Here is a 56590-nt window from a genome sequence, read left to right as displayed (position 1 = left end):
CGCCAGCGGCTGCTATGTGATGCCGGGCGGCATCGACCCGCATACCCATCTCGAAATGCCGTTCATGGGCACCTATTCGGCCGATGACTTCGAATCCGGCACCCGCGCGGCCCTTGCAGGCGGCACGACGATGGTCGTCGATTTCTGCCTGCCATCGCCGCAGCAATCGCTGCTCGAGGCCCTGCAGATGTGGGACAACAAGACCTCGAAGGCGTCCTGCGATTATTCCTTCCACATGGCGATCACCTGGTGGGGCAAGCAGGTGTTCGACGAAATGGCCACCGTCGTCGACAGGGGCATTACCTCGTTCAAGCATTTCATGGCCTACAAGGGCGCGCTGATGGTCGACGACGACGAGCTCTATTCGTCGTTCCAGCGCTGCGCCGATCTTGGCGCGCTGCCGCTGGTCCATGCCGAGAATGGCGACGTGGTGGCCGCCCTGTCGCAGAAGCTGCTGGCGGCGGGCAACAACGGCCCGGAGGGGCACGCCTATTCGCGCCCGCCGGAAGTGGAAGGCGAGGCGACCAACCGCGCCATCATGATCGCCGACATGGCTGGCGTGCCGCTGTATGTCGTGCATGTCTCCTGCGAGCAGGCGCACGAGGCCATCCGCCGCGCGCGGCAGAAAGGCATGCGGGTGTTCGGCGAGCCGCTGATCCAGCATCTTACGCTGGACGAGAGCGAGTATTTCAACAAGGACTGGGACCATGCGGCGCGCCGTGTCATGAGCCCGCCCTTCCGCAACAAATGGCACCAGGATTCGCTGTGGGCCGGCCTGCAGGCCGGGTCGCTGCAAGTGGTGGCGACCGACCATTGTGCCTTCACCACCAAACAGAAGCGCAACGGCGTCGGCGACTTCACCAAGATTCCGAATGGCACCGGCGGGCTCGAGGATCGTTTGCCGGTGCTGTGGACGACCGGCGTCAACACCGGCCGGCTGACGATGAACGAGTTCGTCGCGGTGACCTCGACCAACATCGCCAAGATACTCAACATGTACCCGAAGAAGGGCGCCATCGTCGAAGGCGCGGACGCCGACATCCTCGTCTGGGACCCGAAGCGCAAGAAGAAGATCACGGCCAAGAAGCAGCAGTCGGTGATCGATTACAACGTGTTCGAAGGTTTCGAGGTGACCGGCCTGCCGCGCTTCGTCTTCTCGCGCGGCGAACTGTCGATCGAGGAAAACGAAGTCAAGGCAAAGCCCGGCCATGGCGAGTTCGTCGCTCGCGAGCCCAACGCGGCGGTCAACCGGGCACTGTCGACCTGGAAGGAGATTTCCGCGCCGCGCAAGGTGGAACGTACAGGCATCCCGGCGACGGGCGTTTGAGCTTGGCGAGCCACGGTGCGATTATCTCACTGGCCGCGGTGATCCTTGCCGCCGGGCCGGCGGCGGCTGACGTCCTTGCCGGTTCCTATGGCAATGAGGTCGGTTGCGCCGGCGTACGGCTCGGTTATCAGGACAGCGACGATTATGTCGTGCTGACCGCCGACGGCGTCGAAACCTATGGCAGCGGCTGCGAGTTCGCGCAGCGATTAACGACGATGCCTGGCACCCAGTTGTTGAACTCCACCTGTTTCGCCGAGGGCGAGGAGGGGACGACCACGGATGTCGTCAAGGTCGTCAACAAACGAGAGGACGGTTTCTTCGTGACCATCCCCGGCCTTGAGGAGATAGGGCCGCTGAAATCATGTTCGTGACGGTGCCGATGATGGCCGCCGCCTCGATGCCGGCTTCAGGCGACCAACCCGTCCAGTGCCGGCAGCAGGACGACGCTTTCCTGTTCGTTGGGATCGGTGCGGGCAATGACCGCCGAGGCGGGGCTGTCGCTCAGATTGGCCGGCAGATGCGGCACGCCGGCCGGAATGTAGAAAAGATCGCCGGCCTTGACCACGATATGCTGTTCAAGCCGGTCGCCATACCAGGTATGGACTTCGCCGGAGAGCACATAGATCGCGGTTTCATGGTTTTCGTGCAAATGCGCCTTGGCGCGGGCACCTGGCGGCATGGTCAGCAGATGCATGCAGATGCCGGACGAGCCGACTGTTTCGGCGGCGATGCCGGCGAAATAACTCAGGCCCTGTTTGCCTTCATAAGAGCTTTCAGGGCGGATAAGATGGCACGTCGGTTTGGGCGACATCGGGGTAACTCCGGGCGTCTATCTGATGGGACAAGGGCGCGTCGATTTGGGGCGAGTAGGACTGGGCGAGTGGAAAGCAACATGGGGGTAAAATCAATGGGATTCCGGCCGGCGCCGCAGTGGCCGGAAGCGACAGGCTACGGCCGATGACGGGAGTATCGCCAGCCGTTGTTTCGGCAAGCAAGCTTGGCCTGACCTTCCAGACCAACGATGGTCCGGTGCAGGCGCTGTCTAATGTCGACCTGACCATCGGCAAGGGCGAATTCGTGTCCTTCATCGGGCCCTCCGGCTGCGGCAAGACAACCTTGCTGCGCGTGATCGCCGATCTGGAGAAGCCGACATCGGGAGCCATCTCCGTCAACGGCATGACGCCCGAGCAGGCGCGCCAGAGCCGCGCCTATGGCTATGTCTTTCAGGCGGCCGCACTTTATCCGTGGCGCACGATCGAGCGCAACGTGGCGCTGCCGCTGGAGATCATGGGCCTGTCCAGGGCGGAGCAGGCGGCGCGCATCAAGCGAACCCTCGACCTCGTCAACCTCAGCGGCTTCGAGAAGAAATACCCCTGGCAGCTCTCGGGCGGCATGCAGCAGCGCGCCTCGATCGCGCGGGCGCTCGCCTTCGACGCCGACCTTTTGTTGATGGACGAGCCGTTCGGCGCGCTCGACGAGATCGTGCGCGATCACCTCAACGAACAGTTGCTGGAGCTTTGGGAACGAACCAACAAGACCATCTGCTTCGTCACGCATTCGATCCCCGAGGCAGTGTATCTGTCGACGCGCATCGTCGTCATGTCGCCGCGCCCGGGGCGTGTCAGCGACGTCATAGAATCGACGCTGCCGAAAAAGCGGCCGCTCGATATCCGCGAGACGCCGGAGTTCCTGGCCATCGCCGCGCGGGTGCGGGACGGGCTGAGGGCGGGGCACAGCTATGATGATTGAGGCGGCGCGGAACGGGCTTGCGCGTTCGGAGGTGCATCGCCCTCGCGAGGGAGGCGCTAACCGTGCATTCGTCATCCTAGGGCGGAGCCGCCGCGAAGCGGCGTGCGCAGACCCTAGGATCCATGCCGTGACGTCGGCCGAAACGCGCAAGCGGTCGAGAATAAGCGCCGGGCAAGCCAGCGCAAGCGCCGTTCCTTCCAGAGAGGGAGCTATTTTCAGCACCGCTTCGGAACGGGAAGGTAACGGAATGGATCCTAGGGTCTGCGCCGCGTCGCTTCGCTCCTCGCTGCGCCCTGGGATGACGAAGGGGTGGTTGGGGGCGCCCTTTACGCACGCCGCTTCGCGGCTGCTCCGCCCTTCGAAAGAAACGAATGCCGGGGCGAAAGTGCCCGGCCTCCGCTTCGCTCCAGCCACCCTCTCCCCGTTGGGGAGAGGAGGGCGCTTACCCGGCGAGGCCTGCTAGAATGGACTCGTTTCGCGACAAGATCGTTCCGGTGACCTCGATCCTCCTGGGCGTTGTCGTCGTCTGGTACGTCATGGCTGTCGTCCTTAACACGCCGTTCCAGCGCGATCTCGACCGCCGCGCCAATCAGACACCGGGTATTGTGGAATTCATAGGTAAGACGCTGGCGCAGCCGAAGCCGACGCTGCCGGCGCCGCATCAGGTGGCAGTGAATTTCTTCGAAAACACCTTTCTGCGCAGCATCACCTCGAACCGCAGCCTTGTCTACAATGCCTGGGTGACGCTGTCGTCGACGCTGCTCGGCTTTGCCTTCGGCACGGCGCTCGGCATCGTCATCGCCGTCGGCATCGTGCATGTGGCGACGCTCGACCGCAGCCTGATGCCGTGGATCATTGCCTCGCAGACCATTCCGATCCTGGCGGTGGCACCGATGATCATCGTTGTGCTGGCCGCTGTCGGCATCACCGGGCTGATCCCGAAGGCGCTGATCTCGACCTATCTGTCGTTCTTCCCGGTGGCGGTCGGCATGGTGAAGGGGCTTCGCTCGCCCGAGCTTACCCATCTCGACCTGATGCACACCTATAATGCCAGTCCTTCGCAGACCTTCTGGAAATTGCGGGTGCCGGCCTCGGTGCCGTTCCTGTTCACCTCGATGAAGGTGGCGGTGGCCGCCAGCCTGGTCGGCGCCATCGTCGGCGAGCTGCCGACCGGCGCCGTCGCCGGCATCGGCGCCAAACTGCTCGCCGGCGCCTACTACAGCCAGACCATCGACATCTGGTCGGCGCTGGTTGCCGGGTCGGTGGTCGCGGCGCTGCTGGTTATGCTGGTCGGCATTGCCGGGCGCCTTGTCGACCGCGCCATGGGCGGGAGGCCGGCATGAGCTCGCTCCTGAGCCTTTCCTCAATCACGCCTCGATCCTGGCAGGGTTATGCCGCGCTTGTCCTGTTTGTCGGCGCGCTGCTTGTTTTGCCGCTCGTCAGTGCTACGCCCGGTTACGGCATGGCGACTACGGTTTCGATTTTCATTCTGCTGCTCGTGGCAATCGAGGCCGACAACTTTCCACCGATGATCGGGGTGGTGTTGCTGTTCCTTGGCGCGCATGGCGCGGCGTGGATGCTGCTCGCCGGCATAACCGGCAATGAGGGCAGCGCTCGCGCATCGTTCTATCTGCTGCTCGCCGCCGCGTGGTTTTTGGCCTGGCGCTGCGTAACCGTGTTGTCGTCGTTTCGCCCGATATCGCGCTGGGCGTCAACCGCCCTGCGCCTGATCATTCCGGCCATCTTCGGCGCCTGGATCCTGATCATCTGGGAAGCGGTGACGCGCGGTGCCGGCATTCCCTTTATCCTGTTGCCGCCGCCAAGCGCCATCGGTGCCCGCATCGTCGGCTCGCTGCCGGTGCTGGGGGCCGATGTCAGGCAGACCATCTTCAAGGCGGTCATCTTCGGCTATGTAGTGGGGAGCAGCGCCGGCTTCCTCGTTGCCATCGCCGCCGACCGCGTGCCGTTCCTGCGGCGCGGGCTTTTGCCGATCGGCAACATGGTGTCGGCGCTGCCGATCATCGGCGTCGCGCCGATCATGGTCATGTGGTTCGGCTTCGACTGGCAGTCGAAGGCAGCGGTGGTCATCATCATGACCTTCTTCCCGATGCTGGTGAACACCGTCGCCGGGCTTGCCGCCTCCGGCCATATGGAGCGCGACCTGATGCGCACCTATGCCTCGAGCTATTGGCAGACGCTGTTCAAGCTGCGGCTGCCGGCGGCCGCGCCCTTCATCTTCAATGCGTTGAAGATCAATTCGACGCTGGCGCTGATCGGCGCCATCGTCGCCGAGTTCTTCGGCACCCCGGTGGTCGGCATGGGGTTCCGCATTTCGACGGAAGTCGGCCGGATGAACATCGACATGGTGTGGGCCGAAATCGCAGTTGCAGCACTTGCGGGTTCGGTCTTTTATGGCGTGGTCGCTCTTTTCGAAAGAGCAATCACGTTTTGGCATCCCTCTGTCCGTGGTGGATAGGGCGGTGGGTTTAGGGCGCTAACTTCAGAGGGTAAAACATGAAAAGACTTGTTGTTTCGATGCTGGCCGGCGCGATGTCGCTTGCCGCGTTCCAGGCGATGGCCGCAGACAAGGTGACACTGCAGCTGAAATGGGTCACCCAGGCACAGTTTGCCGGCTATTATGTCGCCAAGGACAAGGGCTTCTATGAGGCCGAAGGCCTCGACGTCGAGATCAAGCCCGGCGGTCCCGATATTGCGCCGGAGCAGGTCATCGCCGGCGGCGGTGCCGACGTCATCGTCGACTGGATGGGCGGCGCGCTGGCTGCCCGCGAAAAGGGCGTGCCGCTGGTCAACATCGCCCAGCCGTTCAAGAAAGCCGGTATGGAGCTGGTCTGCCCGAAGGACGGGCCGGTCAAGACAGAAGCCGACTTCAAGGGCCACACGCTCGGCGTCTGGTTCTTCGGCAACGAGTATCCGTTCTATGCCTGGATGAACAAGCTTGGCCTCAAGACCGATGGCGGGCCGGACGGCGTCACCGTGCTCAAGCAGAGCTTTGACGTGCAGCCGCTGATCCAGAAGCAGGCGGATTGCATTTCGGTGATGACCTATAACGAGTACTGGCAGCTCATCGACGCCGGCTACAAGCCGGAAGAGCTGACCGTCTTCAACTATTCCGCCATGGGCAACGATCTGCTCGAAGACGGGCTCTATGCCCTGGAGGACAAGCTCAAGGATCCGGCCTTCGAGGACAAGATGGTGCGTTTCGTGCGCGCTTCGATGAAGGGTTGGAAATACGCCGTCGACAATTCCGACGAAGCGGCCGGCATCGTCATGGACAATGGCGGCCAGGACGAGAATCACCAGAAACGCATGATGGGCGAGGTCGCCAAGCTGATCGACAATGCCGATGGCAAGCTCGATCCGGCGACCTACGAGCGCACCGCCAAGGCGCTGCTCGACCAGAAGATCATCAGCAAGGAGCCTACCGGCGCCTACACGACGGCGATCACCGACAAGGCCATCAAATAGGGCTGTCAAACTGGCTTGTAGCGGAAAAGGGGCGGGCGACCGCCCCTTTTTAGTGGGATGTAAAATGAACGTTACCGGCGGAAACATCCGCTCGCAAAATCGTTGTGCCGGTGCATCCGCCTCAAGGGTGTCACAACGGAGGTTTCCATGCGCATCCAGTCCTTCACGCCGATGCTTTCGGCGCTGGCCATTTCTGCAGCCATCTTCTCTGCTTCACCGGCCCTGGCCGAAACCATAAAGATGACTGCGACGCTCGATGGTGCTCAGCAGAGCCCGCCCGTCACAACGAAGGGCAAGGGCACCGCCACGCTCAGGTTCAACACCACAACCAAGAAACTCAGCTGGACAGTGAGATATTCCGGCCTCAGCGGGCCGGCGAAGGCCGCACACATTCACGGCCCGGCGGCAAAGGGCGAAAACGCCGACCCGGTGATACCGTTCGAAGGCAAGCTGAGGAGCCCGATCAAGGGCTCGGCGACGTTGACCGATGCCCAGGCGACCGACCTGGAGGCGGGCAAATACTACGTCAACATCCACACCGCGGCCCACGCGGATGGCGAGATCCGCGGGCAGATCGAAAAGGCGCCGTCGACGATGTAGCGCAGCGATCATAGCGCTGCATCAACCTGTTGAAGTTTGGAAAGGGATTCGACCCATCCCGTTGGCGATCAGGCCCTGTCCCGTATCTGGGTCATGGTCCGCATCGGCGTGATTGCCTCGGGATCGAGCCTGATCTCGACGATCGACGGTTTGCCGCTCGCGCGGGCGCGTTCGAAGGCCGGCGCGAAGTCGGCGGTCTTCTCGACTGTTTCGCCATGACCACCATAGGCACGCGCGAGCGCCGCGAAGTCGGGATTCTTCAAATCCGTGGCGACGACACGGCCGGGATATTCGCGCTCCTGGTGCATGCGGATCGTGCCGTAGATGCCGTTGTTGACGACGATGACGATGATCGCCAGTGCGTATTGCACGGCGGTGGCGAATTCCTGGCCGTTCATCAGGAAACAGCCGTCGCCGGCGAAGGCGATCACGTCGCGGTCGGGGAAAAGCTGCTTGGCGGCGACCGCCGCCGGCGTGCCGTAGCCCATCGAGCCGGATGTGGGCGCTGCCTGCGTGCCGAAACGCCGGAAGCGATGGTAGCGATGCACCCAGGTGGCGTAGTTGCCGGCACCGTTGGTGAGGATGGTGTCGTCCGGCAGCATCGTTTCGAGATAATTCATGATCGGCCCCATCTGGACGGCGCCGGGGCCGCTCTCCGGAGGCGTCGACCAGTCGAGATAGGCCGAATGCAGCTTCGCTGCCTCCGCCGCCCACACCGGCCCCGCGGCCGGCTTGCGTCGGGCAAAGGCTTCGACGAAAGCGGCAGGCGAGGCATTGATCGCCAGCGCCGGCCGATAGACGCGGCCGAGCTCGCCGGCGTCGGCATGGACATGGACCAGTGTCTGGTCGGGGTAGGGGCTCTTCAGCAGCGTGTAGTCGGATGACGGCATCTCGCCCATACGGCCGCCGATGAGCAGCACAAGGTCGGCCTGCTTGATGGCGGTTGCTACCTTGGGGTTGATGCCGATGCCGACATCGCCGGCATAGTTCGGGTGGAGATGGTCGAACAGCATCTGGCGGCGGAAGGAGCAGCCGACCGGCAGCGACCAGGCTTCGGCTATCGTCCGCATCTGGGCAACAGCCTGCGCATCCCAGCGCGTGCCGCCAAGGATGACGAAGGGCCGCTTTGCCTTGTTGAGCAACACTTCCAGCGCGTCGAGCTCGACTTCGCCGGGCCGCGTCTCGACAGGGGTGTAATGCCGGGCTTGCGGTGCCTCGGCGAGGCTGGTCAGCATGTCCTCGGGCAGCGAGATGACGACCGGGCCGGGCCGGCCGGAGGTCGCCACCGAAAAGGCCCGCGTGACGAATTCAGGGATGCGTGCGGCGTCGTCGATCTCGACCACCCATTTGGCGATATCGCCGAAGAACCTGACGTAGTCGACCTCCTGGAAGGCCTCGCGCCCCTTGGCGTGGCTGGCGACCTGGCCGATGAACAGGATGAGGGGGACCGAATCCTGCATCGCGATGTGGATGCCGGCCGACGCGTTGGTGGCGCCTGGGCCGCGGGTGACGAAGCAGATGCCAGGCCTGCCGGTCAGGCGGCCGTGGCAGTCGGCCATCATCGCGGCACCACCCTCCTGGCGGCAGACGATGGTGCGGATCGGTGAATCATGCAGCGCGTCCAGCACGGCCAGATAGGATTCGCCGGGCACGCAATAGATACGGTCCGTTCCGTTGGCTTCGAGCGCATCGACGATGAGTTGTCCGCCGGTCTTCATTTTCCTGACCTCTCCAGTTCGGCAAGGATTTCTTCGGTGTGTTCGCCGAGACGCGGTGACGGACGTTCATAGACCAGCGGCGTGCCGGACATGACCATCGGCGCCCGCACCGAGGGCAAGAGATTGCCATGGCCGTCATCGAGGTCGAGCCGCATGCCGCGCGCGATAGTCTGCGGGTCGGCAAACATCTGGCCTATGTTGTTGATCGGGCTGGCCGGCACGCCGGCGGCTTCGAGCCTGGCCAGAAGCGGATCGCGATCGAAGGCCTTCAGCGCCTCTATCATGTGCTCGCGCAGCTTTGCCCGGTTGGCGACGCGGGCGGGATTGGTGGCGAAGTCAGGGTTCGACGCCAGCTCGTCGAGGCCGACGGCAGCGCAGAACTTTGCGAACTGGCCGTCATTGCCGACCGCCAGGATGATGTGGCCATTTTTCACCGGCACCACTTCGTAGGGCGCGATGTTCATATGCGCATTGCCCATCTGCACCGGCGACTGTCCGGAGACGAGATAGTTGAGGTTCTGGTTGCCGAGCGTCGAGATCTGGGTGTCGTAGAGCGCCATGTCGATATGCTGGCCTTCGCCGGTCTTCTCGGCATGGCGAAGCGCCGCCTGGATGGCAATGACCGAATAAAGCCCGGTGAAAACATCCGATATAGCGACGCCCGCCTTTTGCGGCTCGCGGCCGGCTTCGCCGGTGATCGACATCATGCCGGCCATCCCCTGGATGATGAAATCATAGCCGGCACGCGGCGCGTACGGTCCCGACTGGCCAAAACCGGTGATCGAGCAATAGATCAGCCGCGGGTTGATTTTCCTCAGGCTGTCATAATCGAGGCCGTATTTCTTCAGTCCGCCGACTTTGAAGTTTTCGATCAGCACATCCGATGTCGCGACCAGCCGGCGCACCGTCTCGGCGCCCTCGGGTGCCGAGAAATCGACGGCGATGGAGCGCTTGCCGCGGTTGCAGGAATGGTAATAAGCGGCCGAAAGGTTTTCGCCGTCATGGCCGATGACGAACGGCGGTCCCCATTTGCGGGTGTCGTCGCCGCCGTCCGGGCTCTCGATCTTGATCACGTCGGCGCCGAGGTCGGCAAGCAGCTGTCCGGCCCATGGCCCGGCAAGGATGCGTGCGAGTTCGATGACGCGGATGCCTTTGAGCGGCGGCTCAGTCATGAATCACCATGGTTGGTCGAAAGCGCAGCCTCTATCAATCCCGCGCGCCGCTGTCACGGCCCTTGCAATGGGCCAGTATCACTGTGCCCTCAGCACGCGGTCGGCCCAGGCGGCAAAATCGTCCATGATGATGTCTCGGTTGATCTCGTTCAGGCTTTCGTGGCGGGTTTTGGCGTAAACCTTTGAAACGAGATTCGAAAAACCCATCATGTGCATCCGGCCGGCAAGATGGCTGACCGCCTTGCCGCTGTCCGAGGCCGGATCTTGCTCGCCTCCGACCAGATTGACGAACAGGTCGCGCCGCACGCCGGAAAAATTGCGGTCGCTGCCGCAATGCAGCGTCATCTTGACGATGTCCTGCCACATCGACACCGATGCGTCCCAGCCGCAGAGCGGGTCGGCGATGTATTTCTCGACTTCGGCGGCATCGCGCGACAGCCAGTCGAATGGCGTCCGGCGATCGGGCACTGCCTTGCCCCAGGCCCGGAACGTCAGCCGGGGCAGCATGCGCGACGGGACGTCTGAGCCAAGCCGGAACCTTTCCCAGGCAAGCATGCCCAGCGCGATTTGGCCGAGCAATCCGGCCGAGAAATTGCCGTTCCAGATCGCGGCAGCATGGATGCGTGGCGAGTGGCGGAGGACAAAGTTCAGCGCGACCGACGCGCCCAAGGAGTGACCGAAGACGATGACCGGCAGGCCAGGCCGTTCCCTGGCGATGAGATCATGGACGGCGGCGACATCGGCGATGACCTTGGCACCGCCATCCGCATCGGCGAACCTGCCCGGTGGCGCATCGGGCGCCTTGGTGGCGCCGTGGCCACGGTGGTCGTGGGCGTAGATCTGGTAGCCGCGCTCGCCGAGGAAATCGGCGAAGCGGGCATAGCGCGCCGCGTGCTCGGCCAGCCCGTGATTGATCTGGACAATGGCGTGCGGTTGGCCGGTGGCGTGTTTCACATAAAGGTTGAGCTCGGCGCCGGTCGGCGATGCCAGCATCCTCTGCTTGTCAAATGGCATGTCTCGCTCCCGTCGGCGACTGTTGGGCGACGCAGCGATCGACGTCAAGGGACGGAGGTGCCCATTCGACGTAATTGACAGCATGCTGTCAATGTGATTACATGACAGCATACTGTCAAATTGTCAGCGGCAGATTGCGGGTATGACTGTGAAAACCACCGGGGCCATTTCGCGGCGTGCAATCTTGCTGGCGGGCTTCGCCTTCACGACGGCCACCCTGTTGTCAGGGATTGCTGCGTTCAGTCAGGAAACCAGGGAGATGACCATGATGACGTCCACTGTTCCAGGCCCGCAAGGCCAGCTTGCCACTTATAGGATCAACGCTGGCAATGGCCTGCCGATCATGTTCCTGCATGGAGATTGCAGCCGCGCTTCCCACTGGGACCGCGTGATGCAGCTCTCCGTCGAAGGCCGCGAGGCGGTAGCCTTCGATTTTCGCGGTCATGGCGCCTCCGCGCCGGCGCAGGACGGTGACTATGGCTATGACGGTCGTGCAATGGATGTCGGTGCCGTGGCCGACGCGTTTGGCCTGAAGCGGTTTCTCATTGTCGCGCACAGCGGCGGCGGTGGCGTGGCGCTCGCTTATGCCGCCAGCCATGCCGACCGGGTCGCCGGTGTCTTGCTCGTCGACCCGGCGACCAATCCTCGTGCGCTGCCGCAGGCGATTCGTGACGGCTTTGTCCGCGATCTGGCCGGTCCGCAAGGCCGTGATGTCCTGAACGCCTATTACACGTCGATTGCCGGCCCTAACGAAGCTGTTCGCCAGCGTGTTCTGGCCGATGCGGCAGTGGTCGATCCGGCGGCGAGGGCAGGTGTCGGCAAGGCACTGGCCGAATGGAACCCGGAGCCGGCACTCGATGCGTATCGCGGGCCTATGTTCGTATTGGCTACCGAGGCCAGTGACACTCCAGCCGCGCTTTACCGGTTGCGCACGGACATTCCGCGCCAGATCGTGGCGGGCAGCGGCCATTGGGTGATGCTTGACAAGCCCGAGGTCGTAGCCGAAGCCGTCAACAATTTCGTCGCGACCATCGAGGCCGGCCAGAAATGACGACCAGGACCGAAGCCGCAAATGTGCTCACCGATCTGGTGCTTGCCGTGTTCAGGATGAACGGCAGTTTTCTGGATGCGGCCGACCGGCTGGCCGCTCCAACCGGGCTGACGGCAGCGCGCTGGCAGGTTTTGGGTGCGGTTTTGAAGGAGCCGAAATCGGTGGCCGACATCGCTCGCGACATGGGCCTCGCCCGTCAGAGCGTACAGCGGCTGGCCGACATACTGGCTGCCGAGGGGCTTGCCGCCTACGCCGACAACCCGGCGCATCGCCGCGCCAAGCTGTTGTCGATAACCGATGCCGGCCGGGCAGCGGTCAAGAATATCGGCACACGCCAGCATGTTTGGGCGAACCGCGTTTCGGAGGGTATGGACGCCGACGCGCTGAAAGCCTCGCTTGATCTGCTGCGCACCCTGACGGAACGGGTGGAAGCGGGCGGATCCTGATCGACCACGCGGGAGCCGTCTCAATGCGCTGGCGATTGGTTTTACGGCCGGCGAAAGAAATCGTAATTCTGACATGTCGCAAGTTTCTAGCTTGCGGCGTGAATCATGAGGAGTGCCGGAATGCGGATTTGGGCGATCTGGGGGGCGGTGTTTCTTGCGTTTGCTGGCGCAAGCGCGGCGCGGGCCGATGTGAAGATGACCGGCTCTTTCGTCGCCGATGCCACCTGTCCGGCAACGCAGGCGATCAAGAGCGGCAAGAACCCCGGCAACATATCGACTGCGGCTGGCCAGAGCTACGATCTGCTGGCCGGCAACAAGGACGCGCCCACGCACTATCTCATTCGCGTGCCGGGCGCCGATCCGGAGCGCCGCTGGGTCAAGATCAGCTGCGGTCACGTTTCGGGCGGCAGCGCGTCGACGATGCCTGCTGCACCGGCGCCTGCCGAGCCGAACAAGCCATCGGCGTCCGGAAAGCCGGAATATATCTTCGCGCTGAGCTGGCAGCCGGCTTTCTGCGAGACCAAATCCAACAAGACCGAATGCCGGGCGCAGACCGCCGCCGGTTTCGATGCGACCCACTTCACCTTGCATGGATTGTGGCCGCAGCCGAACGGAAATTTCTATTGCCAGGTCGCCGCAGGCGACAAGGCGAACGACGATCCAGCGCACTGGCGGGATTTGCCGCCGGTCACCCTTGACCCGAAAACGCGAGCGGAACTCGACCAGGTGATGCCGGGCACCGCATCCGCCCTCGAACGGCATGAATGGATCAAGCACGGCACCTGCTACGGCACGAGCCAGCAGGAGTATTTCTCTGACGCTCTGAACCTGATGCGCGCGGTGAACGCTTCGCCGGTGCGCGATCTCTTCATCAAGAACATCGGCAAGCAACTGACATCCGATCAGATCCGCGGCACCTTCGACGTTACCTTCGGCAAAGGCGCGGGCGACCGGGTCCGCGTTTCCTGCGTGGTCGATCCCTCGAACGGCAGGCGGCTGATCGGCGAACTGACGCTCGGCCTGACCGGCCCGATTGCGTCGAACGCCTCGCTCGGTGCGCTGCTGCTTGCCTCGGCGCCGACGGCCAAGGCCGGCTGCCCGAAGGGCGCAGTCGATGCCGTCGGGTTCCAGTAAACAGGCCGTACGCGACTGTCGCTTTGCACCGGGGATGGTATGATCCCGGGGGGTATAATTCGCAGGGGGGTGGCGATGAGCGGCATGACGGGCGGCGCGCTGGCGCGGCTGGCGTTCTGGGCCAAGGGCATGACGGCGATCCGCGACGGCCATATGGAGTGGCCGGGCTTTTCCTACACCGACGTAGAGTGGGCGCGCATGACCACGCTCGCCAAACCCGTCGGCGGCGGCACGTACCAATTGTTCACGCTGGTCAACGCGGCGATCTTCATCGCCATCGCCGCGCTGGGGATATTCTGTGTCTTCCTGCCGCTGGCGGCGCTGCTGTTCCCGCTACCGGCCGAAACCAGTGCGCTCAAGTTTTCGCTGCTCCTGGCGGCATGCGCCTTCCTGATCATCGGCATCGGCCTGCCTATCTCGCTGCGTCTTTCGACAGCGCTGGTGGCGCCGAAGTCGCTACATGCCGCGATTGTCGCCGTGCCCGGCGATCAGGCGCTTGCGGCAAAAGTGTCATGGCAGATCAACCGGATCACGCTCGTGCTCTGCGGCCTGCTGGTACCGGGCATTCTTCTGTTCATTGCCTACGACATCGAAGCCGGCCCGATTATTACCGCGTTGAAGTGGCTGGCGATCGCGCTGATGGCGGTTTCGGTTGCGATCGGCGCATGGCAGCGGCGCAAACAATCCTGATTGAGCCAATCGCAGGCCAGGGTAGCGTTACGCGCCGGCGCTGCGCTCCGGCCTGGTCCATGTGTTGCGGGCGTCCGCTTCGTTGCCGCCCGGTTCGCCGACAACGCGATCGCGTCCCGTGGATTTGGCCTTGTAGAGACGCTGGTCGGCCAGCGCGAAGAGATCGGCAAGGCAACGGGTCGTCTCGCTGACCGTCGAGATGCCGGCGCTGACGGTAATGTCGAACCGGCTGGTGCTCGCGGAAGTCTTGACCGCTTGCCTGACGGTTTCGCCCAGCAGCCTGGCGAGCGGCTGCGGACGCCAGCCGAGGATGGCGAATTCCTCGCCGCCGATTCTGAACAATTGATCGTCGGTCCCGACAAGTTCGCCAAGCAAAATTGCCAAGGCTTTCAGCACCCTGTCGCCCTCGGCATGGCCGAAGCGGTCGTTGATCGATTTGAAGTGGTCGACATCGATGATCAGCAGGCTGAGCGGCCTGGCGGTCCGCAGGCTGGTTGCCACGGCGGCCTCGCCGTCGCTGTCGAAGCGCCCCCTGTGCAGCAGGCCGGTGAGGCCGTCGCGACCGACATGCTCGACCAGCGCCTCATAGCGCTCGCGATAGGTCAGCGTGTCGAAAATGTCGGAAAGCCCGCGCGGCGCCGGCACCTGCCGCGCCTCGAACCACCTGATATAGGCGACCAGCATGGTGCTGTAGACAAAGGCCGCTGCCATCTTGGCGAACCAGCCGCCGAAAAACACGGCGACTGGCGCACCGGTGACGAAATGCAGCGCCGTGAAAAAACCTGCCTGGTCGAAGGTGAGCACGCAGGCGACGGAGACCAGGATGCGGGTGAAAAGCGCCTTGCGCAGATATTTGCCGAGCTTTTCATAGAGCAGGATGATCAGGATGGCGTCGACGAACAGCAGCGTCGTGCCCCACACCATCAGCCAGCCCATCTCGTCGATGAAGCCGATGTCGGGAAGCTTGCCGTCGGGCAGCGGTGCGATGTCGTGCAGGCGCAGGATCAGCACGAGCCCGATCATCAGGGCATTGCCGAGCAGCAGGCCGTAGATCGGCTGCCGGACGGTTGCCGCGTCCTCCTTGATGTAGAGCAGGAGCAGCATGACCAGCTTGCCGGAAAACAGCACAGCCGAGCCCGGCGATACCATGCCGAACGGCAGCGCGACGTAGAAGACGCTGGCGAGATAGGTTTCCAGGAAATGCATGACGCCAAGGGCGCAAACAAAGACGCCGAGGCCGATGCGGTCCCTGAACCGGAAAAGCGTGACCATGATGCCGAAATAGAGAACCGCTTCGGCAAAAAGCAGGAAACTGTTCAACACGGCCCGATCTCTCTCCCCGAAATCGCGGCTGCCAGCGATTTCCCATCCAATATTGTTTGACGCGGAATGGTTAACCGGGGCTTTCGCCTGGGCGCCGGCACGAAATGAAGCGGCTAAGCGTTTGTGGGTGCGACCAAATCCGCTTGGGGCCAAAACTGTTTGCCGTTCGGGGCCGCATCGCTTACATAGCCCCCAACTTCCATTCAATCCGACATCAGTCGACTTTTCAGGGAAAGCGCGCGTGGCACGCCAGTTCATCTATCACATGGCCGGCCTCAACAAGGCCTACGGCACCAAGAAGGTGCTCGAGAACATCCATCTGTCCTTCTACCCGGACGCCAAGATCGGCATCCTCGGCCCCAACGGCGCCGGCAAGTCGACGATCCTCAAGATCATGGCCGGCATCGATAAGGAGTGGAGCGGCGAGGCGTGGCTGGCCGAGGGTGCTACCGTCGGTTACCTGGCGCAGGAGCCGGCACTCGATCCGAACAAGAACGTGTTCGAAAACGTCATGGAAGGCGTCGCGGCCAAGACCGCCATCATCGAGCGCTACAACGAATTGATGATGAACTATTCCGACGAGACGGCGGACGAGTCGGCCAAGCTGCAGGACGAGATGGACCGGCTCAACCTCTGGGATCTCGAACAGCAGGTCGAGATGGCGATGGAAGCGCTCGGCTGTCCGCCCAAGGAGGCCGATGTCACCAAGCTGTCGGGCGGCGAGCGCCGCCGTGTCGCGCTCTGCCAGTTGCTGCTGCGCCAGCCCGATTTGCTGCTGCTCGACGAGCCGACCAACCATCTCGACGCCGAGACGACAGCGTGGCTGGAAAAGCATCTGCGCGCCTATCCGGGCGCGGTGATGATCATCACCCACGATCGCTACTTCCTCGACAATGTCACGGGCTGGATCCTCGAGCTCGATCGCGGCCGCGGTATCCCCTACGAAGGCAACTACACCAAATACCTCGAAGCCAAGGCCAAGCGGCTCAAGCAGGAAGGCCGCGAGGACGATGCGCGCCAGCGGGCGATCGGCCGCGAGCGCGAGTGGATCCAGTCCAGCCCGAAAGCCCGGCAGACCAAGTCGAAGGCCCGTATCCAGGCCTTCCAGGATCTGCTGGATGCAGCCGACAAGCGGCGTCCGAGCGACACGCAGATCGTCATTCCGCATGGCGAGCGGCTCGGCAATGTGGTGATCGAGGTCGAGGGCCTGTCGAAGGGCTTTGGCGACACGCTTTTGATCGACGACCTCGAATTCAAGCTGCCGCCGGGCGGCATTGTCGGCGTCATCGGCCCGAACGGCGCCGGCAAGACGACGCTGTTCCGCATGATCACCGGCCAGGAAAAGCCGGACGCCGGCACCATTCGCGTCGGCGAGACGGTCAAGCTCGGTTATGTCGACCAGAGCCGCGACGCACTCGACCCGACCAAGACCGTATGGGAAGAGATCTCGGGCGGCGCCGAAGTGGTCAAGCTCGGCAAGTTCGAGGCCAACACCCGCGCCTATTGCGCGTCGTTCAACTTTCGCGGCGGCGATCAGCAGCAGAAGGTCGGCAACCTGTCCGGCGGCCAGCGCAACCGCGTGCATCTGGCCAAGATGCTGAAGACCGGCGGCAATGTGCTGCTGCTCGACGAACCGACCAACGATCTCGATACCGAAACGCTGGCCGCACTCGAAGACGCGCTAGAAAACTTCGCCGGCTGCGCCGTTATCATCTCGCACGATCGCATGTTCCTCGATCGTCTGGCGACGCACATCCTGGCCTTCGAGGGCGACAGCCATGTCGAATGGTTCGAAGGCAATTTCGAGGATTACGAGCAGGACAAGATCCGTAGACTCGGGCCGGAAGCCGTCAACCCGCACCGCATGACGTATAAGCGGCTGACCAGGTAGGGAACGGATTGGTTGCAAGCGTCCCAGGCTGCTCGTAGAATTACAGGAAGGAGACAGACATGCTTAATGTGGAGCTTCCTACCGCGCTGGAAAAACGCCTCGAGATCGTCGCAAGGAAAACTGGCCGGACAAAACACGACGTAGTCGTTGAGGCCATTGCCGAGCAAATTCAAGATTTGGAGGACGGACTAATCGCCCTCGAGCGCCTTAACGATGGTGAAGGTGAATGGCTTTCTCTGGCCGAAGCTAAGGAACGACTGGGATTGGACGATGCAAGCGACCGCAGTGACGGCTGATCGTGTGGACAATTCGTGTCGAGAAGCGTGCACTGAAGGATATCTCCAGATTGCAAAGGTCCGATCAGTGTCGGATTGTGGACTTCCTGGAAAACAGGCTCGCCCCGCGCGATAATCCACGCGAACTTGGCGAAGCGCTAACAGGACCGCTGGCAGGTCTCTGGAAATATCGTGTGGGCTCATTCCGAATTCTGACAAGGATCGACGATAGCGCCGTCGCAATTTGGGTGGTTCAAATCGGCGACCGTCGCGAGGTCTATCGATGACTCCAGTCGCGAAGGTGAGACCCGACTGGTCCGCCGCCCTCTACCTGAAATTCGAGGATGAGCGCACGCGGCCGGCGCGCGATCTCGTTGCACAGGTGCCGGTGCCAGAACCGCGCCTGGTGGTCGATATTGGCTGCGGACCGGGCAATTCGACCGAATTGCTGGTCGAGCGCTGGCCGCAGGCGCAAATCAGCGGCTTCGATACCTCGCCCGACATGATCGAGAAGGCCAAGGCGCGCCTGCCCGGCGTCAGCTTTGCGCTGGCGGATGCGGCGGCGTGGCAGCCGACCGAACCCGTCGACGTGATCTTCGCTAACGCGGTGTTCCAGTGGCTGCCGGAGCATCCGGCAGTCTTCCAGCGGCTGATGGGATTTTTGGCTCCCGGCGGCGCGCTTGCCGTGCAGATGCCGGACAACATGGCTGAGCCCTCGCACCGGCTGATGCGCGAGACCGCGGCCGAGATGCCGTTCACCGAAAAGCTCGAGCGCGCGGCTCGCGCGCCGCTGCCGCCGGTCTCGTTCTATTACGACCTTCTGTCGCCGTTCTCGGATCGGCTCGATATCTGGCACACGATTTACAACCATCCGCTGGCCGATGCCGAGGCGATCGTCGAATGGGTGAAGTCGACGGGGCTGAAGCCGTTCCTCGATCCGCTCGACGAAGACGAGCGGCAGCTTTTCCTGAAGCGCTACACGGCCGGGATCAGCGAAGCCTATCCGAAAACGGCAAGCGGCAAGGTGTTGCTGCGCTTTCCCCGTCTCTTCATCGTGGCGCGGCGCGCTGCTTAGGAACTTTTAGACCCTTTCCAGGGACTTGATTTAAGCCGGCATAAACTGGCTAGGTGCAAAAGAGGTTGCGCCGAGCTTTTTGCGGCGCCGACATGAAGCCGCAACGCCTGCGCACGGGACGAACTGAAAATGCATCGCGTCATCATCAGCGGCATCGGCGTTGAAATCCCCGAGGCTTCGATCACCAATGAGGAACTCGTCGCCAGCTTCAACAGCTGGGTGGACATGGAGAACGTCCGCCGCGAGGTGTCCGGCGAGCCGCTGCTGCAGAAATCGGACAGTGCCTTCATCGTCCATGCCTCGGGCGTCCAGACCCGCCATGTCATCGAACGGGAGGGCATCCTCGACCCGACCCGCATGGCGCCGCGCTTCCCGGCGCGGCCCGACGATGCGCTGTCGCTGGAGGCCGAGTTCGGCATCGCCTCGGCCAGCAAGGCGCTGGATCATGCCGGGCTGAAACCTGGGGATATCGACCTGGTGATCTGCTCGGCCTCGCACCATCAGCGGCCCTATCCGGCGATTGCCATCGAAATGCAGCAGGCACTGGGCACGAAGGGCGCCGGCTTCGACATGGGGCTTGGCTGCTCTTCGGCGGCGGCCGCGTTGCACATCGCCGTCAATCTGGTGCGGGCAGGGGCGCATAAACGCGTGCTGGTGTCGACGCCGGAGATCATCACCGGCCATCTCAATTTTCGCGACCGGCAGACGCATTTCATCTTTGGCGACGCTTCCGTGTCGATGGTCGTCGAAGGGCTCGCCCAGGGCGAGAAGCGGCCGGGCCGATTCGAGGTGCTGGATACGCGTACCTGGACGCAGATGTCGAACAGCATCCGCACCAATCTCGGTTATTATACCCGCGCCACCCAGGACGATCCGTACATGATCGATCTGGAAGGCAATCTGATCAAGCAGATCGGCAACAAGGTGTTCAAGGAAGTCACCGTTGCCGGCCACAAATTCATCGTCGAGTTCCTGGCCGAGCACGGGCTGACGCCACAAGCGATCCGGCGTTTCTGGCTGCATCAGGCCAATGCGCGGATGAACGCCATGATCCTGAAACTATCCTTCGGTCATGAGGTCGACCATGACCGCGCGCCGATGGTGCTGGAGCGCCTCGGCAACACCGCCGCCGCCGGCGCCATCATCGCCCTGTCGGAGAACCATGCCGACATGAAGGCCGGCGACTACGGCCTGCTCTGCGCGTTCGGCGCCGGCTACTCGATCGGCGGCGCGCTGTTGCGCATGCTCTGACTGTTTCGGCGCGGACGGCACCGGCATCGGAGCGCGCCTGGCAAATCGCATCAGTCCGCTTGATCGGAGCATCAGCGCTTTCGACTGGACCTGATGAGCTGACCGCGGCTAATTGCGCGTATCACGCGAGGCACGAACCCATGCTGGATCTTTTTCCCGAAGCCGAAACTCCGGTCGAGATCGTGCCCGCGCGAAAACTCGCCGCCAGGGTGGCAGCGCTTTACCTCGCACCGTTCGATCATTTCGAGACACGGGCAGTGGATACGTTGCAGCTCGGCTTCGATGGCATCGATGGCGATTTCCACGTCGGCACGACGCGGCGCTCCGGCGGGCGCGAGCCCTGGTATCCGCGCGGCACCGAGATGCGCAACGAGCGGCAATTGTCGTCCGTGGCAGCGGACGAACTGGCAATCGTCGCTGAACGGATGGGCATCGCCGAGATCAAGCCGGAATGGATCGGCGCCAATCTCGTGATCGAAGGCCTGCCGCACCTCTCGATGCTGCCATCCGGCACGCTGCTGTTCTTCAAAGGCGGCGCAACCGTCAAGGTCGACGCGCAGAACGGGCCTTGCCGGATCGCGGGCAGGTCGGTCGCCGAGCATGCCGGGATGGCCGACGTCGAGGCCGGCGCGCTGCTGTTCCCGAAAGCGGCGAAGCGGTTGCGCGGGCTCGTCGCCTGGGTCGAGAAGCCCGGCACGATCACTGCCGGCGAGGAGATTTCGGTGCGCGTGCCGGAGCAGTGGATTTACCGGGCCTGATTGTTTTCCAGGCAAGGCGGCAAAGCCAATCAAAGCCGCGCGCGGCGTATTTTGTTCTTGCTTTGTGCCGGCAGCTATGCTACTAATTTCGGTATGGTGCTAATTGGCTCCAACGATCCGCCCTCCGAGGCGGTTTTTTTGTTTCTGGCTTTGAAAGTTCCGATGTTGCCGGACTGACGTCGGCAGGACAGAGGGGGGCGCCGTAGAACTCGACGCGTGTATCTGCCATCGCTCTATTCCTCGTCCTCATCATCGAGCAGACGGGTGGCACGCCAGCGGGTTAGCACGATGTTGGTTTGCTCGATGACGAAGAAGCGCGCGGAATCGCGGTCATAGCCTTCGGCCAGCAGCTTTTCGTAGTCGGTGTGGGCGTGGCGAATATGCGCTATCGTCGCCAGCCAGACCGCAATGCTCGGTGGCAAGGTCTTCATGTGCACGGCGCCGGCATCGGCACGGATCTTTTCCATGTCGGCATAGGGCGCCAGCGGCAGGAGCGCTGTCAGTGCCTTGGCGATGGCGCGGCGGCGGCCGGTCGGGGCGCTCACTGCCCGTCCGATCTGGACGACTCGTCCCGCCCGGCCATGGTCGCCTCGGCGAAGGCATCGGTCGAGGCGAAGTAGGGCTTGATGTCGATGACCGGCGTGCCGTCGAGCACGTCGATGGCATCGAGATCGATGCGGCCGGTATCGATATCGACGGCAACCAGCCTGGCGACATGCAGCCCAATTGGGTTCGGCCGGGCAGGGGAGCGCAGCGAAAAGACGCCTTTCGGCTCCATGGCATGGCGGGGTTTCTGGATAATCAGTTGCCGCGGCGCATGGTGCAGCCAGGACAGGACGATCACGTGGCTGGCGCGTTCCAGCCCAAGCAGGCCCTCACGATAAAGCGGGTCGATGACCAAGTGCGCCGGCTGTCCCGTCTCCCGCGCGGCCTTCATGTTTTTGGGGCAAGTCTCCCGCGTGATCCAAGGCGAAGCGATGCGGCCGATGAAGACGACATGGCCATCCGGCGGCATCGTTGCCGGGTCGGTTTCCAGGAGCTTTTCGCCGCTGCGCGTTTCGAACATGGGCCTCGCCTCGATGCATCCGGCTTTGCGCGATCCGCTGCGCATGCGTCATTTTCTTGTCCGGAAGCGACATAGCGCTTGCAAGCCTATCAAAACCGACATAAACATATGTTTATATCTTTTCAAAGAGAATGCTCGCATGCATGTCGCTCTCGACACGATGGTAGATACATTGAAGGCGGCTGCCGAATCCAGCCGGCTGCGTATATTGGCGCTGCTGTCGCGCGGCGATCTGACCGTTTCAGATCTCACCGAAATCCTCGGCCAGTCGCAGCCGCGCGTCTCGCGGCATTTGAAATTGCTGCTGGAGGCAGGGCTGATCGGCCGCTACCAGGAGGGCTCGTGGGCTTTCTTCCGGCTTTCGGATTCCGACACGTCGCGCGATTTTGTGCTCAGGCTGGTCTCCGGCATCCGCGGCGCCGATCCGCAGGTCGAGCGTGATCTCGAACGGCTGGCCGCGGTCAAGCGCAAGCGGCAGGACCGGGCTGCCGAATATTTCTCGGTCAACGCCGCAAGCTGGGACCATATCCGCTCGCTGCATGTGCCGGACCGCGCCGTCGAAGCAGCCCTCATCAAGCTCGTCGGCAAGCGGCCGTTCCAGTCGATGCTCGATCTCGGCACCGGCACCGGACGGCTGCTCGAGATCTTTTCGCCGCTCTATCGGCGCGGTATCGGCATCGACATGTCGCGCGAAATGCTGACGGTGGCGCGCGCCAATCTCGACAAGGCCGGCATTTCGAATGCGCAGGTGCGGCAGGGCGACATTTTCGCGCCGCCGGTCGAACGCGACGCCTTCGATCTCGTTACCATCCATCAGGTGCTGCACTATCTCGACGATCCTGCCCGCGCCATCCGAGAGGCGGCGCGTCTGTTGCGCCCGGCTGGCAGGCTGGTGATCGTCGATTTCGCGCCGCACACGCTGGAGTTCTTGCGCGAGGAGCACGCGCATATGCGCCTCGGCTTTTCCGACCGGCAAATCGCCGACTGGTTTTCCGAGGCCGGCCTCGAGCTCGAGGACAGCCAGGAATTCGAACCGCGCGGTGGCAACGAGGCCAAGCTCACCGTCAAACTCTGGCTCGGCCGCGATCGGCGCATGCTGATTGCCGAGCCTTCCAACGACAGACAACCGGCCAATGCGTATCCGATAGGGGAAACCGCCTGATGAACCAGTTCCGCTTCTCCCGCCGTCCCGACATCGGCGACAAGGTCAGGGTGTCGTTCGAGTTCTTTCCGCCGAAAAACGACGAGATGGAAGCAAGGCTGTGGGACACGGTCACCCGGCTGGAGCCGCTCAAGCCGAAATTCGTCTCGGTCACCTATGGCGCCGGTGGTTCGACCCGCGAGCGCACGGCCCGCACCGTCAAGCGCATCCTCAACGAAACGTCGCTGACGCCGGCGGCGCACATGACCTGCGTCGACGCGGCGCGCCACGAGGTCGATGCGGTGATCCGGGAGTTCGCCGATATGGGCGTCAAGCGTTTCGTCGCCCTGCGCGGCGATCCGGCCGAGGGCGTCGGCGCGGCTTACCGGCCGCATCCGGAAGGCTATGCCAATGGCGCCGAACTGGTCGATGCGCTGAAGGGCGCCGGCGATTTCGACATATCGGTCTCGGCCTATCCGGAAAAACATCCGGAGAGTCCGGATTTCGCCACCGATTTCGACATGCTGAAGCGCAAGGCCGACAATGGGGCGACGCGGGCGATCACCCAGTTCTTCTTCGACAACGATCTCTATGAGCGCTATGTCGAGCGGGCACGGCGGGCCGGCATCTACATACCGATCGTGCCGGGCATATTGCCGGTGCACAATTTCACCCAGGTCGCCAACTTCTCGGCGCGGTGCGGCGCCTTGGTGCCGGCATGGCTGGCCGAGCGTTTCGATGGGCTGCAGAACGATCCGCAAACGCATGCGCTGGTGGCATCTGCCGTGGCCGCCGAGCAGGTGCTGGACCTTGTCGAGCGCGGCGTCGGCGATTTCCACTTCTACACGATGAACCGGGCCGATCTGGTCTTCGCCATCTGCCACATGATCGGCATCAGGTCGCACGAAGTCGAGGCTGCGGGATCCGCCGCGGCGTAAGGCGGCAAGCTCCTTTTTGAAATGTCAAAGATCGGGGGAATGCAAAGGCCGGGCAAAATGCCCGGCCTTTTCAATGGTTTGTAATATTCGGTGCTGGTCTTCCCCCGCTCAGCGGCCTTATGGAAGGACGCCCATAATGAGGGCGCCGATGAATGCAAACGCAGCACAAATCATCAATGCGTTGATCGGCCTCGTCAGTCCCATGTCATAGCCTCCTCTTAAGAGCTATGGCGAGAGTCTAGGGTCATTTGTGCCACAGGCAAGCAGAAACTTTGCTGCAATGCGACGAGATTGTGGAATTTGCGACCTGCCGTTTGCCGTTAGGTATTGAAACTCTTGGTCAAAAGCCGGCGTTGGACCTGTGAATAATTTGTGGCGAAGCCGGGGCAGCAACGAGCATGGCAGCGCTACCGCGGCGGAAATCGGAATCGATTTCGAGCTGAGAGTCGGGGAACATGCTCTAACGCCGCCCGAACAAGCGACCGTCGATGGTGACGAGGCCGAGCGCAATCAGCGCCATGCCCGCCAATTCGAACAGTTCGAGCCGCTCGCCCAGGAACAGCAAGCCGAGCAGGATGGCACTGGCCGGCACGATGAGCGTGACCAGCGAGGCGTTGGTGGCGCCGGCCGAGGCGACGAGGTTGAAATAGAGGATGTAGGCGAAGGCGGTCGACAGCAGCGCCAGCGCCAGCACCGCCGCCCATACCGGCGGCGAGGCCGAAAACAGAGTGGCAGCGTCATAGGTGAACAGAACGACCGGGATCATGATGATGGTCGAGCAGGTCAATTGTCCGGCGGCAATGACCGGTGACGGCACACCCTTGAAGCGGCGGGCGATCATCAGCGCAACCGCATAGGAGACCGAGGCACCGATGAGCGCGAATTTCGCCCAGACCGGCCCGCCGAGCCCGGCGACAAGGCCAGGACCAATCATCACCGCCGTCCCCGCGATACCGAGGGCGATGCCGGCAAGCTTGTTCCACGACAGTTTTTCGTCGCTGGTCAGGGCGTTGGCGAGGATCAGCGTCCAGAACGGCGTGGTCGAATTAAGCACCGAGGCGACACCGGCGCCGAGCTCGGTCTGGCCGGCAAAGATCAGCGAGAAAGGGAGGACATTGTTGGCGAGCGCCAGCAGGAAAAACAGTCCGGCATGCGGCAAGGCGAGGCGAAAGGACGGACCGCGAACCGCAAGGTAGAGCTGCAACGCGGTCGCCGCGATGGCGACGCGAAACAGCACCAGCACCAGCGGAGGGAGTTCCGACACCGCAATGCGGGCAAAGAAGAACGAACCGCCCCAGATGGCGCCGAGCAGCAGAAGCTGGGCCCAGTCCTTGAGCACCATCGGCCCGCGCATCGTGGTGGTGGCAGCTATCGCCATTGGTCGTCCTCCCAGACGAGATGCCTTGCTCTCTTCAGGCATCTGTTCACGCTCTACCGGTCCGGCGGCAAGGGCCACCCGAAACCTGAGTGATGGCCTAGCTCGCTCATAACCGGCGCACAGAACGGCGTAGCGCCGCGAAGCCAGGGCGGCGAGACATAGAATTGTTTTCATTAGCCGCTAGCTTGGATTAATTGTGCGCAGCCTCAGTCAAGGGATTCGTCCATGCAGCGATTCGAAAATGCCCGCGAGGCAGCGCTGGCGCTTCGCCCGGACGATCCGATCTATTGCTTCCGCCCGCAGGTGCTGAAGGCGGACGCCAAACAGTTCATGGGCATGTTTCCCGGCAAGACCGCCTATGCGGTCAAGACCAATGGCGAGCAGATCGTGCTCAACGCGCTGGTCGAGGCCGGCGTCAGCGCCTTTGATGTGGCCTCGCCCGGCGAATTCGCCGCCGTGCGCGCCGTCTCGCCGGACGCCGAGATGCTCTACATGCACCCGGTGAAGGCGCAGTCGGACATCAGGCTGGCGCTGGAAAAATACGCCATTCGCGTCATTTCGCTCGACCATGAGGACGAGATCACCAAGCTGACCAGGGTGGTGCGGGCTCTCGACATCGATCCGGGCGCCATCACCGTGTTCGTGCGCATCCAGACGAAAGGCTCGGCGGCCTACGAACTGTCGAAGAAGTTCGGCGCCGGACCGGCCAATGCGGTCGAACTGGCCGAACGGCTGAACCGAACCGGCTACAAGGTCGGGCTGTGCTTTCACGTCGGCAGCCAGATCGAGGATCCCGACACCTACGAGCGGGCGTTGGCCTCCGCCGACTGGGTGCGCAACCGCGTCGGCTTCGACATTGCCGGGCTCGATGTCGGCGGCGGCTTTCCCGCCGAATACGGTCATGATCCGAACAGCCGCAAGCCGGAAATGCCGTCGCTCGGCCAGATCATGTCGCGGCTGTCGGGCGACCTCCAGGAGTACCAATTCGACCAGATGCAGCTGGTGGCCGAGCCCGGCCGGGTGATCGTGGCGCGCTGCCTGTCGCTGATCGTGCGCGTGCTGCTGCGCAAGGGCAAAAGGCTCTACATCAATGACGGCATCTGGGCGTCGCTGTCGGATTCATGGACCGGCAAGATCACGCTGCCGGCACGCTTCATCCCCGATCCGGCGATCCGCTCGCGCAATGGCGAGGACAAGACCATCGTGCCGTTCAAGGTCTGTGGCGCGACCTGCGATTCCGTCGATATACTGTCGCGGCCGTTCTGGCTGCCCGAAACCGTCGATACCGGTGACTGGATCGAGATCGGCCATATCGGCGCCTATTCGCTGTCGCTCCGGACACGGTTCAACGGCTTCTATCCCGATACTTTCGTCGAGGTGGCGACGCCATTCGACGAAGGCGATGCACCGCAGGGGTTTGCCAGCCTGGAGACGATGGCGGATTAGTTGATGGTGAATGGAAGCAGTTCTTGCGTTCCGTCCGCTTCGGTGAATCGTCACCCTTCACCCTTCACCCCCCGGTAGTCAGGCTACTCCGCCGCCGGCCTGGATGTTCTCGCCGGTCAGCCAGCGAGCTTCGTCCGAAGCCAGGAAAACCGCGACATCGGCGACGTCGCGCGGTGCTCCGATCCGGTCGAAGGGCGACATGCCTGCGGCCACGGCCCGGTCCCGCTCCGGAAGCAGGTCGGTGTCGGTGAAGCCTGGCGACAGCGCATTCACGGTAACGGCGCGCGGGCCGAGTTCGCGCGAGAGGACGCGGACGAACTGCTCGACGGCTCCCTTGCTGCCGAGATAGAGCGCCGTCTGCGTGAAGAACATCTTGGTTCCACCAGTGGAGACGGCAATGATGCGGCCACCGTCGCGAACGCGGCGCGCCGCCTCCTGAAGCGTGAAGAAGGTGCCCTTGGCATTGGTGCCGAACACATGATCGAAGTCCGCTTCGGTAGCCTCGACGAGCGGCTTTATGACGGCGACGCCGACATTGGCGACGACGATGTCAATCGGCCCCATCTGCCTTTCGGTTTCGTCGAACAGCCTGCGAATGTCGGGGATGCTGGAGACGTCCGCCTGGATGGCGACGGCTTTTCCGCCATTCCCTTCAATGGCGGCAACGACTTCCCTGGCGGCTTTCTCGTTGCCGACATAGTTGACGACCACGGCAGCACCCTTGGTTGCGAGCCCCTCCGCGATGGCGCGTCCGATGCCGCGCGAACTGCCGGTCACAAGTGCGGTTTTGCCTTCGAGTGGACGATGCATGGCTGTTCCTTCCGTCTGGATACGGCCGCCCCGATCGAGCGGCGTTCCAGCGATAGCTAGGGGCATGCTATTGCTCAGAGAATAGCCTATTATCTAACTGACTTGTTAAGCCTGGGGTACATAATGCGCGGAACCGAGTTTTCCGAACTCACGGCATTTGCAACAATCATCGAAGAGGGCAGCTTTGTCCGCGCCGCGGCCAAGCTCAGGATTTCGCCTCCAGCACTCAGCCAGACGATACGCGGGCTGGAAGAGCGTCTCGGTGTCCGCCTGCTCAACCGCACCACGCGCAGCATGTCGCCGACCGCTGAGGGCGAGAAGCTGTTTGCCCGCATCGCGCCGGCGTTCAGCGAACTGGAAGGGGCCGTCGCCGACGCGCATGCATCACGCGGCCGGCCGGCAGGTTCGCTGCGCATCAATGTTCCGCGCATTGCCGCCACGCGTTTCATCGCGCCGATCCTCGGTGACTTCCGCCGCGCCTATCCCGATATCGCCCTCACCATCATCGTCGACGACATGCTCACCGACATCGTCGAAGGCCGCTTCGATGCCGGAATCAGATTGGGTGAGCGGCTGCACAAGGACATGGTGGCGGTGAAGCTCAGCGAGGAACTCGAGATGGCCGCAGTGGCGGCGCCGAGTTACCTGGAGCATCGCCCGATACCCCGCCATCCCGCGGACCTGCATCAGCACCAGTGCATCAATTTCCAGTGGCCGAGCGGCGGCAATCTCTACCGCTGGGAGTTCGCCCAGGGCCAACGTGCCCTGGAAGTGGCCGTCAGCGGCGGCCTGACGGTAAACGATACGGACCTGATGATCGGTGCGGTTCTGGATGGGGTCGGCGTGGCGTACATGCTGGAATACCAGGTCCGGCCGTGGATCGAAGCGGGAAAGCTCATCCGCTTTCTCGAAGCCTGGTCGCCGAGATTTCCGGGTTTTTATCTATATCACGCGAGTTCCCGCCAGGTTCCCGCGCCGCTACGAGCGTTTATCGATTTCCTGCTGGCGAGGCAATGAATAGTGAATAGTGAATAGTGAATAGTGAATAGTGAATAGTGGTATCTCTGGTGCTCAAGTGCGGCTCCGGTACTATTCTTTTACCATTCACCACCCTCACAGCCTGGCCAGCAGTTCCGGCGTCGGCCAGCCGTCGACCGGCAAGCCCAGCCGCATCTGCTCCTTGCGGATCGCTTCGCGGGTGTTGGTGCCGAGGATGCCGTCGACGGTGCCGACGTCATAGCCTCTGGCCTCGAGCTTGGTCTGTAGCGCCTTCATCTGGTCGCCGTCGAGGCCCGGGTCGGGGTTGCGCGGATCGAATCGCGGAGCGCCCCCCAGCCGGGCGGCAAGATTTGCCGCTGTCAGGGCATAGGTAAAGGACTGGTTCCACTCGAGATAGACGTCGAAATTGTCGTAGGTCAGGAAGGCTGGCCCCTTGCGACCCATGGGCAGCGCCAGGCCTGCCTTCAGGCCGTTGTCGAGAAGCGGCGTGCCGTCGGGCCTGGTAACGCCCCACTGGCTCCATTGCGTCAACGGCAGCTTGTTGGTGCGTCCCGTCTGCTCCCACGGCAAGTTGTCGGGCACACGGACTTCCTCGATCCAGGGCTGGTCGCGCTTCCAGCCGCGCGACTGGATCTTGCTGGCCGTGCTCATGATCACGTCCGGCGCGCTGCCGCGCAGGTCGACCCGGCCATCGCCGTCGCCGTCGACGCCGTGGCCGAGATAGTCGGAAGGCAACATCTGCGTCTGGCCGATCTCGCCGGCCCAGGCACCGGTCACGTCGGCCGGCACCACGCCGCGATCGATCAAGATCAGCAGCGGCACGATCTGCGGCCGGAACAACTGCGGGCGGCGGCAGTCATACGAGAGGCTCACCAGCGCGTTCAGTGTGTGAAAATCGCCTTGCACGGCGCCAAAATCGGTTTCCAGGGCCCAGAAGGCGGCAATGACCGGCGCCTGGACGCCGTATTCGCGATCCGCGCGGGCAAAGACCTCGGCATATTTTTGCAGATTGGCCGCACCTTGCTTCAGCCGATGGGACGAGATCATGCGGTTCGAGAATTCGATGAAGGTCTGGGTGAAGACGCCCTGGGCGCGGTCGCGTGCCAACGCCTTCTCATCGAGGGTGGCGTTTTCCAGCGCGTCAAGACCGGCAGCGCCGACGCCGGCCGCCCTGGCCTCCACCGCCACGCCCTGCTTCCATGCCTCGAAATCGCCGCCGCATTGCTGTGCCGCGGCCGGCACGGCGCTCAGGAGCAGCGCCGCGAGAAGTCCAAAGCGCAATCGCATCGCCATCCTTCCGAAAAGATTACCAGCGGTTGCAGGCATTCGTTATTGGCTGTGTCGAAAAGCAGGCGGCAGGCCCGGTGTCAACGGGTGTTCTGCCGCAACCACTTCTTCCACGCGGCTTCGGAGCCGTTGAAGACGTTGATGTCGGCGTTTCCGGCCATGCCCGGCACGACGCCCGTTCCGGTATACTGCCAGAAGGTGAAGGGATGGCTGCCGTATTTCTGGCGCGGATGCCCGGCGACGGAGCGCAGCCAATAGGGGTAGCTGCGGAAACCCGACAAACCATTATCTTCGAAGAAGTCGACCGACGTGTAGATGATCGGCTTCTTGCCGTAGTGTTTTTCGACGATTTCGAGGAACGTGCTCATCTCGCTGCGTACCGTGGCGGGATCGGGCCGCAGCTTGCACGTCGGCGATTTCGGGTTCCATTCCATGTCGAGAACTGGCGGCATCGCCGAGCTGTCTTTGGGCACGTTCTGGATGAACCAGCGCGCCTGGGTCGCGGCCGGCGTGCAAAAGTAGAAGAAGTGATAGGCGGCGCGGGGGATGCCCGAGGCCTTGGTGCGGCTCCAATGCTCGTTGAAAGCTTCATCGAACCGGTCTCCGCCTTCGGTTGCCTTGATGAAAGCAAAAGAGATGCCGCTGGCCCTGGCCGCCGGCCAGTCGATCGAGGTCTGGTATTTGGAGACGTCGGTGCCGTGGACGGCATAGCTCCACGGTGCGCCGCTGTCCCATTCATGCGGGTCGGAATCGGCAAAACGCGGCGCGCGTACCACAACCGTCGCGGCACTGGACGACGATGGCGTCAGATCCTCGACCGTCGAGCAGGCACCAAGCAGCATCAGCGTGATGAGGACCGCGAAACGGCGCATCGCTACTTCCCGAGCCGGTTTCAGCCGGCCGCTGATGGGTCTTTCCGCGGGTGGCCCCTCGACCGGGCGCAGCGTGTCTGAAACCGACTTACGCGACGCGCCTGGATCTTCGTTTCATGCATTTCCCAAACCGTTGCGCAGTTTTGGGACGCATGCATTCAAGCCCCGCCGGACGGTCACCCCACAGGATCGCCCGGTCTGTCCAAGCGCGTCGCTTCGACGCGCTTGGCTCTTTTGTCTGTGCATGTCGTGGTCCCAAAACCGCTGCGCGCTTTTGGGCGACATGCACCTGTGATCGCCGATCATGGTTGATATTCGGTTGACGGCGCTCGACAAGAGCCGCGATTTTGCCGAAACAATGGCGGCAAATCGATGACATAGATCGAGCGCGCCGGGGGAACTCAAAATGCAGATCCTTTTGAAGTTCGTCAAATGGCTGCTCGGCCTGGCTGTGCTGGCCGCCGCGATACTCGCCGGCTGGCTGTATTTCGCGCCGCCGGAACTGATCCGCGTCGGTTCCGGCTATGCGGCCAAGATCGTCTGCTCGAACGTCTTCATCGCCGGGCGCGACGCCAACGACGTGCTCGCCGTCGATGTGCAGGCGCCGGGTCATCCGCTGCTGAAGCTGATGAGAGTGTCGGTGGACAAGGAGAAGGGAACGGTTTCGGCGGGCCTGTTCGGCGCGCTCGGCAAAAGTGTCGCGGTCGCTCGCGAGGGGCTCGGCTGCGCCTCGGTTCCCGACGGGGATATTGCCGCCGCCAAGGTTATCGCCGGCGCTCCACCGACGCCGGCGCCGCTGCCCGATGCGATGTGTCCGGAAGGCGACGATGTCGGTGCCTCGCAGGATCCCGAGGTCGTGAAGGTCCTCGACGATCCAGCAATGACGGGCGCCGGGATGCGGGCGGTGGTGGTGGTCAAGAGCGGCCGCATCGTCGCTGAGCGCTATGGCGACGGCTTTTCCGAAAAGACGCCACTATTGGGCTGGTCGATGACCAAGACGGTGAATGCGGCGATCGTCGGCACGCTGGTGAAGGGCGGCAAGCTGGCGATGACCAACCAGGGCCTGTTCGGTCCCTGGAAGGGAGATGGCCGCGCCATGATCAGCCTCGCCGACATGATGGCGATGTCGAGCGGGCTGGAATTCAACGAGGATTATGGCGACGTCGCCGATGTGACGCGTATGCTCTATCTCGAACCGGACATGGCGGGCTTTGCCGGATCCAAGCCGCTGACCGGCGAGGTCGGCAAGGTGTTTTCCTATTCGAGCGGCACGGCGGTGATGCTGTCCCGATTGTGGCAGGACGCGATCGGCGACAAGGACAAGGCGCTGGCCTGGCCGAGGGCCGCGCTGTTCGATCCGCTCGGCATGCACAGCGCGGTGCTTGAAGCCGACGAGCACGGCACCTTCGTCGGCTCGTCCTATCTCTATGCCACGGCACGCGATTGGGCGCGCTTCGGCCAGTTCCTGCTGCAGGGCGGCGTCTGGAACGGCAAAGAGATACTGCCCGCCGGCTTCGTCGACTGGATGCGGGAACCGGCAACTGCCTCGAAGGTCTACGGCAAGGGGCAATTATGGATCGAAGGACCGGGCGACGAAGAAAACCCCGGCGCCGGCATTGCCGCAGGCCTGCCCAAGGACACCTATTGGATGGAGGGGCATGACGGGCAAACGGTCGCCATCGTCCCCTCGGAGCAGCTGGTTGTGGTGCGGCTCGGCCTGACGCCGGCCAGGCTCGGCTACCGGCCGCAGGCGATGGTGGCGGCGCTGGTCAAGGCGCTGCATTAGGCTGTATCGATACTAAGGTGATGCCGGCCTGCAAACGGCGGTTTCCTGCGCTTCCGGCCTTCGCCGGGCCAAAGCACTCATGAGCGGTCGTGGCAGTTAAGGCTACGGCCGGCGTAGGCCGGTGCTCACGTACCCTAAAGGACGCTCCGCTCCGGTTCTCGCAACCCCACCGTTTTCGACTCGGCCTGACCTGAATCTCAACACATCCTGGCTATCGACCTGGGCCGATTACGGCGAGCCACGCATAGCCGCGACAAAGCGTTTGGAAACGGAAGCTTGCGCCGGTTCTTGCAGATTCCGAATCCAGAACCGCGCGCAACGATTCACGCGGCTCGACGTGGAATTTTTTCAGCCAGCCGCGCAACAGCGTGCGGAACCAGCTGGGCAAGGCTTCCTGCTGGCCAAAATCGACGACGTGCAGCGAGCCGCCCGGTGACAGGGCAGCAAGTGCCGCAGACACCGTCTTCTCCCAGCCGGGGATCATCGACAGCGAATACGAGACAAAGACGCGGTCGAAACTTTTGACGCCGAACAGCGCCTTTGCGTCGAAATCAGTGGCGTCGCCGCGCGCCAGTGTGACGCGGCCGGAGAGGCCTTCGCGCGCGAGGGCGGCAGCGGCCGTCTCCAGCATCTCGGCCGAAATATCGAGGCCGAAGAAGCGCGCGCCGGGATAGCGGCGGGCAGCCAGGATAATGTTGCGGCCGGTGCCGCAGCCAAGCTCGAGCACCGTGCCGCCGGCCGGCACATCCAGTCCGGCGATAAGCCGGTCGCGGCCGAGCAGATAATATTTGCGGGTCAGGTCGTAGATGTGACGCTGCCAGCGGTAGACACCGTCCATCAGTTCGGCATGGCTGGCCGGCAATTCGGTCGTGCTCATGCGGACCGCTTCACATAGAGATGGAAGCCGCCATAGATGGCCGAGCGATCGCAGGCCGAAAACTCGCGCGAGGCGTCGTTCTCGTAGCGCCACTGGTCGAGCAGCGAATTCGAGACGCGGCCGGGCAGCAGGCTGGGTTCCGCCGCGGTACGGAAGATGACGCGGGCGCCTGTCGAGGCGGTTCGGGTGATCTCGGCCCACAACCCGTTGAGCTGGCCGTCGGTCATCCAGTCCTGTGCATCGAGCAGCACGAAGCGGTCGACCGAGCCGGCATCCTTGCCGGCAAGGAACTCGATCAGATTGGCGTGGTGGATGGCAACGCGATCGACATTGTTGCGGATCGTCTTGTAGTTGCGTTTTTCGAGGTAGGCGGGCAGGGCGGCTTCGCCCGGATTAGGGTAGCGGCGGGCGAAAGCCTGCCAGGCGAAATAATTGGTCTTCAGCGGAAAATCGCAGGCGAGCTTTTCCAGTCGTGCCTTCAGCACGCTGGCCATGGTGCCGTCACCCGAGGTGATCAGCGAATCGTACTGGGCCGGCGGAATGCCGAGGCCGAACAGCGAGGCTTTTCGCGACGTCGCCCATTTCAGCAGCGGTTTTTCGAAGACCGGCGCCAGCTCTTCGTCGAAGAAGCGGCGCTGATCGGCGATGCTCTTGGCGTCCATGATGCCGGCCGGGTCGACGCCGAAAAATTTTGCGGTGCGGTGGCCCATGGCGATGAACAGGCCAAGCAGGCCGGTCTGGTAGAAATTGCGGTCGAAGACGGCGATGCGGCGACGACCACGCCAGTTGCGGCGCTCCCAATAATGGCGGCTGACGGGGTCGAGATGCGGTGCGATGAAGCGATCGTAGGCCTGCGAATTGTGCCCGGTCCCAGCCGCGCCGAAGAAACGGAACAGGTCGCCCTGCGACGGCAGGTGACGCACCGCTGCGAGCTTCATGCGGTTCAGCGCAATATGCGCGGCGTTGAGGTCGACGGCATCGATCCTTTCTGGCGACCGGGTGAGATAGGCGAGGATGTTACAGCCGCCGGAGGCAATGGTGACGATGCGGTGGCCCTTGCCGAGTTGCATTGCGTCCATGTCGATTTCGGGGTCTTCCCAGATCTGCGGGTAGACAAGGCCGGAGAACAGGAAGGCGAACAAGCGCTCGGAGATGCCAGCTTTCGACAGCGGGCGGTTCTGGTAGACGGCCTTGCCGACTTCCTTGCCGCGGCGAAAAACCAGTTCCCCAGAAATGTCCGTCATGGCAAGGCGATTCCCCGTTTGCTTGCCGCAAGCGGGTAACGCAGGTGGATGACAGGCCGGTGACAACCTGTTGAAGCGAGTTCAGGCCTCGCCAAGTCCGCCTGCGGTGGGTGTCGTCACAATGACTGCCTCGCCGGCGTCGAGCACCGTTTGATCGCAGGCTTTCAGCCTCTCGATCGCGCCGGTCTTGCGGCGGACCTTGGTCGAACCGGCCTCGCCATCACCGCCGCCGTCCAGCCCCCGCGGCGGGCGGTTGCGGTGCGAGGACAGGATCGCGCATTCCATCTTTTCGAGGAAGCGGATGGTGCGCTTGGTGCCGTCGCCGGCACTCCATTTGCCCTTGCCGCCGGAGCCCTCGCGGATGTGGAAATCCTCGAGCAATACCGGGAAACGCAGTTCCAGCACCTCCGGATCGGTCAGGCGCGAATTGGTCATATGGGTGTGGACGCCGGAGGTGCCGGCAAAGCCGCGGCCGTCGTTCATCCGGCCGGCCGGCGAGCCCGAGCAGATCGTCTCGTAATACTGGTACTGCTTGTTGCCGAAGGTGAGATTGTTCATCGTGCCTTGCGCATTGGCCATCGCCTTCATGGCGCCGAACAGCGCGTTGGTGACATGCTGCGAGGTCTCGACATTACCGGCCACGACTGCCGCGGGATAGGTGGGCTTCAGCATCGAGCCGTCGGGAATGATGATGTTGATCGGCCGCAGACATCCAGCATTCATCGGGATGTTGTCTTCGACCATGACGCGGAAGGCATAAAGCACTGCGGCTCGGGCGACCGGCTCTGGCGCATTGAAATTGTTCTTCATGACCGGCGACGTGCCGGTGAAGTCGACGGTGGCTTCGCGCTTCTGCCGGTCGATAGTGATCTTCACTTTGATCTTTTGCCCGGTGTCGGTCGGATATTCGTATTCGGAACTGTCGGGCAGCCGCTCCAGCACGCGGCGCACGCTTTCGGCGGCATTGTCCTGAACATGGCCCATGTAGGCTTCGACCACATCGAGGCCGAAATGCGCGACCATCTTGCGCAACTCGGCGACGCCCTTTTCGTTCGCGGCGATCTGTGCCTTGAGGTCGGCGATGTTCTGGTGCGGATTGCGCGCCGGGTAGGGGTGGTCGGTGAGCAGTGTCTCCAGGTCCTTCTCGCGGAACCGGCCGCGATCGACGATGCGGAAATTGTCAAACAGCACGCCTTCCTCGTCGACGGTGGTCGCAAGCGGCGTCATCGAGCCGGGCGCGGTGCCGCCGATGTCGGCGTGGTGGCCACGCGAGGCGACGTAGAAGAGAATGAGGGGTTCCTCCCTCCTTGAGGGGGAGGTGCCGCCGAAGGCGGCGGAGGGGGTCGCCGCGGCAGTGCTCGACGTTCTTGTGGTGCCTCCTGAGACGACCCCACCGGGCCGCTCCGCGGCCACCCTCCCCTCAAGGGGAAGGGAAAAAACAGGCGTCACCACGGTGATATCAGGCAGATGCGTGCCGCCATTGTAAGGCGCGTTCAGCGCAAAGACGTCGCCGGGGTGAATGTCGCCGGAATTGAGCCGGATGATGGTCTCCACCGAGCGATCCATGGAGCCGAGATGCACCGGCATGTGCGGTGCATTGGCGACCAGCGCGCCGTTCCGGTCGAAGACGGCGCAGGAGAAATCAAGCCGCTCCTTGATATTGACGGAATAGGCAGTGTTTTGCAGCGTTACGCCCATCTGTTCGGCGATCGACATGAACAGGTTGTTGAAGACCTCCAGCATCACTGGATCGGCTTCGGTGCCGAGTGCGGCGTGCCGGCGCTTCTTCTCGACGCGCCGCATCAATACGTGGTCCTTGGCGGTGATCTCGGCCTGCCAGCCCGGCTCGACGACAATGGTCTGGTTCGGCTCGATGATCAAAGCAGGGCCGGCGATCTTGTTACCAGGCTTCAGTGTTTCGCGAGGGAAGATGCCAGCGTCGCGCCAGACGCCGTCGACAAAGATTTTCCGGTTCCCGGAAGGACTTGCGGCCATATCTGCAACAACTGAATCGCTTTCATCGCGGCCGGTGCCGCCGGTGTCGGTACCTTCGACGCCGATCGATTCGACGATCATCGGCTTGTCGTCGTAGACAAAGCCGAACTGCGCCTTGTGCGCCGATTCGAAGTCCGTCTTGGCCTGCGCGATCGAGCCGTGACCAAAGTTCACAGGCAGCGCAGTATCGGTGCCGTCATAGCGGACCTGCAGCACCGGCTTCGAGGCGACCGCGTCTTCGGCGATGCCTTGTGCGGCGAGTTCGTCGATGACGGCTTTGCGCAGCGTTGCGATGAGTTCATCGACCGCCGCCCCGGAGTCCTCCACCAGCGGCTTCAGCAGCGCCTGCTGGCGTGACGCAAATACAGAGGACAGGCCGATGCCGTATGCCGATAGCAGGCCGGAGAACGGATGGATCAGCACCGCCTCCATGCCCAGCGCATCGGCAACCAGGCAAGCGTGCTGGCCGCCGGCGCCGCCGAAACAGTTCAGGAGGTATTCGGTGACGTCGTAGCCGCGCTGCACGGAAATCTTCTTGATGGCGTTGGCCATGTTTTCGACGGCGACGGTGACGAACCCCTCGGCGACGGCTTCCGGCGAGCGGCCGTCGCCGATCTCGGCGGCAAGGGCCGTGAATTTTTCGCGAACCGTCTGCACGTCGAGCGGTTCGTCCTGCCCCGGTCCAAAAATAGCCGGGAAGAACTCGGGCTGCAGCTTGCCCAGCATGACATTGGCGTCGGTGACGGCCAGCGGACCGCCGCGCCGGTAGGCGGCCGGGCCGGGGTTGGCGCCGGCCGAATCCGGCCCGGCGCGAAAGCGGCCGGCCTCGTAATGCAGGATCGAGCCGCCGCCGGCGGCGACGGTGTGGATGCGCATCATCGGCGCACGGATGCGCACGCCGGCGACCTCGGTGTCGAAGGCGCGCTCGTAGTCGCCATCATAGTGGGCGACATCGGTGGAGGTGCCGCCCATGTCGAAGCCGATGACCTTGCCGAAACCGGCGAGTTTTGCCGTCTCGACCATGCCGACGACGCCGCCGGCCGGGCCGGACAACAGCGCATCCTTGCCCTGGAACATATCGGCGGCGGTGAGGCCGCCCGACGACATCATGAACATGAGGCGAGGAGATTCCCTCCCCCTTGAGGGGAGGGTGGCGGCGAAGCCGCCGGGTGGGGTCGTTGCGGCAGTGCTCAACGTTCTGGCGGTGCCTTCTGAGATGACCCCCTCTGGCCGCTGCGCGGCCATCTCCCCCTCGAGGGGGGAGAAAACTCCAAGTTCCCCTGCCACCCTTTGCACATACCTTGCCAGGATCGGCGAAAGATAGGCGTCCACCACCGTGGTGTCGCCGCGGCCGACCAGCTTGATCAGCGGCGAGACCTCGTGGCTGACCGAGACCTGGGAGAATCCGAGCTTTCGACAGACTTTGGCGACGGCCTTTTCGTGCTCGGGGTGTTTCCAGGCATGCATGAAGACGATCGCGACCGCATCGATGCCGTCCGCCTTGGCTTGCTCAATAGCCGGGCGTACGGAAGCAATGTCGAGCAGGCGCTCGATACTGCCGTCGGCGCGAACCCGTTCGTCGATTTCGACGACACGCTCATAGAGCTGTTCGGGAAGGATGATCTGCTTGGCAAAGATATCGGGCCTGGCCTGATAGGCGATCCTCAGCGCATCGCGGAAGCCTTTGGTGATGAGCAGCAGCACGCGGTCGCCCTTGCGCTCCAGAAGCGCATTGGTGGCGACCGTGGTGCCCATCTTGACATCGCCGATCAGCGCGGAGGGGATCGGGGCGCCGGGCTGGACGCCGAGCAGTTCCCGAATGCCCTGGATGGCTGCATCGGCATAGACTTCGGGATTTTCCGAAAGGAGTTTCCTTGGATGCAGCCCGCCTTGCGGGTCCCGGCCGATGACGTCGGTGAAGGTACCGCCGCGGTCGATCCAGAAATCCCATTTTGCGGTCATGGCAGCGCTTCCGGGCATTTTCATTTAGGCATCCTGTTAGTGCTCAACGCTTTGTACGGTCAAGCGCTTGATGTTACACGCGGAAACGCAACGTTACGAAACTCATCATGATCTGACGCATTGTGCCCTCGATCGTCGCCGGCAACGGTGGCGTGATTAGAGGAGAGATATATCATGAAGAAACTCATTCTTGCGTCGGTCTCGGCGCTTGCCTTGCTTGGCGTTGCGGCCTGCAGCGACAGCGGCACCGACAACACCACGACGCAGAGCACCAACCCGCCGGCATCCGACCAGACGATGAAGCCGGCTACTCCTGACGCCAACAAGCCTGCCGAGCCGGCTCCGGCTCCGGCGCCTGCGCCGGCTGCCCCGGCGCAGTAGTCGCAGTAGTCAACGTGACAACCAAGAAAGGCCGGCCTCACACGCCGGCCTTTCTGCTGCTTACGATACCCGCGCATTGTGGCTGAATGCGACGACACGGGTTTGCGCGCAGCGGCTTCCGTCTGCAGATTTTCCATGGGTAAGCACTAGCGCCAGCCGCCTTAGGCATTCCGCCAAATCGATTGGGCCAGCCCTGCGGCACTGTCTTGGCTTGATAGCGATGGGTGGTTGGCCCTATGAAGCCCCCATGTCGATTTGGGACCGCCTCGGCGACTTCGTCACACGCGTTTCATCTTCAGCGTCGTCAGGCGTCGCCGAAGTGGTCGAAGCCGTGCGTACGGTTTTCTCCGGCGATGCCGATTTGCGCCGGCGCGTTGCCTTCTCGGTGGCGATGATCGCGCTTTCGGCCAAGATGGCCAAGGCAGACGGCATCGTCACGCAAGACGAGGTGCGCGCCTTCCAGGAAATATTCGAGGTGCCGAAGGAACAGAGGCGCAATGTGGCGCGGCTCTACGATTTGGCCAAACGCGACATTGCCGGTTTCGAGACCTATGCCGAGCGTATGGCGCAGCTTTGCGGTTCGGGCCATACCAATTGCCTGATGCTGGAGGACATACTCGACGGGCTGTTCCACATCGCCAAGGCCGACGGGCTGGTGCATGAGCGCGAGGGCCAATTCCTGCACCGGATCGCCGAGATCTTCCGCATCGATGACGCGCATTACCAGAGCATCCTGGCGCGGCATGTCAATCTGGGTGCCGCCGACCCCTATGTCGTGCTCGGCATCGAGCGTGGGAAGCCGTTCGAGGAGGTCCGCAGGCGCTACCGCAAGCTGGTTTCCGACAATCATCCGGACCGGCTGATCGCACGCGGCCTGCCGCAGGAATTCATCAAGATCGCGACGACCAGGCTGGCGGCGATCAACGCGGCCTATGAAATGATCGAGCGAGGCCTGCGGCACGCATGAGCGGCTTTCCGCCCGACGAGCCGAGCGCCGAGGTCAGGGTATCGCCGAATTTCGGACCGCGGCGCGGGACGCCCGGACCCGATATGATCGTGCTGCACTACACCGGCATGGCAACCGCGGCCGCTGCCGAGGCATCGTTGTGCGATCCGGCCAGCGAGGTGTCGTCGCACTATCTGGTCCATGAGGACGGCCGCATTGTCCAGATGGTAAGGGAAAGCGACCGCGCCTGGCATGCCGGCAAGAGCTCGTGGTTCGGACAGAGCGACATCAACTCCTGTTCGATCGGCATCGAGATCGTCAATCCGGGGCATACGCTCGGCTATCGCAACTTTCCAAAACCGCAGATCGACGCGGTGATCGGCCTGTGCGCCGGCATCGTCGAGCGCCATTCAATTCCGGCGCAGCGGGTGCTCGCCCATTCCGACGTGGCACCGGGGCGCAAGGTCGATCCGGGCGAGAAATTTCCATGGAAAGCCTTGTTTGCTGCGGGCATCGGCCATGTTGTGCCGGCAGCACCGATCCGGCGCGGCGCCGTGCTGAAGCCAGGCGATACCGGCGCCGATGTTGAGGCACTGCAGTCGATGCTGGCGCTTTATGGTTATGGCGTCGAGATCACCGGCGCTTTCGACCGGCAGACCGAAATCGTGGTCGAGGCATTTCAACGGCATTTCCGGCAGCGCCTGGTCGACGGCGTGGCTGACGGATCGACGATCCGCACGCTGGAAAGGCTGCTCGCTTCCGTAAGGATAGCCTCTCTCAAATAACCTTTTGCCAGATTAAAAGTTACAATCTGTTACTCAAAGTGACTTGCGTCGCCTTCTTTGGCGCCAATTCCGTCGTCAAAGGCGATCCGTACAGATTGTCGGACGTCTATCCCCCCCAGATGTTCCGATGTTGATTGAGGGTATCTGCGCGAAGTTCTTTGTGCGGATCAAACAGAACAGGATCACATGCAGAAATTGACCGTTTTAACGGCAGCCATTGCTGCCGGCGTAATGACTTTTGCCTTCAGTGCGGCAAACAGCGCACCGCTGAGCCAGCGGGCCGATCAGGGCTTCAGTGCCGCAGCCGGCAAAACCGCCATGCCGAAGGGTGGTGCAAAAGTAGAGAAGACTGCCACCGCAAAAGTGGAAAAAGCGGCCGCGGTAAGGACGAAAAAGCCAGTCTCCGCGAAAAGGCCAACCGCTGCGACAAAGACAATCGCCAAACAGCATGTGAAGCGTAACCGCAAACGCATCGACCGCATAGCAACGGCGTCAGTCGCTCCGAAGAGCAGGCCAGCGCCCCAGGCGGCGGTTGTCGACGGCGGCGGACAGTATTCGGCGATCATTGCGCGTTATGCCGCCAGCTATGGCGTGCCGGTGTCGCTCGCCAATGCCGTCATCAAGATCGAAAGCAACTACCAGCCGAACCAGGTCGGCAGCGCCGGCGAGATCGGCCTGATGCAGATCAAGCCGGCGACGGCAAGAATGATGGGCTATAGCGGTTCGGTTCAGGGTCTCTACGATCCCGATACCAACATCAAATACGGCATGAAGTACCTTGCCATGGCGCGGGATCTCGGCGGCGGCACGACCTGCGGCACGATCCTGAAATACAATGCCGGCCACGCCGCCACACGGATGAACCCGGTGTCCGCAGCCTATTGTGGCAAGGTCAAGGTGCAACTGGCAGCGCTTGGAGCGCCCGCCTGACAAGGGATAACTTGCTTTTTCGTTTGCGTTTTCGGGCCCGAACCCCTTTATACGCCTTGCCAGCTGGCCGGGCGGCCGCACCCGCGAAGCCGAAAGGCTGCGGGTGAGGAAAGTCCGGGCTCCATGGAGACACGGTGCCGGTTAATGGCCGGCGGGGGCGACCCCAGGGAAAGTGCCACAGAAAGCAAACCGCCACGATCCAATCGTGGCAAGGGTGAAAGGGTGGGGTAAGAGCCCACCGCGCGACTGGCAACAGGAGCGGCACGGTAAACCCCACCGGGAGCAAGACCGAATAGGGACGGTGCGAGGGGAAACCCTCGGGGGCTGTTTCCGGCTCACCGTCCGGGTAGGTTGCGTGAGGCGCATGGCAACATGCGCCCAAGATGAATGGCCGCCGCGTTCTCGCCCCGCAAGGGGCGAGGGCCATACAGAACCCGGCTTACAGGCCAGCTGGCAGTTTTCTACCCATGTCGCGCAAGACAGCGAGGCTGCGGCCGATCGGTTGCTCGATCAAATCGAAGCCCGCTGGCAGCAAGTGGCCACTTATCCCTTCTCAGCTGCGCGCGCGAAGACATCGCGCCCGGCATCCGTCACCTGATCGTCGGCGAATACCTCACCCTGTATCGTGTCGTCGAAGAGGCGACCGAAATCGTTCGCGTCCTCCACGGCCGGCGCAAGATCGACGCCGGCTCAGCCACCGATTGCATCTAGCGACGCCTCGATCGCCTGCCAAAGCTCTTCCACCGGCTCGCAGCCGACCGACAGGCGAACGAAGCCGGGCGGTACGGCATCTCCCCTTTTTGATCGCCGTTCGGCCGACGTGTGCACGCCGCCGAACGATGTCGCTGCCTGCATCAAGGCGCAATTGTTGATGAAATCCTCGGCCTTGTCCTCCGAGGCGAGCACGAACGAGATGAGAAAGCCGAAGCGCTCCATCTGGGCGCGGGCAAGATTGTGCGATGGGTCGCTCTCCAGTCCCGGAAAGCGCAAGCCGCTGATCGCGGGATGGTTTTTCAGCCGTCGCGCTATCATTTCGGCGGAAGTGCACATGCGGTCGAAGCGCACGTCCAGCGTTTCGAGACCGCGATGCACCAGCCATGCCTCGAACGGCCCGGGGATGGCGCCCGACGTCTCGCGCCAGTCGGTCACCCTCGAGATAATGTCCGCGTCGCGGCTGGCGACATGGCCGAACAGCACATCGGAATGGCCGTTTGGTGCCTTGGTGTCGGCAGCAATGACGATATCGGCGCCGAGATCGAGCGGGCGCTGGCCGAAAGGTGTCATCGTCGTGTTGTCGACCACAAGCACCGCACCCGCTCTATGCACGGCTTCGGCGACGGCTGCGATGTCGCATATGTCCAGTCCTGGGTTGGCGGGTGTTTCGACGAAGGCAAGCCGATAGCCGTCGAAGCCGCCGTCGAGGAGGCTCGACGTCGGCCGGACATCGTAGGCAACGCCGAAGGCTTTCAGAAAACGGTCTGCCAGCGCTCGCGTCGTATGATAACCGTCGGACGGCAGCAGGATACGGTCGCCGGCTTTGAGCAGGCCGAAAAATATCGCCGAGATGGCAGCCATTCCCGAGGGAAAGGCGACGCATGGGGCGTCTTCCAAATGCGCCAGCATGTGCTCGACCGCATCCCAGGTCGGATTGCTGAAGCGGCCATATTGATCGAAGCCGGTGGCGTCGCCCGGCGCATGAAAGATGGCGGCCATCGTCAGGGGCAAGGGGATCGGGTCGCCCTTGGCCAGCCCGCCGCGGCGCAGATGGGGAAGTGCTGCGGCGCGTGACTTGGCTGTTTCGGACATGATTTCAAACCTCGTTACTGACCGGAAAAGGAGATGCCGAGGCTATGCGCGGCAGCGATCCGCAGCAAGTCGGCTCCGGTTGGGCCACACGGCTCTAAACGCTTCGTTAGGCTTAATAGAGGATAAAGACGGGAGTGCCGTCAAAGCTGCTCTCCCCAGTTGTGGCAGGCGCGTTTTGAAGACTGTTCCCGTTGACGCCCATAACACCCCATGATATCCCATTCCGATACTCAAGCCTTCGTTCCGTGTCAGGGTGAAGCGTACGCCAATCGGGCAGCCGCGGCGGCTGCGCGTTCGCCTGCGTTCGCCCGTCATAACGAAGTGGGTTTTGGACGCCGACCGGGCTGGGGCGGCGCGGACAGGAAGATGCAGAGGGGTGCGGCGGCGCAAGCGGCCGTAACGCGTAATGGACCGGTTTCTGTCGAACGCGGTGAACAGGATCGATGCGAAGGGACGGGTGTCCGTGCCGGCGCATTTCCGTGCCGTTGTGCAGAAACGCGGCTATTCGGAACTTTATGCGCTACGCTGCCTGGATCGCCCGGCGATGGATGTCGGTGGGCTCGACCTGCTCGATCGCTACGAGCAGCGCATCGCCCAGGAAGACCCGTTCCTGCAGACGGCGGACGACATGTCGTTCTTCTGCCATGGCGATGGAACGTTTCTGAAGCTCGACCAGGACGGCCGTATCACGATGAGCGATTTCATTCGCGAGCATACCGGCATTTCAGCGGAAGTGGCCTTCGTTGGCCGCGGCAATTTCTTTCAGATCTGGGAGCCCGGACGGCTCAGCGCCTATGGGACGGAAGCACGCGCCCGGCTTTTGCAGCTTCGGCAGGGGACGAAGCCCGGGGAGCGGCCGGAATGATGGCGGGCGACGGCGATGAAGTTCATGCCGCTGGCGGACCAGCCCGCCACATTCCGGTCCTCCTTGCCGAAGTTCTGGAGGCGCTGGCCCCGACAAAAGGCGAGGTGATCGTCGACGGCACGTTCGGTGCCGGCGGCTACACCAAGGCCATTCTGGCAAGCGGAGCCTCGGTCGTCGCCATCGACCGCGATCCGGATGCGATCGCGGCGGGGCGGGCCCTTGAACAGCAGTCCGGCGGCAAGCTCAGGCTTGTCCAGGCACCGTTCTCGACGCTCGACGAGCAGGTTGAAAGTGCCGATGGCGTCGTGCTCGACATCGGCATCTCCTCCATGCAGATCGACCAGCCGGAGCGCGGCTTTTCGTTCCGGGCCGATGGACCGCTCGACATGCGCATGGCGCAGGCGGGCCTGAGCGCCGCCGACGTCGTCAACACCTTCAAGGTGGGCGATCTTGCCCGCATCTTCGGTTTTCTCGGCGAGGAACGCCATGCCGGGCGCATCGCCCGCATGATCGAAAGCCGTCGCGAAAAACGCCCCTTCGAGCGCACGCTCGACCTTGCCGATGCCATCGAGACGCATATCGGTCGCGCGCCGAAAGACAAGATCCATCCGGCCACCCGCGTTTTCCAGGCGCTGCGCATCTTCGTCAATGACGAACTCGGCGAACTGGCCAAGGCGCTGTTTGCCGCCGAGCGCGTGCTGAAACCGGGCGGGCGGCTTGCCGTGGTGACCTTCCATTCCCTGGAGGACCGCATTGTCAAGCGCTTCATCGCCGACAGAGCCGATTCAGCGACCGGATCGCGGCATCTGCCCGAGGCCCAGGCGCGCACCGCCACCTTCACCAAGAAGGGCGGCGGCGTGACGCCTGGCGATGCCGAGATATCAGCAAATCCGCGGGCGCGCTCGGCAAGGCTGCGCGCTGCGATCCGTACAGAGGCGCCGGCGCGTGCCGGCGATTTTTCGATTTTCGGCCTGCCAAAACTGCCTGGCCCAAAGCTTCCCGGCGCCGATCGACCGGGAGAGAGGTGAGCACGTGTTTCGTACCAGCGACATAGTCCTGATCGCCGTCATGGTTTCGGCGGCTGCCCTGACCTACAAGACCAAGCGCGAGGCCGAGGAGCAACTGGCGGCAGTGCACAAGATCCAGGCGCAGATCCGTTATGAAGAGGACACGATCGACCTGCTCAAGGCGGACTGGAGCCTGCTCACCCAGCCGTCGCGCCTGCAAAAGCTCACCGAAATCTACAAATCGCAACTGGGACTCGAGCCGGTCAATGCGCGGCAGATCGTCGGGCTGGACGATCTGCCGGCGAAACCCGTCAACATCGAGGACCTTTCATCGCAGCGGCTGGGCGGCATGGCCGATGTCGGCGGCAAGGATCCCGTGGTGACCGGAGGCATCATCCAATGATCAGCGGATTTCCAATCGCCGCCAGATTTCCAAAGGTTGGGAGGCTGCTGAAGCGCGGTTCGAAGCCCGGTGCGGGCGGATCGATCGTCGTCGAAGGAGCCCGCAAGGCGACCGGTGGCAAGGGCAGGACCCGCATCGTCATGACGATGGCGGTGTTCTTCGGCATCTATTCTACCATTGCAGGGCGGTTGGTCTATCTGGGTTTCCAGAATCCCGACCTGTCGGGCGGCCCGCAGAGCCGGGTGACGGCATCGCGGCCCGACATCGTCGACCGTAACGGTGAAGTGCTGGCGACCGACATCAAGACGGCGTCGCTGTTTGCTGAGCCGCGCCGCATCGTCGATGCCGACGAGGCGATCGAAAAGCTGTCGACGGTGCTTCCCGAGATCGACTACGAGCAGACATACAACAAGCTGAAGAGCGGCGCCGGCTTCGTCTGGCTGCAGCGGCAACTGACGCCGAAGCAGCAGGCCGACATCATGCAGCTCGGCATCCCCGGCTTCGGCTTCCGCACCGAAAAGCGCCGGTTCTATCCGGCCGGCGAAACCTCGTCCTACATTGTCGGCCTCACCAACATCGACAATCAGGGCATCTCCGGCATGGAGAAATACATAGACGAACAAGGCTTGAGCGACCTTCAGGCGTCGGGCCTGGCGGTGGCCAAGGATTTGAAACCGGTGCAGCTCTCGATCGACCTGCGCGTCCAGCATATCGTGCGCGACGAGGTCGCCACCGGCATGGAAAAGTACCACGCGATCGCGGCGGGCGCCGTCGTGCTCAACGTCAAGACCGGCGAGGTGCTGGCGATGGCCTCCGTTCCGGATTTCGATCCGAACAACCCCTATAATGCGCAGGACAAGGACCGGCTCAACCGAATGTCCGCAGGCCTCTACGAAATGGGGTCAACCTTCAAGAGCTTCACCACCGCCATGGCGCTCGATTCCGGCAAGATAACGCTGCAAAGCCGCTTCGACGCGTCGCGCCCGATCAGGATCGGCCATCAAACCATCCATGATTTCCATGCCAAGGGCCGGATACTGTCAGTTCCGGAAGTGTTCATCTATTCGTCCAATATCGGTTCTGCCAAGGAAGCCGAAGCGGTTGGCATCGACGGACACCGCGAATTCCTGCATCGCCTGGGAATCCTCGAGAAGATGCAGACCGAACTGCCGGAAGTCGCTCGGCCGACCGAGCCCAAGGTCTGGAAGCAGGTCAATTCGATCACCATCGCCTTCGGCCACGGCGTGTCGACGACTCCGCTGCAGACAGCGGTCGGCTGCGCCGCGCTGATGAATGGCGGCTATCTGATGGACCCAACCTTCCTGCCTCGCACGCAGGAGCAGGCGATGGCGGTGGCCAAGAAAGTGGTCAGCGACAAGACGGTCGAGGGCATGCGCTATCTCTATGCACTCAATGCCGAAAAGGGATCCGGTCGCAATGCACGGGTGCCAGGATACCGGGTGGGCGGCAAGACGGGAACGGCGGAGAAGGTCGTCAACGGCCGCTACTCGAAGGAAAAGAATTTCAACGCCTTCGTTGCAGCTTTCCCGATGGACGATCCGCAATACATAGTGCTTACGATCGCCGACGAACCGAAGCCGGAAAAGCCCGGCATGGGTGCTACGGCCGCCTCGAACGCGGGCATCATGGCTGCAAACATCATCCGACGTGCGGCTTCCATGCTTGGCGTGAAGCCAGATTTCAGCCATGAAAATGGTGCAACGCTGGTTTCCTATCAGTGATTCTTCGGGCGCGCCGGCAACTGCGCGCTATTTTGTTGCGATGAACGGGGTTCGATGAAGCTGAAAAATCTAGCCGGTATCCTGCCTGTCGATGGGACAGCTCCCTTCGACATGGAGGTTACAGGGATTTCGTCGGATTCCCGCCAGGTAACAGAGGGCGTCGTCTTTTTCGCGCTCACCGGCTCCAAGGCGGATGGCGCAGCCTATGCAGCCGACGCCGCGAGCCGCGGCGCCGCAGCGATCGTGGTCGGCAAGGGCAGTGCGGTCGCCGGGCTGCCAGTGCCGGTTCTTGTCGTAGACGATCCGCGCCTTGCGCTGGCGCAGAGTGCGGCCCGTTATTTCGGCAAGCAACCACAAACCATGGTCGCGGTGACCGGAACCAGCGGCAAGACCTCGGTCGCCGCATTCACCCGGCAGATATGGGAGCAGGCGGGTTTCGCCGCCGCCTCGGTCGGCACGACCGGCGTGGTGGCGCCGGGCCGCAACGAATATGGCTCGCTGACCACGCCGGATCCGGTGGCATTGCACAGGCTGCTCAAGGAACTGGCGGAGGCCGGCGTCACCCACGCCGCGATGGAAGCGTCCAGCCATGGCCTCGACCAGCGCCGGCTCGACGGCGTCAAGCTTACGGCCGGCGGCTTCACCAATCTCGGCCGCGACCATATGGACTATCATCCGACGGTCGAGGACTATCATCGCGCCAAATTGCGTCTGTTCGACGCGCTGCTGCCGAAGGGCGCGCCGGCCGTCATCTTTGCCGACGACCCGTGGTCGGAGCCGACGATCAAGGCGGCGCATGCTGCGGGACTGAACGTGCTGACGGTCGGACGCCACGGCGATTTCCTGCGGCTGAAGCGGGTCGAGCACGAGCGCCACCGCCAGCGCGCCGAGGTTGAAGCGGACGGCGTTCTCCATGAAGTCGACTTGCCGCTGGCTGGCGACTTCCAGATTGCAAATGCGCTGGTGTCGGCCGGCCTCGCCATTTCGACTGGAACATCTGTTGCCAAAGCGTTGATGGCGCTGGAGAAATTGAAGGGCGCGGCGGGACGGCTCGACCTTGTCGGGACGGCCGCCAACGGCGCGCCCGTCTATGTCGACTACGCTCACAAGCCGGATGCACTGGAAAACGTGCTGGCTTCGGTGCGCCCCTTTACCACGGGCCGCGTCATCGTCGTATTCGGTTGCGGCGGCGACCGCGACCGGGGCAAGCGGCCGATCATGGGCGAGATCGCCACAAGGCTGGCCGATGTCGTCATCGTCACCGACGACAATCCCCGCTCGGAAGTCCCCGAGACGATCCGCGCCGCGATCCTGGCGGCTGCACCGGGGGCGATCGAGATCGGCGACCGGCGCAAGGCCATCCACCAGGCAGTCGGGATGCTTCACGCCGGCGATACGCTGATCGTGGCCGGCAAGGGCCATGAGGAAGGCCAGACCATCGGTGCCGAGACGCTGCATTTTTCCGATCACGAGGAAGTTCGCTCGGCGCTCAGGGAGCAAGCGGCGTGAGCTATCTGTGGACCTCCGAGGCGCTGGTTGCCGCCATGGATGGCCGGCCGCTCGGTCCGATGCCTGAAGGCATCGCCGGCATTTCCATCGACAGCCGCAGCCTGCAGCCGGGAGACGCCTTCTTCGCCATCAAGGGCGAGGCCATGGACGGCCATGATTTCGTCACCGCCGCCATAAAGGCGGGCGCCGGCGTGCTGGTCGTCGCCGAGGGCAAGCTGCCGTCGCTGGGGCGGCTGACGGCACCGATGATCGTCGTGGAGGATGTGCTCGTCGCGCTGGAAAAGCTCGGCGTTGCGGCGCGCGCACGCTCAAAGGCGAGGGTGATTGCCGTGACCGGATCGGCGGGCAAGACCACCACCAAGGAAGCACTGCGCCACGCTCTCTCCGCGGTCGGTACCGTGCATGCATCGGCCCAGTCGTTTAACAATCACTGGGGTGTGCCGCTGACGCTGGCGCGTATGCCGCAGGATTGCGATTTTGCCGTCTTCGAGATCGGCATGAACCATCCGGACGAGATCCGGCCTCTGGTCAAGATGGTCCGGCCGCATGTCGCCATCATCACGCTGATCGCGGCCGCTCACCTCGGCTTCTTCCGCAACCTGGACGAGATTGCCAAGGCCAAGGCGGAGGTTTTCGAAGGACTGGAGCCCGGTGGCGCCGCCCTTCTCAACCGCGACGACTCGCGCTGGAAGCTGCTGGAGAAGATGGCGAAAGAGGCCGGCGTCGAGCATGTTTACGGATTCGGCGAGAATGCCCGGGCGACCTTCAAACTGATCAAATGCGAACTCGATGCCGATCATTCCGTGATAACCGCCAAGATTGGCGGGCATGAGATCGTCGCCAGGATCGGCGCGCCGGGCCGCCATATGGTGCAGAATGTGCTGGCGGTGCTGGGTGCAGCGCATCTGGTCGGAGCCGACGTCACCAGGGTTGCGCAGGCGCTGGCCGATCTTTCGCCCGAACGCGGACGCGGCAAACGCTATATGTTGCGCCACCCCAAAGGGCCGATCACGCTGATCGACGAGAGCTACAACGCCAATCCGGCGTCGATGAGCGCTGCAATGGCGCTGCTCAACACGACGCCGGTGTCGGGTGAGGGCAGGCGCATTGCCGTGCTCGGCGATATGCTCGAGCTCGGCGGCCATTCGGCGAAATTGCATGCCGCCCTTGCCGACCTGATCGTCGGCACCGACACGCGCACGGTTTTTCTCGGCGGCCCGGAAATGCGGGCGCTGGCCGACGTTTTGCCCGGCGAGATCAGGACGGAGTACCGCGCCGGCGCGGAAGATCTGAAACCGGTGCTTCTGTCGGAGTTGAGGCCGGGCGACGTGGTTATGATCAAATCGTCGAAAGGCATAGGCTTCTCAAAGCTGGTCGAGGCATTGCTCGGCAAGTTTCCGGCGGAAGCCACAACCAGCAGACAGACCTAGGATCGGTCCGGGGGACGCAAGCGCATGTTAACACTGCTCGTCGAATTTGCGGACAAGATCTCGGTCTTCAACGTCTTCCGCTACATAACTTTCCGCACCGGCGGGGCGCTGATCACAGCGGCGCTGATCGTGTTCATCTTCGGACCGACCATCATCAATTCGCTGAGGCTGCGGCAAGGCAAGGGACAGCCGATCCGCGCCGATGGGCCACAGACGCATTTCAAAAAGGCGGGAACGCCGACCATGGGCGGGCTGATGATCCTGTCCGGCATCATCGGTTCGTCACTGCTGTGGGCGAACCTGTCGAGCATCTACGTCTGGGTGGTGATGCTGGTGACGCTGGGGTTCGGCTCGATCGGCTTTTACGACGACTACCTCAAGGTGACGAAGCAATCGCATCTCGGCTTTTCCGGCAAAGCGCGGCTGGGGCTCGAATTTGCCATCGCAGGCATCGCCGCCTGGGTGATCATGCATAACGGCCAGGCGCCGTTCTCGTCATCGTTGACATTCCCTTTCGCCAAGGAGTTTCTCGTCAATCTCGGCTGGTTCTTCATCCCGTTCTCGTGCTTCGTCATCGTCGGCGCCGGCAATGCGGTGAACCTGACCGACGGCCTCGACGGACTGGCGATTGTGCCGATCATGATCGCGGCGGCGTCCTTCGGCGTCATCGCCTATCTCTCCGGCAACGCGGTATTCGCCGAATACCTTCAGATCCATTTCGTGCCCGGTACCGGCGAACTGGCGGTGGTCCTTGGAGCGGTGATCGGCGCCGGACTCGGCTTCCTGTGGTTCAATGCGCCGCCGGCGGCCATCTTCATGGGCGATACCGGCTCGCTGGCGCTGGGCGGGCTGATCGGCACGGTCGCGGTGGCGACCAAGCACGAGATCGTGCTGGTCATCGTCGGAGGCCTGTTCGTTGTCGAGATATTCTCGGTCATCATCCAGGTCGGCTATTTCAAGATGACCGGCAAGCGCGTCTTCCTGATGGCGCCGATCCACCATCATTTCGAAAAGCTCGGCTGGACCGAAAGCCAGGTGGTGATCCGCTTCTGGATCATCGCCGTCATCCTGGCGCTGGTCGGCCTGTCGACCCTGAAGCTCAGATAGGAGGCCGCTTGATCCCCGCCGCATCTTTCTCAGGCAAGCGCGTTTCGCTCTTCGGGCTCGGCGGCTCGGGGATCGCCACGGCGCGCGCGCTGATCGAAGGCGGCGCAGATGTGCTGGCCTGGGACGACAATCCCGACAGCGTCGCCAAGGCTGGCGCGGTCGGTATTGCAACCGCAGACCTGCGCGGCGCGGACTGGGCGAGGTTTTCCGCCTTCGTGCTGTCGCCCGGCGTGCCGCTGACGCACCCGAAGCCGCACTGGACTGTCGAGCTCGCGCGGGGCTCCGGCGTCGAGATCATAGGCGATATCGAGCTTTTCTGCCGCGAGCGGACGGCGCGGGCGCCGGAAGCACCTTTCATTGCGATCACCGGTACCAACGGCAAGTCGACGACCACGGCATTGACGGCGCACATACTCAAGTCGGCCGGGCGCGACACGCAGATGGGCGGCAATATCGGCCGTGCGGTGATGACGCTCGATCCGCCGCAGCCCGAGCGGCACCATGTGGTTGAGTGCTCTTCCTACCAGATCGACCTTGCCCCCTCGATCAATCCGACGGCCGGCGTCCTGCTCAATCTGACGCCGGACCATCTCGACCGCCATGGCACGATGCAACACTACGCCTCGATCAAGGAGCGGCTGGTGGCCGGCAGCGAGACGGCAATCATCGGCGTCGACGATTCCTGGTGCGCCCAGATCGCCGACCGGCTGGAGCGGGCCGGCCGGCAGGTCATTCGGATTTCCAAGCGCCTGCCACTGACCGACGGTTATTTTGCCGACGGGACGAATTTAATGGAAGCCGTGCACGGACGCTACAGCCGGGTCGCCTTCCTCGAAGGCATCGGCTCGTTGCGCGGCCAGCACAATGCGCAGAATGCGCTGGCCGCCGCCGCCGCCTGCCTCAAGGTCGGGCTCGAGCTCGGCGAAATCCAATCCGGACTGGAGAGTTTCCCGGGGCTGGCGCACCGCATGGAGCAGGTCGGCCGCAAAGGGCATGTGCTGTTCGTCAACGATTCCAAGGCGACCAATGCCGATGCCGCTGCACCGGCGCTGTCGAGCTTTGCGCGTATCCATTGGATTGCCGGCGGCCTGCCGAAGGAGGGTGGCATCGAGCCCTTGCGCGGCTTCTTCCCGCGCATCGCCAAGGCCTATCTGATCGGCGAAGCTGCACCGGCCTTTTCGGCGACGCTGGGCGAGGCGGTGCCTTACGAGATCTCAGGCACGTTGGCCGCGGCAGTCGAACACGCCGCCCGCGATGCGGCCAGGGATAGTAGCGGCGAAGCGGTGGTGCTGCTGTCGCCGGCCTGCGCCAGTTTCGACCAGTTCAAGAATTTCGAAGTGCGCGGCGAGGCGTTCAGGCAGGCCGTAACCGCCATTGATGGCGTGATGCCCATCGGAGGGACTCGATAATGCAAAGCCGTCTCGACAAAAGCCCGGTTGCGACCTGGTGGTGGACGATCGATCGCTGGTTCCTGGCGGCGTTCCTGTCGCTGATGGGGCTCGGCATCGTTTTGTCCTTCGCCGCAAGCCCGGCGGTGGCCGAGCGCATCGGGCTCGACAGTTTCCACTTCGCGACGCGCCAGATTATCTTCACCATTCCGGCACTTGGGGTGATGCTGGCTGTCTCGTTCCTTGAATCCAGGCAGATCCGGCGCATGGCGCTGGTCATGCTGTGCATCATGCTGTTTCTGATGGTGGCAGTGCTCTATATCGGCGTCGAGGTGAAGGGCGCGCGGCGCTGGGTGTCGCTTGCCGGCCTGTCGATCCAGCCGTCCGAGTTCCTGAAACCGGCCTTCGTCATCATCTGCGCCTGGCTGTTCGCCGAGCACAAGCGGCAGCCCGACATTCCGGGCAATCTGTTCGCCATGTTGCTGCTTGCACTGGTTATCTCGCTGCTGGTGGCGCAGCCTGACCTGGGGCAGACCATGCTGGTGCTCGGCACCTGGGGAGTGATGTTCTTCATGGCCGGGTTGCCGTGGCTGTGGATCGTCGCGCTGGGTGCTGCCGGCATCGGCGGCGTGTTCGCCGCCTATGCGGTGTTCCCGCACGTTGCCGGCCGCATCGACCGCTTCATGACCGGCGAGGGCGACACGTTCCAGGTAGACATGGGCCGCGAGGCGCTGATCAATGGCGGCTGGTTCGGCGTCGGGCCGGGCGAGGGTACCGTCAAGCGGGTCATCCCCGACAGCCACGCCGACTTCGTCTTCTCCGTCGCCGGCGAGGAATTCGGGCTGATCATGTGTTTCTTCATCATGTCCATCTTCGGCTTCATCGTGCTGCGCGGTCTCAACACGGCGCTCAAGGAGCAGGATGATTTCACCCGCTATGCGGTTGGCGGCCTGGTCACGGTCTTCGGCCTGCAGTCGGTCATCAACATGGCCGTCAATCTGCAGCTGATGCCGGCCAAGGGCATGACACTGCCGTTCATCTCCTACGGCGGCTCTTCGCAGATCGCGATCGCCATCTCGATGGGCATGGTGCTGGCGCTGACGCGCAAGCGCCCGGAAAAGCGCAAGCAGCTGGGCTTCATGCCGTCGCCGCGTGCGATGCCGGCGGAGTGAGATGGCAAAGGGGGTCATCCTGCTGGCGGCAGGCGGCACGGGCGGACACCTGTACCCGGCCGAGGCGTTGGCGCACGAACTGACCAGGCGCGGCTGGACGGTGCATCTGGCGACGGACGAGCGCGCCGAGCGCTTTACCGGGCAGTTCCCAGCAGCCGCCATCTATCCGATCCAGTCGGCGACGATGGGGTCGAAAAATCCTTTTGCCGTGCTCGCCGCGTTTTGGAAAATCTGGCGCGGGGTGCGGCAGGCCTCGGCCGTCATCGCCAGCATCAAGCCCGCCATCGTGGTCGGCTTCGGTGGTTATCCGACACTGCCGCCGCTTTACGCGGCGACCCGGCGCAAGGTGCCGACGCTGATCCACGAACAGAATGCGGTGATGGGCCGCGCCAACCGCGCGCTTGCCGGCCGCGTCGACGCCATTGCCGGTGGGTTCCTGCCGGAAGACAGCAGTGCCGCAGGCGCCAAGACGGTGACCACCGGCAATCCGGTCAGACCGCAAGTGCTGGAGGCGGCGAAGACACCTTATGCCGCATCGGCCGACGAAGAGCCGTTCCGATTGCTGGTGTTTGGCGGCAGCCAAGGCGCGCAGTTCTTTTCCGACGCGGTGCCGGCGGCAATCGCCCGGCTTTCCGACGCACAGCGCAGGCGGCTGGCGATCACACAGCAGGCGCGCGCCGGCGATGTGACGCGGGTGAAAGCCGCCTATGCCGCACTTGGCATTGGGGCCGAGGTGTCGCCGTTCTTCACCGACATGGCAAAGCGGCTGGCGGCGGCGCATCTGGTGATGTCGCGCTCCGGCGCATCGACCGTATCGGAAATCGCGGTGATCGGCCGGCCGGCGCTGCTGGTGCCCTATCCGCACGCGCTCGACCACGACCAGGCGGCGAATGCGGCGGCCCTTGCGGCAGCGGGCGGCGCCGAGGTGCATCCGCAATCCACGCTTTCGCCCGAGCACATTGCTGCGTTGATCGGGGCCCTGATGGATGATCCGGGCAGGGCGGCGACAATGGCCGCGGCGGCGAAATCGTCAGGAAAACCGGATGCCGCGCGGTTGCTCGCCGATCTGACAGAGGCTATTGCGTCCAGGAAATCCGTTTCGGAATTCAGGAAGGAGACGCACGAATGAAGATGCCACAGACGATCGGCCTCGTGCATTTCATCGGCATTGGCGGCATCGGCATGAGCGGCATCGCCGAGGTGCTGCACAATCTCGGCTACAAGGTGCAAGGGTCCGACCAGGCCGACAGCGCCAATGTGCAGCGGCTGCGCGACAAGGGCATCGAATGCTTCGTCGGCCACCAGGCCGAAAACCTCGGCGAGGCCGAGGTGGTCGTCGTCTCCACCGCAATCAAGAAATCCAATCCGGAACTGAAGGCGGCGAGAGAGAAGTTGCTGCCGATCGTGCGGCGCGCCGAAATGCTAGCCGAGTTGATGCGGTTCCGCCAAGCGGTCGCGATCGGCGGCACGCATGGCAAGACGACGACGACTTCGATGGTGGCGACGCTACTCGAAGCCGGCGGGCTCGACCCGACGGTGATCAATGGCGGCATCATCAATGCCTATGGCACCAATGCCCGCATGGGCGACGGCGAATGGATGGTGGTCGAGGCCGACGAGAGCGACGGCACGTTCCTCAGGCTGCCGGCCGAGATTGCCGTCGTCACCAATATCGACCCCGAGCATCTCGATCATTACGGCTCCTTCGACAAAGTGCGCGAGGCGTTTCGTCAGTTCGTCGAGAATGTGCCGTTCTACGGCTTCGGCGTGATGTGCACCGACCATCCCGAGGTGCAGGCGCTGGTCGCCCGCATCGAGGACCGGCGCGTCATCACCTATGGCGAAAATGCGCAGGCCGACGTGCGCTTCACCAATCACCGCATGGACGGCCCGACCTCGGAATTCGACGTGGTGATCCGCGATCGCAAGACGCACGGCCAGATAACGATATCAGGTCTGCGGCTACCCATGCCCGGACGTCACAATGTCTCCAATGCAACGGCGGCGATTGCCGTCGCGCATGAGCTCGGCCTTTCGGCTGAGGCAATCAAGAAGGGCCTGTCGTCCTTCGCTGGCGTCAAGCGGCGTTTCACCCATACCGGTTCGTGGAACGGTGTCGATGTGTTCGATGATTACGGTCATCATCCAGTCGAGATCACGGCGGTACTGAAGGCCGCGCGCAGCGCCACCAAGGGCCGCATCATCGCCGTTACCCAACCGCACCGCTTCACCCGGCTGCGCGATCTGTTCGACGAGTTTTCCGTCTGCTTCAACGACGCCGATACGGTAATGGTGGCGCCCGTCTATGCGGCCGGCGAGGAACCGATCGACGGCGTTACGTCCGACGCACTGGTGTCG

52 protein-coding genes and 1 other RNA gene (2 of these 53 running past the window's edge) are annotated in these 56590 nt (G+C 63.2%); 38 read left to right on the top strand and 15 right to left on the bottom strand.

What is annotated here, in order from left to right:
- Together hydA and NKJ35_RS02655 are read left to right on the top strand one after the other, a co-directional pair.
- Window positions 1–1327 carry the 3' portion of a dihydropyrimidinase gene (hydA, locus tag NKJ35_RS02660; RefSeq protein WP_352475407.1) on the top strand. The gene continues 125 nt to the left of window position 1, outside the view, so 1327 of the gene's 1452 nt are visible here — the last part of the coding sequence; its start codon lies beyond the left edge, outside the window; the stop codon is at window positions 1325–1327.
- On the top strand, window positions 1324–1698 hold the full coding sequence (locus tag NKJ35_RS02655) for a hypothetical protein (RefSeq protein ID WP_352644779.1): 375 nt from the start codon (window positions 1324–1326) through the stop codon (window positions 1696–1698). Before hydA ends, NKJ35_RS02655 begins: the two co-directional genes overlap by 4 nt.
- A 35-nt stretch (window positions 1699–1733) precedes the next feature.
- Here the strand turns inward: NKJ35_RS02655 and NKJ35_RS02650 are convergent, their stop codons facing one another.
- The gene (locus tag NKJ35_RS02650; protein ID WP_254819033.1) at window positions 1734–2138 is read right to left on the bottom strand and encodes a cupin domain-containing protein; all 405 of its coding nucleotides are present in this window, start codon (window positions 2136–2138) and stop codon (window positions 1734–1736) included.
- Window positions 2139–2284: 146 nt separating this feature from the next.
- Between NKJ35_RS02650 and NKJ35_RS02645 the strand changes: the two genes are divergently transcribed.
- The 5 genes from NKJ35_RS02645 (at window position 2285) to NKJ35_RS02625 (ending at window position 7162) form a co-directional block, all read left to right on the top strand.
- Window positions 2285–3076, top strand: coding sequence for an ABC transporter ATP-binding protein (locus tag NKJ35_RS02645; RefSeq protein WP_352453396.1), 792 nt, complete (start codon window positions 2285–2287; stop codon window positions 3074–3076).
- Window positions 3077–3540: 464 nt separating this feature from the next.
- On the top strand, window positions 3541–4419 hold the full coding sequence (locus NKJ35_RS02640; protein WP_352475404.1) for an ABC transporter permease: 879 nt from the start codon (window positions 3541–3543) through the stop codon (window positions 4417–4419).
- Complete coding sequence (locus tag NKJ35_RS02635) at window positions 4416–5552, top strand: ABC transporter permease (protein ID WP_352475403.1); 1137 nt, start codon at window positions 4416–4418, stop codon at window positions 5550–5552. Before NKJ35_RS02640 ends, NKJ35_RS02635 begins: the two co-directional genes overlap by 4 nt.
- Before the next feature lie 38 nt (window positions 5553–5590).
- Entirely contained in the window at window positions 5591–6562 is a 972-nt protein-coding gene (locus NKJ35_RS02630; protein ID WP_254819029.1) for an ABC transporter substrate-binding protein, read from the top strand.
- Between the two features lie 147 nt (window positions 6563–6709).
- Complete coding sequence (locus NKJ35_RS02625; protein ID WP_254819028.1) at window positions 6710–7162, top strand: CHRD domain-containing protein; 453 nt, start codon at window positions 6710–6712, stop codon at window positions 7160–7162.
- 68 nt (window positions 7163–7230) lie between these two features.
- Here the strand turns inward: NKJ35_RS02625 and NKJ35_RS02620 are convergent, their stop codons facing one another.
- The 3 genes from NKJ35_RS02620 to NKJ35_RS02610 form a co-directional block, all read right to left on the bottom strand.
- A complete protein-coding gene (locus tag NKJ35_RS02620; RefSeq protein WP_352644775.1) occupies window positions 7231–8880 on the bottom strand; it encodes a thiamine pyrophosphate-binding protein in 1650 nt (549 codons plus the stop codon).
- Window positions 8877–10052: a CaiB/BaiF CoA transferase family protein gene (locus NKJ35_RS02615; RefSeq protein ID WP_352644773.1), complete on the bottom strand. Its 1176-nt coding sequence runs from the start codon at window positions 10050–10052 to the stop codon at window positions 8877–8879. The genes NKJ35_RS02620 and NKJ35_RS02615 overlap by 4 nt, the downstream gene beginning before the upstream one ends.
- A gap of 78 nt (window positions 10053–10130) precedes the next feature.
- A complete protein-coding gene (locus tag NKJ35_RS02610; protein ID WP_352644771.1) occupies window positions 10131–11066 on the bottom strand; it encodes an alpha/beta fold hydrolase in 936 nt (311 codons plus the stop codon).
- Between the two features lie 259 nt (window positions 11067–11325).
- Between NKJ35_RS02610 and NKJ35_RS02605 the strand changes: the two genes are divergently transcribed.
- The 4 genes from NKJ35_RS02605 (at window position 11326) to NKJ35_RS02590 (ending at window position 14387) form a co-directional block, all read left to right on the top strand.
- Window positions 11326–12117 carry an alpha/beta fold hydrolase gene (locus NKJ35_RS02605; RefSeq protein WP_352644769.1) on the top strand — a complete coding sequence of 264 codons (792 nt, stop codon included), beginning with the start codon at window positions 11326–11328 and terminating at the stop codon, window positions 12115–12117.
- Window positions 12114–12563 (top strand): MarR family winged helix-turn-helix transcriptional regulator, encoded by a 450-nt coding sequence (locus NKJ35_RS02600; RefSeq protein WP_352644767.1) that lies wholly within the window; start codon window positions 12114–12116, stop codon window positions 12561–12563. The genes NKJ35_RS02605 and NKJ35_RS02600 overlap by 4 nt, the downstream gene beginning before the upstream one ends.
- A gap of 120 nt (window positions 12564–12683) precedes the next feature.
- Window positions 12684–13697, top strand: a complete 1014-nt coding sequence (locus NKJ35_RS02595) for a ribonuclease T2 family protein (protein WP_352644765.1) — start codon at window positions 12684–12686, stop codon at window positions 13695–13697.
- A 75-nt stretch (window positions 13698–13772) separates the two neighbouring features.
- Window positions 13773–14387 (top strand): hypothetical protein, encoded by a 615-nt coding sequence (locus NKJ35_RS02590; RefSeq protein WP_352644763.1) that lies wholly within the window; start codon window positions 13773–13775, stop codon window positions 14385–14387.
- Window positions 14388–14414: 27 nt separating this feature from the next.
- Here the strand turns inward: NKJ35_RS02590 and NKJ35_RS02585 are convergent, their stop codons facing one another.
- A complete protein-coding gene (locus NKJ35_RS02585) occupies window positions 14415–15710 on the bottom strand; it encodes a GGDEF domain-containing protein (RefSeq protein ID WP_352644761.1) in 1296 nt (431 codons plus the stop codon).
- Between the two features lie 241 nt (window positions 15711–15951).
- Between NKJ35_RS02585 and ettA the strand changes: the two genes are divergently transcribed.
- From ettA to NKJ35_RS02555, 6 genes are all read left to right on the top strand, one after another.
- Window positions 15952–17601, top strand: a complete 1650-nt coding sequence (gene ettA, locus NKJ35_RS02580) for an energy-dependent translational throttle protein EttA (RefSeq protein ID WP_352644759.1) — start codon at window positions 15952–15954, stop codon at window positions 17599–17601.
- Window positions 17602–17660: 59 nt separating this feature from the next.
- On the top strand, window positions 17661–17897 hold the full coding sequence (gene relB / locus NKJ35_RS02575) for a type II toxin-antitoxin system RelB family antitoxin (protein ID WP_352644757.1): 237 nt from the start codon (window positions 17661–17663) through the stop codon (window positions 17895–17897).
- A gap of 2 nt (window positions 17898–17899) precedes the next feature.
- Entirely contained in the window at window positions 17900–18163 is a 264-nt protein-coding gene (locus tag NKJ35_RS02570) for a type II toxin-antitoxin system RelE family toxin (RefSeq protein WP_352644755.1), read from the top strand.
- The gene (tam, locus tag NKJ35_RS02565) at window positions 18160–18951 is read left to right on the top strand and encodes a trans-aconitate 2-methyltransferase (RefSeq protein WP_352644753.1); all 792 of its coding nucleotides are present in this window, start codon (window positions 18160–18162) and stop codon (window positions 18949–18951) included. The genes NKJ35_RS02570 and tam overlap by 4 nt, the downstream gene beginning before the upstream one ends.
- Before the next feature lie 129 nt (window positions 18952–19080).
- Window positions 19081–20202: a beta-ketoacyl-ACP synthase III gene (locus tag NKJ35_RS02560; RefSeq protein WP_352644751.1), complete on the top strand. Its 1122-nt coding sequence runs from the start codon at window positions 19081–19083 to the stop codon at window positions 20200–20202.
- A gap of 140 nt (window positions 20203–20342) precedes the next feature.
- A complete protein-coding gene (locus NKJ35_RS02555) occupies window positions 20343–20960 on the top strand; it encodes an MOSC domain-containing protein (RefSeq protein WP_352644750.1) in 618 nt (205 codons plus the stop codon).
- Window positions 20961–21193: 233 nt separating this feature from the next.
- On the opposite strand, the gene NKJ35_RS02550 is transcribed toward NKJ35_RS02555, so the two are convergent.
- Together NKJ35_RS02550 and tsaA are read right to left on the bottom strand one after the other, a co-directional pair.
- Window positions 21194–21505, bottom strand: a complete 312-nt coding sequence (locus NKJ35_RS02550; RefSeq protein WP_254819015.1) for a DUF2293 domain-containing protein — start codon at window positions 21503–21505, stop codon at window positions 21194–21196.
- Window positions 21502–22026, bottom strand: coding sequence for a tRNA (N6-threonylcarbamoyladenosine(37)-N6)-methyltransferase TrmO (gene tsaA, locus NKJ35_RS02545; RefSeq protein WP_352644748.1), 525 nt, complete (start codon window positions 22024–22026; stop codon window positions 21502–21504). The genes NKJ35_RS02550 and tsaA overlap by 4 nt, the downstream gene beginning before the upstream one ends.
- Window positions 22027–22165: 139 nt before the next feature.
- On the opposite strand from tsaA, the gene NKJ35_RS02540 reads away from it, so the two are divergent.
- Both NKJ35_RS02540 and metF read left to right on the top strand, forming a co-directional pair.
- Window positions 22166–23188, top strand: coding sequence for an ArsR/SmtB family transcription factor (locus tag NKJ35_RS02540; RefSeq protein WP_254819013.1), 1023 nt, complete (start codon window positions 22166–22168; stop codon window positions 23186–23188).
- Window positions 23188–24105 (top strand): methylenetetrahydrofolate reductase [NAD(P)H], encoded by a 918-nt coding sequence (gene metF / locus NKJ35_RS02535; protein WP_254819012.1) that lies wholly within the window; start codon window positions 23188–23190, stop codon window positions 24103–24105. Before NKJ35_RS02540 ends, metF begins: the two co-directional genes overlap by 1 nt.
- 460 nt (window positions 24106–24565) lie before the next feature.
- Here the strand turns inward: metF and NKJ35_RS02530 are convergent, their stop codons facing one another.
- Window positions 24566–25483 (bottom strand): DMT family transporter, encoded by a 918-nt coding sequence (locus NKJ35_RS02530; RefSeq protein ID WP_352644746.1) that lies wholly within the window; start codon window positions 25481–25483, stop codon window positions 24566–24568.
- Window positions 25484–25708: 225 nt separating this feature from the next.
- On the opposite strand from NKJ35_RS02530, the gene NKJ35_RS02525 reads away from it, so the two are divergent.
- Entirely contained in the window at window positions 25709–26929 is a 1221-nt protein-coding gene (locus NKJ35_RS02525) for an alanine racemase (RefSeq protein ID WP_254819010.1), read from the top strand.
- A 78-nt stretch (window positions 26930–27007) separates the two neighbouring features.
- On the opposite strand, the gene NKJ35_RS02520 is transcribed toward NKJ35_RS02525, so the two are convergent.
- Window positions 27008–27739 carry an SDR family oxidoreductase gene (locus NKJ35_RS02520; RefSeq protein ID WP_352644744.1) on the bottom strand — a complete coding sequence of 244 codons (732 nt, stop codon included), beginning with the start codon at window positions 27737–27739 and terminating at the stop codon, window positions 27008–27010.
- Between the two features lie 123 nt (window positions 27740–27862).
- Here NKJ35_RS02520 and NKJ35_RS02515 point away from each other — a divergent pair, with 123 nt between their 5' ends.
- Window positions 27863–28756 carry a LysR family transcriptional regulator gene (locus NKJ35_RS02515; RefSeq protein WP_352644742.1) on the top strand — a complete coding sequence of 298 codons (894 nt, stop codon included), beginning with the start codon at window positions 27863–27865 and terminating at the stop codon, window positions 28754–28756.
- 96 nt (window positions 28757–28852) lie between these two features.
- Here the strand turns inward: NKJ35_RS02515 and NKJ35_RS02510 are convergent, their stop codons facing one another.
- The gene (locus tag NKJ35_RS02510) at window positions 28853–30025 is read right to left on the bottom strand and encodes a lytic murein transglycosylase (RefSeq protein ID WP_352644740.1); all 1173 of its coding nucleotides are present in this window, start codon (window positions 30023–30025) and stop codon (window positions 28853–28855) included.
- Between the two features lie 80 nt (window positions 30026–30105).
- Window positions 30106–30897: a glycoside hydrolase family 25 protein gene (locus tag NKJ35_RS02505; RefSeq protein ID WP_352644738.1), complete on the bottom strand. Its 792-nt coding sequence runs from the start codon at window positions 30895–30897 to the stop codon at window positions 30106–30108.
- Between the two features lie 406 nt (window positions 30898–31303).
- Between NKJ35_RS02505 and NKJ35_RS02500 the strand changes: the two genes are divergently transcribed.
- Window positions 31304–32683 carry a serine hydrolase domain-containing protein gene (locus NKJ35_RS02500; protein WP_352644736.1) on the top strand — a complete coding sequence of 460 codons (1380 nt, stop codon included), beginning with the start codon at window positions 31304–31306 and terminating at the stop codon, window positions 32681–32683.
- A 211-nt stretch (window positions 32684–32894) separates the two neighbouring features.
- Here the strand turns inward: NKJ35_RS02500 and NKJ35_RS02495 are convergent, their stop codons facing one another.
- From NKJ35_RS02495 to NKJ35_RS02485, 3 genes are all read right to left on the bottom strand, one after another.
- Window positions 32895–33560, bottom strand: a complete 666-nt coding sequence (locus NKJ35_RS02495; RefSeq protein WP_352475384.1) for a class I SAM-dependent methyltransferase — start codon at window positions 33558–33560, stop codon at window positions 32895–32897.
- A complete protein-coding gene (locus NKJ35_RS02490) occupies window positions 33557–34804 on the bottom strand; it encodes a BtaA family protein (protein WP_352475383.1) in 1248 nt (415 codons plus the stop codon). Before NKJ35_RS02490 ends, NKJ35_RS02495 begins: the two co-directional genes overlap by 4 nt.
- An 81-nt stretch (window positions 34805–34885) precedes the next feature.
- Window positions 34886–38761, bottom strand: a complete 3876-nt coding sequence (locus tag NKJ35_RS02485) for a hydantoinase B/oxoprolinase family protein (RefSeq protein WP_352645037.1) — start codon at window positions 38759–38761, stop codon at window positions 34886–34888.
- Window positions 38762–38935: 174 nt separating this feature from the next.
- Between NKJ35_RS02485 and NKJ35_RS02480 the strand changes: the two genes are divergently transcribed.
- The 5 genes from NKJ35_RS02480 (at window position 38936) to rnpB (ending at window position 42261) form a co-directional block, all read left to right on the top strand.
- Window positions 38936–39142, top strand: a complete 207-nt coding sequence (locus tag NKJ35_RS02480; RefSeq protein WP_352644733.1) for a hypothetical protein — start codon at window positions 38936–38938, stop codon at window positions 39140–39142.
- Window positions 39143–39389: 247 nt separating this feature from the next.
- Window positions 39390–40109 (top strand): TerB family tellurite resistance protein, encoded by a 720-nt coding sequence (locus NKJ35_RS02475; RefSeq protein ID WP_352644732.1) that lies wholly within the window; start codon window positions 39390–39392, stop codon window positions 40107–40109.
- Window positions 40106–40873 (top strand): N-acetylmuramoyl-L-alanine amidase, encoded by a 768-nt coding sequence (locus tag NKJ35_RS02470; protein ID WP_352644730.1) that lies wholly within the window; start codon window positions 40106–40108, stop codon window positions 40871–40873. Before NKJ35_RS02475 ends, NKJ35_RS02470 begins: the two co-directional genes overlap by 4 nt.
- A gap of 186 nt (window positions 40874–41059) precedes the next feature.
- Window positions 41060–41803, top strand: coding sequence for a lytic transglycosylase domain-containing protein (locus tag NKJ35_RS02465; RefSeq protein ID WP_352644728.1), 744 nt, complete (start codon window positions 41060–41062; stop codon window positions 41801–41803).
- 59 nt (window positions 41804–41862) lie between these two features.
- An RNA gene (rnpB, locus tag NKJ35_RS02460) (RNase P RNA component class A) lies at window positions 41863–42261 on the top strand.
- Window positions 42262–42493: 232 nt separating this feature from the next.
- Here rnpB and NKJ35_RS02455 read toward each other — a convergent pair.
- Complete coding sequence (locus NKJ35_RS02455; RefSeq protein WP_352644726.1) at window positions 42494–43609, bottom strand: cystathionine gamma-lyase; 1116 nt, start codon at window positions 43607–43609, stop codon at window positions 42494–42496.
- Window positions 43610–44015: 406 nt separating this feature from the next.
- Here NKJ35_RS02455 and mraZ point away from each other — a divergent pair, with 406 nt between their 5' ends.
- The 11 genes in view from mraZ to murC are tightly spaced (at most 54 nt apart) and all read left to right on the top strand, a layout consistent with a single transcriptional unit that may run on beyond the window.
- Window positions 44016–44474 carry a division/cell wall cluster transcriptional repressor MraZ gene (mraZ, locus tag NKJ35_RS02450; protein ID WP_254818997.1) on the top strand — a complete coding sequence of 153 codons (459 nt, stop codon included), beginning with the start codon at window positions 44016–44018 and terminating at the stop codon, window positions 44472–44474.
- Window positions 44471–45502, top strand: coding sequence for a 16S rRNA (cytosine(1402)-N(4))-methyltransferase RsmH (rsmH, locus tag NKJ35_RS02445; RefSeq protein WP_352644724.1), 1032 nt, complete (start codon window positions 44471–44473; stop codon window positions 45500–45502). Before mraZ ends, rsmH begins: the two co-directional genes overlap by 4 nt.
- Before the next feature lie 4 nt (window positions 45503–45506).
- Window positions 45507–45884: a cell division protein FtsL gene (gene ftsL, locus NKJ35_RS02440; RefSeq protein ID WP_254818995.1), complete on the top strand. Its 378-nt coding sequence runs from the start codon at window positions 45507–45509 to the stop codon at window positions 45882–45884.
- Complete coding sequence (locus tag NKJ35_RS02435) at window positions 45881–47626, top strand: peptidoglycan D,D-transpeptidase FtsI family protein (RefSeq protein WP_352475376.1); 1746 nt, start codon at window positions 45881–45883, stop codon at window positions 47624–47626. Before ftsL ends, NKJ35_RS02435 begins: the two co-directional genes overlap by 4 nt.
- Before the next feature lie 54 nt (window positions 47627–47680).
- Window positions 47681–49135 (top strand): UDP-N-acetylmuramoyl-L-alanyl-D-glutamate--2,6-diaminopimelate ligase, encoded by a 1455-nt coding sequence (locus NKJ35_RS02430; protein WP_352644721.1) that lies wholly within the window; start codon window positions 47681–47683, stop codon window positions 49133–49135.
- The gene (locus NKJ35_RS02425) at window positions 49132–50565 is read left to right on the top strand and encodes a UDP-N-acetylmuramoylalanyl-D-glutamyl-2,6-diaminopimelate--D-alanyl-D-alanine ligase (RefSeq protein ID WP_352644720.1); all 1434 of its coding nucleotides are present in this window, start codon (window positions 49132–49134) and stop codon (window positions 50563–50565) included. The genes NKJ35_RS02430 and NKJ35_RS02425 overlap by 4 nt, the downstream gene beginning before the upstream one ends.
- Window positions 50566–50589: 24 nt before the next feature.
- Window positions 50590–51672 (top strand): phospho-N-acetylmuramoyl-pentapeptide-transferase, encoded by a 1083-nt coding sequence (gene mraY / locus NKJ35_RS02420; protein ID WP_254818991.1) that lies wholly within the window; start codon window positions 50590–50592, stop codon window positions 51670–51672.
- An 8-nt stretch (window positions 51673–51680) separates the two neighbouring features.
- Window positions 51681–53081, top strand: a complete 1401-nt coding sequence (murD, locus tag NKJ35_RS02415) for a UDP-N-acetylmuramoyl-L-alanine--D-glutamate ligase (RefSeq protein ID WP_352644718.1) — start codon at window positions 51681–51683, stop codon at window positions 53079–53081.
- Window positions 53081–54232 carry a putative lipid II flippase FtsW gene (gene ftsW, locus NKJ35_RS02410; protein ID WP_352644716.1) on the top strand — a complete coding sequence of 384 codons (1152 nt, stop codon included), beginning with the start codon at window positions 53081–53083 and terminating at the stop codon, window positions 54230–54232. Before murD ends, ftsW begins: the two co-directional genes overlap by 1 nt.
- Before the next feature lies 1 nt (window position 54233).
- The gene (murG, locus tag NKJ35_RS02405; protein WP_352644714.1) at window positions 54234–55361 is read left to right on the top strand and encodes an undecaprenyldiphospho-muramoylpentapeptide beta-N-acetylglucosaminyltransferase; all 1128 of its coding nucleotides are present in this window, start codon (window positions 54234–54236) and stop codon (window positions 55359–55361) included.
- Window positions 55358–56590 carry the 5' portion of a UDP-N-acetylmuramate--L-alanine ligase gene (gene murC, locus NKJ35_RS02400; RefSeq protein WP_352644712.1) on the top strand. It continues 174 nt past the right edge of the window, so the window shows 1233 of its 1407 coding nt (coding positions 1–1233); it begins with the start codon at window positions 55358–55360; the stop codon falls past the right edge of the window. The genes murG and murC overlap by 4 nt, the downstream gene beginning before the upstream one ends.

The organism is Mesorhizobium sp. M0136 (genome assembly GCF_040322515.1).
GTDB lineage: Bacteria > Pseudomonadota > Alphaproteobacteria > Rhizobiales > Rhizobiaceae > Mesorhizobium.
This window is presented reverse-complemented; position numbering and strand designations above follow the sequence as displayed.

Bases quoted from the DNA above. Each gene is read 5' to 3' on its own strand.
- NKJ35_RS02650 (WP_254819033.1), bottom strand. From the start codon at position 2,138: ATGTCGCCCAAACCGACGTGCCATCTTATCCGCCCTGAAAGCTCTTAT.
- NKJ35_RS02645 (WP_352453396.1), top strand. From the start codon at position 2,285: ATGACGGGAGTATCGCCAGCCGTTGTTTCGGCAAGCAAGCTTGGCCTG.
- NKJ35_RS02640 (WP_352475404.1), top strand. From the start codon at position 3,541: ATGGACTCGTTTCGCGACAAGATCGTTCCGGTGACCTCGATCCTCCTG.
- NKJ35_RS02635 (WP_352475403.1), top strand. From the start codon at position 4,416: ATGAGCTCGCTCCTGAGCCTTTCCTCAATCACGCCTCGATCCTGGCAG.
- NKJ35_RS02630 (WP_254819029.1), top strand. From the start codon at position 5,591: ATGAAAAGACTTGTTGTTTCGATGCTGGCCGGCGCGATGTCGCTTGCC.
- NKJ35_RS02625 (WP_254819028.1), top strand. From the start codon at position 6,710: ATGCGCATCCAGTCCTTCACGCCGATGCTTTCGGCGCTGGCCATTTCT.
- NKJ35_RS02620 (WP_352644775.1), bottom strand. From the start codon at position 8,880: ATGAAGACCGGCGGACAACTCATCGTCGATGCGCTCGAAGCCAACGGA.
- NKJ35_RS02615 (WP_352644773.1), bottom strand. From the start codon at position 10,052: ATGACTGAGCCGCCGCTCAAAGGCATCCGCGTCATCGAACTCGCACGC.
- NKJ35_RS02610 (WP_352644771.1), bottom strand. From the start codon at position 11,066: ATGCCATTTGACAAGCAGAGGATGCTGGCATCGCCGACCGGCGCCGAG.
- NKJ35_RS02605 (WP_352644769.1), top strand. From the start codon at position 11,326: ATGACCATGATGACGTCCACTGTTCCAGGCCCGCAAGGCCAGCTTGCC.
- NKJ35_RS02600 (WP_352644767.1), top strand. From the start codon at position 12,114: ATGACGACCAGGACCGAAGCCGCAAATGTGCTCACCGATCTGGTGCTT.
- NKJ35_RS02595 (WP_352644765.1), top strand. From the start codon at position 12,684: ATGCGGATTTGGGCGATCTGGGGGGCGGTGTTTCTTGCGTTTGCTGGC.
- NKJ35_RS02590 (WP_352644763.1), top strand. From the start codon at position 13,773: ATGAGCGGCATGACGGGCGGCGCGCTGGCGCGGCTGGCGTTCTGGGCC.
- relB (WP_352644757.1), top strand. From the start codon at position 17,661: ATGCTTAATGTGGAGCTTCCTACCGCGCTGGAAAAACGCCTCGAGATC.
- tam (WP_352644753.1), top strand. From the start codon at position 18,160: ATGACTCCAGTCGCGAAGGTGAGACCCGACTGGTCCGCCGCCCTCTAC.
- NKJ35_RS02560 (WP_352644751.1), top strand. From the start codon at position 19,081: ATGCATCGCGTCATCATCAGCGGCATCGGCGTTGAAATCCCCGAGGCT.
- NKJ35_RS02555 (WP_352644750.1), top strand. From the start codon at position 20,343: ATGCTGGATCTTTTTCCCGAAGCCGAAACTCCGGTCGAGATCGTGCCC.
- tsaA (WP_352644748.1), bottom strand. From the start codon at position 22,026: ATGTTCGAAACGCGCAGCGGCGAAAAGCTCCTGGAAACCGACCCGGCA.
- NKJ35_RS02540 (WP_254819013.1), top strand. From the start codon at position 22,166: ATGCATGTCGCTCTCGACACGATGGTAGATACATTGAAGGCGGCTGCC.
- metF (WP_254819012.1), top strand. From the start codon at position 23,188: ATGAACCAGTTCCGCTTCTCCCGCCGTCCCGACATCGGCGACAAGGTC.
- NKJ35_RS02530 (WP_352644746.1), bottom strand. From the start codon at position 25,483: ATGGCGATAGCTGCCACCACCACGATGCGCGGGCCGATGGTGCTCAAG.
- NKJ35_RS02525 (WP_254819010.1), top strand. From the start codon at position 25,709: ATGCAGCGATTCGAAAATGCCCGCGAGGCAGCGCTGGCGCTTCGCCCG.
- NKJ35_RS02520 (WP_352644744.1), bottom strand. From the start codon at position 27,739: ATGCATCGTCCACTCGAAGGCAAAACCGCACTTGTGACCGGCAGTTCG.
- NKJ35_RS02515 (WP_352644742.1), top strand. From the start codon at position 27,863: ATGCGCGGAACCGAGTTTTCCGAACTCACGGCATTTGCAACAATCATC.
- NKJ35_RS02510 (WP_352644740.1), bottom strand. From the start codon at position 30,025: ATGCGATTGCGCTTTGGACTTCTCGCGGCGCTGCTCCTGAGCGCCGTG.
- NKJ35_RS02505 (WP_352644738.1), bottom strand. From the start codon at position 30,897: ATGCGCCGTTTCGCGGTCCTCATCACGCTGATGCTGCTTGGTGCCTGC.
- NKJ35_RS02500 (WP_352644736.1), top strand. From the start codon at position 31,304: ATGCAGATCCTTTTGAAGTTCGTCAAATGGCTGCTCGGCCTGGCTGTG.
- NKJ35_RS02495 (WP_352475384.1), bottom strand. From the start codon at position 33,560: ATGAGCACGACCGAATTGCCGGCCAGCCATGCCGAACTGATGGACGGT.
- NKJ35_RS02490 (WP_352475383.1), bottom strand. From the start codon at position 34,804: ATGACGGACATTTCTGGGGAACTGGTTTTTCGCCGCGGCAAGGAAGTC.
- NKJ35_RS02485 (WP_352645037.1), bottom strand. From the start codon at position 38,761: ATGACCGCAAAATGGGATTTCTGGATCGACCGCGGCGGTACCTTCACC.
- NKJ35_RS02480 (WP_352644733.1), top strand. From the start codon at position 38,936: ATGAAGAAACTCATTCTTGCGTCGGTCTCGGCGCTTGCCTTGCTTGGC.
- NKJ35_RS02475 (WP_352644732.1), top strand. From the start codon at position 39,390: ATGTCGATTTGGGACCGCCTCGGCGACTTCGTCACACGCGTTTCATCT.
- NKJ35_RS02470 (WP_352644730.1), top strand. From the start codon at position 40,106: ATGAGCGGCTTTCCGCCCGACGAGCCGAGCGCCGAGGTCAGGGTATCG.
- NKJ35_RS02465 (WP_352644728.1), top strand. From the start codon at position 41,060: ATGCAGAAATTGACCGTTTTAACGGCAGCCATTGCTGCCGGCGTAATG.
- NKJ35_RS02455 (WP_352644726.1), bottom strand. From the start codon at position 43,609: ATGTCCGAAACAGCCAAGTCACGCGCCGCAGCACTTCCCCATCTGCGC.
- mraZ (WP_254818997.1), top strand. From the start codon at position 44,016: ATGGACCGGTTTCTGTCGAACGCGGTGAACAGGATCGATGCGAAGGGA.
- rsmH (WP_352644724.1), top strand. From the start codon at position 44,471: ATGATGGCGGGCGACGGCGATGAAGTTCATGCCGCTGGCGGACCAGCC.
- NKJ35_RS02435 (WP_352475376.1), top strand. From the start codon at position 45,881: ATGATCAGCGGATTTCCAATCGCCGCCAGATTTCCAAAGGTTGGGAGG.
- NKJ35_RS02430 (WP_352644721.1), top strand. From the start codon at position 47,681: ATGAAGCTGAAAAATCTAGCCGGTATCCTGCCTGTCGATGGGACAGCT.
- mraY (WP_254818991.1), top strand. From the start codon at position 50,590: ATGTTAACACTGCTCGTCGAATTTGCGGACAAGATCTCGGTCTTCAAC.
- ftsW (WP_352644716.1), top strand. From the start codon at position 53,081: ATGCAAAGCCGTCTCGACAAAAGCCCGGTTGCGACCTGGTGGTGGACG.
- murG (WP_352644714.1), top strand. From the start codon at position 54,234: ATGGCAAAGGGGGTCATCCTGCTGGCGGCAGGCGGCACGGGCGGACAC.